This is a genomic window from Flagellimonas sp., from assembly GCF_965222555.1.
Taxonomy (GTDB): domain Bacteria; phylum Bacteroidota; class Bacteroidia; order Flavobacteriales; family Flavobacteriaceae; genus Flagellimonas.
Genome location: NZ_CBDCUG010000001.1, coordinates 288,358 through 335,000 on the forward strand (window position 1 = coordinate 288,358; position 46,643 = coordinate 335,000).

The window sequence follows — 46,643 nt, forward strand, 5'->3', positions numbered from 1 at the left end:
CTGGCCACCGCTACTGAGTCTTGTAAATTAATTGTAGCGGGCGCCTCCTCTTCCAATACTTTGGGCACTTCGGTTTCCTTTGCTTTTGCCTCAGCTTCAATTTTTGCCTGCTCAGCCTTTTGGGCCTCCAATTCTTCTGGTGTGGGCTGATTTTGGTAAAACATAAAAATGAGTATTCCAAAAATCAAAACAAATCCAATAATGGAATTGATATCCAGCTTCTTTTCTTCCATGAAAGTTATTTAGTGAAAATCTTTATCTGCCTTTTCAGGTGGCAAATATATGTCCAAAACCGCAGTTTATGCCAAACTGGCATTAGTTTGTTGCTGCTTTTGCGCTAAAACTGCCTTTACAAAACCTACAAACAACGGATGTGGACTGGCCACGGTACTTCTATATTCCGGATGATACTGCACCCCAACAAACCATGGGTGTGAAGGAATTTCGATTACCTCAACCAATCCTGTTTTAGGGTTTAAACCAGTTGCCAACAATCCGGCATCTTCCATTTGGGCCTTATAATTGTTATTGAATTCAAAACGATGTCTGTGGCGTTCCGAAATTTCCGTTTTCCCATACACTTCGTGTACCAAACTATTTTGGATAAGCTCACAGTCCCAGGCACCCAAACGCATGGTACCTCCCATATCAGTCACCAACTTCTGCTCTTCCATTAAGTTGATAACAGGGTGGGCTGTTTGTTCATCCATTTCTGTGCTATTAGCTCCGTTCAGGCCCAACACATTTCTGGCAAATTCTATTACCGCCATTTGCATACCCAAGCAAATTCCTAAAAAGGGAACATTGTTTTCGCGAGCGAAACGTACCGCCATTATCTTTCCTTCAATGCCACGTTCCCCAAAACCAGGAGCCACCAGAATCCCATCCAGTCCTTTTAAGTTTTCATCAATATTGTCTGCCGACAGATGTGCCGAATGAATGGATTTAACCTCAACCTTAACCTCGTTTGCAGCTCCTGCATGTATAAATGATTCCAAAATGGATTTATAGGAATCTTGAAGCTCAACATACTTTCCAATAAGTCCGATGGTTACGGTATGCTTAGGGTTCTTATGTTTTGCAAGAAATTGTTTCCAGAGGTCCAGATTGGGTTCAGTATCATTTGGTAGTGCTAGTTTTTCCAATGCCACCTTGTCAAGCCCTTCTTGCTGCATTAAAATGGGAACATCATAAATCGTAGATGCATCAATGGATTGTATAACCGCTTCTTGTTTTACATTACAAAAGAGTGCCAATTTTCTCTTTATATCATCAGATATCTCATGCTCTGTTCTACACACCAAGACATCTGCTTTTATTCCGCTTTCCATCAAGGTCTTTACAGAGTGTTGGGTAGGTTTGGTCTTCAACTCTCCAGCCGCGGACAAGAATGGAACCAAGGTCAAATGGACAACAATTCCATTGTTCTCTCCCAACTCCCAAAGTAACTGTCTTACCGCTTCTATATAAGGCAACGACTCAATATCCCCAACGGTTCCCCCAATTTCAGTGATTACAATATCATAATCACCGCTTTTTCCTAAAATCTGGATTCGCTCTTTTATCTCATTCGTAATATGAGGAACTACTTGGACGGTTTTCCCCAAAAACTCCCCTTTACGCTCTTTTTCAATAACACTTTGGTAGATTCTACCTGTGGTCACATTGTTGGCTTGTGAGGTCCTTACATTCAGAAATCGTTCATAGTGTCCCAAATCCAAATCGGTTTCCGCTCCATCATCGGTAACATAACATTCACCATGTTCATATGGATTAAGTGTACCTGGGTCTACATTGATGTAGGGATCTAGTTTTTGTATGGTAGTACGGTATCCTCTGGCTTGAAGCAACTTGGCCAAGGATGCGGCGATAATTCCCTTTCCTAAGGATGAAGTAACGCCCCCCGTAACGAAAATGTACTTGGTCTGTGACATATTTGGGATTTCTATTACGGGGTGTAAAGGTACAAATTGCCATCGGAATACCTTGTCATTCCTTCGGAAATTCTTTTTGGATTTGTTTGATCAGGGGTTCCAGACCATTTTCCTTGACATCGAGCATAGTGGTAAGATGCTCTCCTAATTTCCCCTTTGGAAACCCCTTCTGCCTGAACCACACCAAATAAGGCAATGGTAAATCAACCAAATACCAGTCTTTATATTTCCCAAAGGGCATTTTATAATGGGCTAACTCAAGGAGTTTTTGTTGGTCGGGTCTAACTTTCATTTGTAGGCCTAAAGTACTATCTTTCCACAACATAAATTCCCAATCATGAAAAGACGAAATTTTATTTCTACTTCAGCAGTTGGTGCTGCGGCAATGATGACCACAAATTCAATAGCACAATCAAAATATATGGACAAAGATTTTAAACTAAAGAACAATATCAATCACAGTGTTTGCCAATGGTGTTTTGGCCATATTCCTTTGGAAGAATTCTTGAAAACCTTAAACGGATTAGGAATTAAAGCCATTGATTTAATTGGCCCTAAAGATTGGCCATTGCTCAAAAAATATGACATCCATTGCTCTATGTGCAACGGAGCCGAAATAAGTTTGACCGAAGGATGGAACGATCCAAAAAATCATGAAGTCCTTATTAAAAATTATACGGAAATGATTCCCAAAGTAGCCGAAGCGGGGTATACCAATCTTATCTGCTTTAGCGGTAACCGAAATGGGATGAACGATTATGTAGGTCTGCAGAATTGTGTGGACGGTCTTTCCAAAATCATGCCCTTGGCCGAAGAACATGGGGTAATCATACAAATGGAGCTTTTTAATCAGACAAACCATCCAGATTATATGTGCGACAGTACGCTTTGGGGTGTAGAACTGTGCAAACATCTGGGCAGTGACAATTTTAAATTGCTTTATGACATTTACCACATGCAGGTTCAAGAAGGTGATATCATCAAAACCATTCAAACATATCATAAGTATCTTGGGCATTACCATACAGCTGGCGTGCCCGGGCGCAATGAAATTGATGAAAGCCAAGAACTTTACTATCCTGCTATCATGAAAGCGATTCAGGAAACAGGGTATACCGGATATGTAGCGCAAGAGTTCATTCCTACTTGGGAAGATAAGATAGGGGCATTAAAAGATGCTTTTGTACGCTGTGACATATAAGTCTTTTTTGATTCTATACCGGGGTTTTAAAAATTTAGAATGATAGGGATTAATCTGGACAGGGTTAAAATGATTGTCGTTAAAACTGCTGAAACGGGTGTAGTGAATAAAGAAACCATGTTTAGTTTTACCCAAAAAGACAATCTGATCCATGCCGAATATGCCGGAGGTCAAATAGCCAAAGGTTTTTTGGTTGGAAAATTGACGGACAACACTTTAAAGTTCAGTTATTGTCAATTACAAGTGGATGGAAGATTGGACAACGGTTCCTCAAAAGGGGAACTTTCCATCTCCAAAGAAGGAAAAATTAGATTGACAGAGTACTTTGAATGGGATTCAAGGCCAGGGCATTCCGGCACAAACATTTTTGAACAGATTTAATTTCCATCAACGCTTCAAACAACAAAAAGAAACACCATAACCAAAATAACAACCGTTCCAAAAACCATATTCATGTTTAAAAAACAATTCTTTGCATTTATTCTAATACTGTGCGCTACTATTTCATGCAAAAATGTCGATGCGGAAAAAGACAAAGAAGATGCTACAAACACCGGTAGACCCAATATCTTGTTCATTATGTCAGATGATCATGCGTATCAGGCGATTAGTGCTTATGACTCTACCTTAATTAGAACGCCAAACATTGATAGATTGGCCAAAGAAGGTATGCTGTTTACCAATGCCTCGGTCACCAACTCCATTTGTGCCCCATCCAGAGCCACCATTCTAACTGGAAAACACACACACATAAACGGGAAAATCGATAACCTGACTCCTTTTGACACTACTCAAGTTACCTTCCCACAATTGTTTCAAAAAGCGGGATACCAAACCGCAATGTTCGGGAAGCTTCATTTTGGGAATAGCCCAAAAGGTTTTGACGAGTTTAAAATAGTTCCAGGTCAAGGAAGTTATATCAACCCAGATTTTATAACCCCAAAGGGCGACACCATTCAAAAAACTGGGTATGCCACAGATATTATCACAGATTTTACGCTGGATTGGTTGGATACCAAAAGGAATCCTGAGAAACCATTTCTTATGCTCTATCTGCATAAAGCCCCTCATCGTGCTTGGTGGCCAAACGCGGAAAAGTTCAAAACGTTTTCAAAACGTAAATTCCCTGAACCTGAATCCCTATTTGATGATTACACAAACAGAGGGACTGCGGCTAAAACCGCTGAGATGAACATTTACAAGCATATGCTGCTCAGCTATGATTGTAAGGTACTTCCAGAGACCCTTTCTGAGATGGGAATTGCCACAGACCCAAGGAATGAAAGACTTTTTAACGGCGGGGATTTTTACCGTATGAATCCTGAGCAACTACAATTGTACAAGCCAGTTGTGGATTCCATTACAAATCACTTTAGGGAAAACTGGCCCAAAATGAACGAGCAGGAAAAGAGTAGATGGAAATACCAAAGGTATATCCAAGATTATTTGGCGTGCATCTCCTCTGTGGATGATAACGTAGGGCGGGTCTTGGATTACCTCGATGAAAATGATTTGGCCAAAAATACCATTGTGGTCTATACCTCAGACCAAGGTTTTTATCTAGGCGAGCATGGATGGTTCGATAAGCGTTTTATGTACAACGAATCTTTTAAAACTCCTTTGTTGATAAAATGGCCCAATGAGATAAAACCTGGTACCACCAGCGATGAAATGGTTCAAAACCTTGATTTTGCGCAAACCTTTTTGGAAGCGGCAGGAATAATGGCTCCCGAAGATATGCAAGGAGAAAGCCTAGTACCTTTGTTAAAGGGCAATACACAAGCATGGAATAGGGATGGTGTGTACTACCATTATTATGAATACCCGGCAGAACATGCTGTGAAAAGGCATTACGGAATTGCCACAAAAACCCACAAGCTCATCCATTTTTATCATGATGTGGATGAATGGGAGTTGTATGACCTTGAAAAAGATCCCAACGAAATGAACAATGTATATGCAGATCCAACATACAGTTCGGTGGTGGATCAGCTAAAGAAAGAGCTTGATGAGTTGCGAAAAAAATACAAGGACTCACCTGAACTGGACCAAAAGTTTATAGATTCCTACAATAAGAAGAAATCCTAAAGTATCATGAGAACAATACCCATACTCCTGACCCTTTCCCTGTTGATAGCCTCTTGTAATTCTAATACATCGAAAGAAAAGGTACTTCCAAAAATTGCAATAGCAGGAATCGCCATAGAATCAAGTACATTTTCACCTGCGGTCTCCCATGTGGAAGCATTTCATCCAGTAACCGGAGATGTGATTTTTGATTCCTATCCATTTTTCCATGCGGATTCCCTCAACAGAAAACGTGCCAATTGGATACCCACCTTAAGAGGAAGATCGTTACCTGGAGGTATTGTCACCAAAGAAGCTTATGAATCTATGGTAACTAAGACTTTGGAAATGCTCAAAGAAAATGCTCCCTATGACGGTTTGTTTTTTGATATCCACGGAGCAATGAGCGTTGTTGGCCTGGATGATCCTGAGGGTGATTTCATTAAAAGGATTAGAGAAGTAATCGGTACCGAAACCATTATTTCAACTTCCATGGATTTGCATGGGAATGTTTCACAACGTTTGGCAAAACACTCTGATTTAATTACTTGTTATCGCATGGCACCTCATGAGGATGCTTTGGAGTCCAAAAAAAGAGCTGTGGACAATCTTCTGGACAGAATTGAAAGCGGAAAGGGAAAACCAGAATACAAAGCCTGGGTACCAGTGCCCATATTGTTGCCCGGTGAAAAAACCAGCACTAGAATTGAGCCGGGAAAAAGTTTGTATGGCAAGGTAGCCCCGGCTGCCGCCCAAGAGGGAATTATTGATGCCGCTATTTGGATTGGTTACGCTTGGGCCGATGAGCCTAGAAACCATGCTGTGGTCATGGTCACAGGTGATGATAAGGAAAAAGTAAGCCAGACTGTGGAGCAACTGGCATCAAATTTTTGGGATGTACGCCATGAATTTGAATTTGTTGCCCCCACCGCAACACTAAAGGAAAGTTTGGACATGGCCATTTCAAGTGATAAACGCCCTTTTATCATTAGCGATATGGGAGACAACCCAACAGCAGGAGGAGCTGGGGATGTTACATGGACGTTACATAAAATTTTGGAAAGACCTGAATTTCAATCTGTGGATGGACCTTCGGTCATCTACGCATCCATTCCTGGGCCTGAATTTGTAAAAAAAGCCATTGAAATTGGGGTCGATGGAAAAATTGATGCCATGGCTGGAGCAGATATAGACGATAGGTATGCACCACCCGTACGCTTGGTCGGCACCATTACTGCCATTGAACATGGAGATAGACACGCGGAGACCGAAGTCGTGGTAAAAGTCGGAAGTGTTAATGTGATCGTGACCAAAAAACGGAAGCCTTACCACCGAGAAAACGATTTTACAAGACTTGGGTTAAATCCACGTGAGACAAGCATTGTAATCGTAAAAATTGGATATCTGGTTCCAGAGCTATACAACATGCGAGCAGATTGGATAATGGCATTGACCCCGGGAGGTGTAGATCAGGATTTAGAGCGTTTAGATTATAAAAGAATCAAAAGACCTATGTTTCCTTTGGATAAGGATATGGAACAACCTGATTTATCCGCTAGGTTGATACCTGCATCTCACGAATAGCGTTAGAACCATTACTATTCCATTTTTAATAGTGCAGGAACAATGAAATTGTTCATTATTTCGTCCGTATATTGATGGGCCTTTCTCTTTCCATAATTGGTTGTAGTAATCACAATTACGGCTTCTAATTCTGGAATGGCCAAAACTTTTTGCCCTCCATTCCCAGACATATAATAAGCTTTATATTTCTTATCCATACCAAAAGACTTTAACCATAATAGATACCCGTAATCAGTTCCCTCTCTAACATTTGCTTTGGGAGTAGTTGCTTTTTTGACCCATTTTTTTGAAAAAATTTGTTTACCGTTCCACTGCCCATCTTGAAGAAATACTTGAATCATTTTTAAAAAATCCCTACTTCTGTATTCACTTCCACCCGCAGTGTTTAAAACACCCGTGGGAGTATAGTGAAACTTGTAATCTTTAATTTCTAGAGGATTAAGGAAGTTTTGCCTGGCAAAAGTATCCAATGGCATCTTAACAGCGGCTTCTACAACCTCAGCCAATGCCGCTGTTCCAGCAGAACAGTAACTCATTGCTCTCCCATATGGTGAATCTTCCGGCTTAGGACTAAATGGATATGACCGAACAGGGAGATTAACAAAAAACTGAAGCCAATCTTCAATGATATACATGCGTTCTTCATGACCTCTTGAAAATATATTGTCATCATCGCATTCTAAAATGGAACTCATGGTCAACAAATCTTCAATACTGATTTCTTCTTTTCTCGAATCTTTGTTTTTTATAGGTTGTCTGGGGTTTAGGTATTTAAAAATCTTTTCATTTTCCGATATAATGAGACCTTTTTGAATGGCTATTCCAGTTAGAATTGTAGCCATTGTCTTGGTCACCGATCTGGCATTTCTAAGCGTAGTTTTATTTGTGCTGTTGTAGTATTTCTCAAAAAGAAGCTTTCCCTGTTTAGCAATCAGAACACTTGTGATTTTTTCGTAATCACCATCAGTTATTCTTTGGTCCATTTCGATAAGAAGTTTAACGTCCTTCCTATTTTTCTCTGAAAAGTCCAATTGTGCATTCAATAAAATTGGAAGCACCGAAAGCAATACAAGCAAAATAAATCTTTCCATTTCTAAGTTTTAAATGTTGAAGCAAAGAAAGCCAAGTAGTTCTTCTAAAAATAGAATGAAATTAACATGAGGTAGAATTACAAAAACTTTTGCCTGAAAGTTTTTGGCGTTTTATTAAAGTAGTACTTAAATGTGCGGGTAAAATGGCTATGATCTGAAAATCCACAATGATGCGCTATTTGCGTAAGTGTATAATCTTTATTAGCCAATAAAGGCAAGGATTTTTTAATCTTATGCAAGCGGATGAAATCACCCAGCGTCGTATTCAAATAATTAGGGATACTTCTGGACAAATGAACGGGATGTACTCCCAAAGTCTTGGAAAGGGAGGTCAAGGTCAAATCTTCCACATCATCGAAGATCAATTGCCTTAATTTTTCCATCCACAGGGGTTCGGTTTTTGGATACGCTAATTTTTCTCCCCAGACTTCGTCGCAAAGTTGCAACACCAGCAAATCCAAGGCCAGTGAGGAGTGTTGGTCATTACATTTGAACTCATAGTAAATCTTTGCCAAAACTTGGTGCAATCTGGGATCTTGCATGAGCTTGCTGCCTTCCCATAGATTTCTATCCAACTTCTTCTTTTGATACCAATTACGGTCCAGTTCAATATGAAAACCTCGAGCCGTTAGAGTTTCCTTAGTATTCATATGTGTTTCCTGCCAATTGTGAAACAAAAAACTCCCTGGCGGGCATAATGTAGTACCCTTGTCATTGATATCTTTTACATTCCCTTCTAACACATACATGAAGTATGGATTTTCATGATAGTGAACATCTGTGTTGGGCAAGTGATATCCATATTCAGAAAAAACAACTCCAAAGTTGTCCAATTCCGATTTACAGATACCATAATATGAACCTTTTTTAAGGATTTTCATACTAACAAAATAAAAAAGCAGTCTAATCTTTTCCTAATGCTTCAGCTATTTTCTTGTTCCACTCCAATTGCTTTTGTGCATTTCTGGAAAAGTTGGTCTCCCAATCGTATTGTTCTTGAAATTTTTGGAGTTCTTCCAAAATCTCTCGGTATATTTTACGGATTTCGGCTTTTACGTTATCCGAAAAAGAGGTACGTTCCAGTTTATCACGCATTTTTCGGGCAAACAACTCGGAAATATCAAAATGGAGCTGTTCATGACTTAGAATCAAATCGTCACAAACTTCGGGTTTGTACCAAGATTCATTGGGGTAAAAATAGGCGTTCACCTCAAAATCAAGTTCCACCTCATGGTGAATAAGATTGGCGGAGTATTTATAACTAATTCCACTTGCGGTAGTTGCAGCCGGAACGGAAGCTGGCGGTACTTTTCCTTTAAAATCAGACCAAGTGAGCCTTAAATCGGGATTCCATAAAACACCTTCTTCAATTTCTTGGGTAAAGCCAAAGAAACCAAAAAATAGAAAGCATCCTATGGTGATTATCTTACCCAATCAAACTCTATTACTTTTTCAATATCTGGATGTAGGCTATAATGAACTGGACAAGTGTTGGCAGTATTTTCCAATATCTTCCTATGCTTCTCAGAAATATTGGTAGGCAGTTCCATTTTCACTTCAATTTTGGAAATCCGCCTTGGATTGGCAGACATATGTTTGGTTACCTCAGCGGTAGACCCAGATAAGTCTATCTGTAAATCCCTCGCCTTAATTCCCATCATGGTAAGCATACAACTTGCCAAGCCCGTAGCAACTGTATCAGTTGGTGAAAAAGCCTCTCCTCTTCCGTTATTGTCTACAGGTGCATCGGTAATAAATTCATTGTTGGACCTTAGGTGCAGACAGGTAGTCCTAAGTTCTCCGGTATAGGTTACTTTAGAGGTCATCTAATTTTATTTCTTTTATTCTTAAACTATCGTACTCCATTAAATAACAGGCTTTATTGTAATAGCCAGATGTCCAATCATTAAAATAGTTAAAGCTGTTTCCGGTATATTCTGTTAGTCCAGTAATCTTGGAGGTTTCAAAAAGGTTGTTCTTATGGGCCAGTTTTAACAGGGCATCAAAGGTTACATCAAAACCACGCACGGCATAACGGTCTGGTTTTAACCCCTTATAACGTTTACTGTAAGCCCTTGTAAAAGCATCATTTGCCGCTTTCCTATAAAAAGAAGGATAAGTGAATCTTAGATTGGACAAATGAGAGCTAGATATCGCATCGTTTTCAAAAGCACCATTAAAATTGGTGGTGAACATTCTTACCGATACGTCCTCATTGATTGCAGAATTTAATATGGAACTAACACTGGAAACCATATTGGTTTGTGCTGTTTCTACAAAAACCCAATTTTCCTTTTCCTCGGACAGTTGAATTAAAAACTCATCCAAATGAAGGGATTTATTATCTATGATCTTTGCGATTTGCGCCGCTGGGAATTTGGTCAAAATAGAATCGTGTGCCGCTTGATGTGTCGAGTCGGCTATAATGACCACATTCTGATCTGTGTAAGTTTTCTCAAGGTAGGATAGCATCTTTTTTCTCAACACATCGTCCTTGGGCACAGAAAAGAAAACATTGCTGTGGCTCAACTTACTATCAGAAGCTATGGGTGCAATAACCGGTATGTTCTTGGAGGCTGCCTGTACCGCCACCTCATCCAAAGCATCTGGTAACAAAGGCCCTATAATGGCATTGACTCCAAAAAAGTTTTCTCTAAAGAAAATCTCTTTTACTTTATCTCTATTTCGCTCTGTATCAAATGCCTTCACATCGACGGAAACCCCCATTCTTTTAATGGAATCCAGAGCAACCAAGGCACCAGAATAGAATCCAACACTTAGATTAACATCCCTTCTGTTCTTAATTTGATTGATTGTTTTTTTCCTATCACCAAAATCAACACGATCTAACCTGAAGGGCAGCATGAATACCAGTTTAGGTCTATTTTGGGTATTGACACTATCAATAAGATTGATCTTATCTATGACCAGTGCATTTTTCACCTCCAATCCTTCCGCATTTTCCTTAGGAAGTTTCAAGACCATTCCAGCTTTAAGACCATTTTCAAGATCAGGGTTCAACTGAAACAACTCATCTCTTGTAATTTTTAGGTTTTGGGTAAGCCTGAAAATATTCTGCTTTGGTTTTACTTCATAAAAAATGAAATTCTCGGTGTTCACCTCTCCAGATGTATCCCTTTTCTTGGGCAGTCTAATCATCATTCCTTCCTTTAAACCACCAAGTTCCATGATTTCTGGATTCAGTTTAATAATAGAATCTGAAGGAATACCATATTCTTTCCCTAAACTGTACAAAGTTTGTTTGGGTGGCACCGTAAAAGATGTGAACAAATCAACCTGTTGATCCTTTAAACTATCTCCTTTGGGTCTGGGCAACTTCAATTCTTGACCCATGGCCAAATAATCTGAAGTTTTACTTAAATCGGGATTCAAGGCGATCAAACTGTCGACGGTAATCCCATATTTATGGGCAATACTCCATCTGGTTTCTTTAGGTAGAACCGTATACGTTTCAAAATCGAGTTCCCGCTCTTCCTCCTCCGTACGTTCAGGGAATTTAGGAATCTGTAATACCATACCCTTTTTTAATGGTTCCGAATACAGTTGCCTATTGTATCGCTTTAATTGTTCTTCGGTAATATCATATTTTTGGGTAAGACCAAAGAGGGTTTCCCTCCTTCTAACCCTATGTCGTGTAAATCCAAGAGGTTTTTCCTGTTCCTCTACCTTTTCTTCTTCTTTGGGTTCGTTTTGTTGCGTTATCACGGATCCGTCAAGAGGAATAATTAAAATGGTGTTCACCTTTACATCAGCTGCAGTCTTAATCTCCTTGTTGGATTGGATGATGGTATAGGGTGTAACCCTGTACTTTTGGGAAATACTTTGTAAAGTTTCTCCTTCTTTGACCACATGGGTAGTCTTATTTTGGGCAGAAACTTGAATTGAAGTCAACAAAAAGACAACAATACCCAGTCTTAAAATATATTTTTTCATTCCCATTCTATAGTTGCAGGTGGCTTAGAACTAATGTCATACACTACTCTATTAACGCCTTTGACCTTATTTATTATATCATTGGAGGTTTTTTGTAAAAATTCATAAGGTAAATTCACCCAATCTGCCGTCATTCCATCTGTACTTTCCACCGCCCGCAAAGCAACACATTTTTCATACGTACGTTCATCTCCCATAACCCCTACACTATTTACGGGCAAAAGCATGGCTCCGGCCTGCCAAACCTTATCATAAAGTCCCCATTTTTTCAATCCATCAATGAAAATGGCATCAACCTCCTGTAAAATAGACACCTTTTCCGCAGTAATGTCACCTAAAATACGAATTCCCAAACCTGGACCTGGAAATGGGTGTCTGCCCAATATAGCTGCATCCATATTTAGGTTTTTACCCACCCTGCGCACTTCATCTTTAAATAATAGATGTAACGGTTCCACTATCTTCAGTTTCATATAGTCCGGTAACCCTCCTACGTTATGATGACTTTTAATAACCGCCGATGGGCCTCCACTTGCCGATACTGACTCTATACGATCTGGATAGATAGTACCCTGTGCCAGCCATTTTGCGTTCTCGACCTTATGTGCCTCATCATCAAAAACCTCAATAAAGACCCTTCCAATGATCTTTCTTTTCCCTTCGGGGTCCGATTCTCCCTTCAAGGCATCCAAAAAACGTGCCGAAGCATCTACACCCTTCACGTTCAACCCCATATGTTTGTACTGATCTAATACACTTTCAAACTCATTTTTGCGCAACAATCCATTGTTCACAAAAATACAGTGTAGGTGTTTTCCAATGGCCTTGTGCAGTAACATGGCAGCCACACTGGAATCCACACCACCTGAAAGCCCTAAAATCACCTTTTCATCTCCTATCTTCTCCTTGAGCTCTGCAACGGTGGTTTCAATAAAGGCATCTGGCGTCCAATCCTGGTTTAATCCAGCAATTTTCACTAAAAAGTTCTCCAAAAGCTTTTTCCCATCTGTGGTATGGTATACTTCTGGATGAAACTGGATTCCATAGGTCTGTTCCCCTTCTATCCTAAAAGCCGCATTCTCAACATCATGGGTGCTCGCCAAATGAACAGCACCTTCTGGTAATTGCTTAATGGTATCACTATGGCTCATCCATACCTGACTACCTTCGTCCAATCCATCCAAAAAATCCTCTCCATCCTTAACATAAGAAAGGTTGGCGCGACCATATTCCCTAGTAGCGGAAGGGGCCACATTGCCTCCATGAAAATGGGAAAGGTATTGGGCACCGTAACAAATACCCAATAAAGGTTTTTTCCCTTTTATCTCTGATAAATCAGGATGCGGAGCATCCTCGCTTCTTACCGAGAACGGGGAGCCAGATAATATCACTGCATTATATGGTGATAAATCCTTTGGAGGGTTGTTATATGGTTTTATTTCTGAGTAAATATTGAGTTCCCTAACGCGTCTTGCGATCAACTGTGTGTACTGGGAACCAAAGTCTAGGATAAGTACGTTGTTCTGCATGGGCAAAAATAGCAATTTGCTGCTGTTGAAAAAGTATCTTTTCAGGTATATTTTCAGAACTTTTTTAAACGCTTATCAACACACATTAAGCATACTAATTATCAGGTTTTTGCCAAAAAATACGAATTGAATATAACGTTGTGTAGTTTTTTTCTTAACATTTTTCGTCATTTCTTTGCGTTCCTAAACACAAACCAAAGCATTGATCATGATCAAAGGATTTATCTTCGATTTAGACGGAGTCATTACAGATACAGCAGCATTACATTATGTTGCCTGGAAAAAACTGGCGGATGAAATGGGGTGGGCATTTGACCATGATGTCAATGATAAACTTAGGGGCATATCCCGTACCGATTCCATAAAAGTTATTTTGGATCACAATAGTACATCATTGGATGAGCACAAACTGGAGGAACTGGCCGCCAAGAAAAATGACATCTATGTAGCCAGTCTGGAGACCATGACTTCGGAGGATTATCTACCTGGTGCTAAAGAACTTTTGACCCATTTGAGAACCGAAGGTTTTGCAGTTGCCTTGGGAAGCGCCAGTAAAAATGCAGAAAAGGTCTTGAACCAGTTGAATGCAACTCCTTATTTTGATGTTATTGGTGATGGTCATAGTGTATCCAACAGCAAGCCAGCACCAGATATTTTCCTTTATGGAGCTGAAAAACTAAACCTTCAACCTGAAGAGTGTATCGTTTTTGAAGATGCCGAAAGTGGTATTGATGCTGCAAAAGCAGGTGGGTTTTACAGCGTAGGCATTGGCCCTAAAGATCGGGTGGGCCATGCGGACTTACGTTTTGACACGATGGGTGATGCTACCCTTTTTGAAGTAAAGGCTCATTTTAAGGAATTATTCAGCTAATTACCTCTTGCTCATGAAGTTGGAATAAATCCCTATTTTTAGGGTAAACCAACCTCCATGAAAATAATCAAATATTGCTGGTGTTTCTGCTTTTTGCTTTGGGCAACATGTGTGATAGCACAAAAATCCAAAAACATTGACAGCATCATAGAAGTTACCAAAACAATGCCCGATGACACTTTGAAAGTGGCTTATTATGGTATAATCTATGAGAATTTGATGTTCAAGGACCCAAAAAAATCATTTGAGTTCGCGAAGAAGGAATATGCGTTATCAAAAAAAATAGGGTATCAAACAGGGCTTGGTAGTAGTCAACTACATCTTGCTGATTCCTACAAAAATTCAGGGCAGATAGATTCGGCCAAATATTATTATGACCAATCATACCAGATTTTCAAGAAGCAAGACCATACACTCGGTTTATTGTTCATCAATCACTCCCAAGCGTCCTTTGAGCAAAGTCGCGGGAACTATGAAACTGCATTGGAGTATGCCAATAGGAATATTGAACTATATCGAAACAGGGATTCAATCAAAACAACCTACAATGCGGATTTCAATCTGATCGGAGCCGAATATGAATTGATTGGTAGCATCCATATTGAATTGGGCAACTATAATATCGCCCTCAAAGAGACCCATAAAGCCCTAAAGTTCTTTGAACAGATCAAAGACACGATCAGGGCAGGCGATGCACTTATGGCCTTGGGCAATATTGAAACCCTATTGGGCAATCATGAAAAAGCCACCCCCTACTACAAAAAATCCTACTCCATATACGACCATTTCAATGACCAACAATACAAAGCCTATTCGGGCAACAACATAGGTAGCAACTATATGACCTTAGGGCAATTCTCCAATGCCCAGAAGTATTTCAACGAAAGCTTGGAAATCGCTACAGAAATAGGGAACGAAGAGATAAAAGGAAATGCATTGATTGCTTTGGCAGGCGTATACAGAGAATCTGAGGACCTCAATAAAGCGAAAGATTTTGCAGAAAGTGCCTTGGAAATCCACTCAAAACTGGGATACAAAAAAAGTATTGCTGCTGATTTAATGGAGCTTGCCAAAATCGGTATAGCGAACAACAGCCTCGCGGAAGCACTGGACCATTTAGATCGGACGATACAAATCTCCTCCGAAATAGGTGCAAAAGATATCCTAAGTGAATCATTGCAATTAAGATACACGATTCATAAAAAGCAAAGGGATTTTACCTTGGCACTCTCGGATCACGAAATGTTCAAATCTGTGAACGATTCCATTTTTGATAAAACCAAATCCCAACAAATAGAAGAACTACGAACCATTTACGACACTGAAAAAAAAGAGCAACAAATCGCTCTTCAAGAGAAAGAGATTACTGTTTTGGAGCAAAAAGCGGAAATCAGCACCTTACAGAAAATACTTTTGGGCGGTCTATTGGTTGTATCCCTAATAGGATTTTACGGTATCCGGCAAAGGTTGAAGCGCAACAAGCTTGAAAAAGAAAAGGTGGATGCCGAATTGGCCTTTAAAAAGAAAGAATTGACTACTCATGCCCTTCATTTGGCCAAAAAGAATGAAGTATTGGAAGGGCTAAAACAGAAGGCTGAAGAGTTAAAAGCAAACGAAGAATCAAAAAAAGGCTATCAACAGCTTATCCGAACCATTAATTTTGATTTGCAGGATGACAACAACTGGGAAAACTTCTCACGTTATTTTGAAGAGGTACACAAAGATTTCAATAGCAACGTGAAAACAAAATATCCACAAGTCACTTCCAATGAGTTGCGTCTTTTGGCTCTATTAAAAATGAATCTTTCCTCAAAAGAGATTGCAAATATCCTCAATATATCCCCGGAAGGAATCAAAAAAGCCCGTTACAGACTTCGTAAAAAATTGGATATCACCACCGAAGATTCGTTACAGGACCTTGTGCTAAGCCTTTAAGCAAAGGCGCTCGAAGTACAGTCCACTCTTTGTCCCTATTTTATTTTTAGGGTGTCCACCTATTGTCCACCTTAGTTTTTTCATTGCTCAAAACCAGCGCTTTAGGTTTGCTGTGTCATTAAGTTGACAAACCAGTTTTGTGGTCTTGCTCGGTTAAGGGCTGCAGACCGTTTTCCGGGCAGGTCACACAAAATTGAAATCAAGTTTAACCCACAAAACAAAAGGTGATGAAAACAACAAAAAAGTCAATCGTAAAAATTTTGGTTCCCATATTGGTGCTTGCACTCATGGGGTGTAGCTCGGATTCAGATGAAATAGGAACCGATCCTGATCCAATCGCAAATCCCGACCCGGACCCTGGAACCGACCTGACCTTTGCCCAAGTGGTGGCCAAGGGAGGCGAGTTTGAAAGCTTTCCAGAAAGCAGGAGTACAACGGAAATCTCGGAGTCGGAACCCAAAAATGAAGATTATGTAACAAAAGACGAAGAAGGTGATGATATAGAGCAGCGATTTGTATGTGTTACCAAACGGGTAAGTGTTACCGATGGTAATGGAACATTTCCTTTGTTCAATACCGGTGCAGATGTAATTTATCCCGGTAGTCTGCTACAGGGAAAAACATTGAATAATGCCACTCCTTCCCCTATTGTGGTTGAAAGGGCCGGCGGAACGGTTTCCTATGACCTTAACAATGGAAACCTCCAATCCAGTTTTACAGTAGATCAAGTAGCTAAAAGTAGTATTCAAAATGCAATGAACAATATCATCGCCGGAGCCGGGGATGTGGTACCCGCCAATTTCACCCTGGATATTTTACAGATTGAATCTGAGAGTCAACTGGCCCTTGAAATGGGATTGGATGTGCAGACATTCACCACAAAGGTTTCGTCCGACTTATCATTCAGCACAGAAAAAACATTTAATCGCACCCTGGTTAAATTGACCCAGCGTTATTACACCATGAGCTTTGATCTACCCACAAGCCTTAATGCCATTTTCTCAGATAATGCCACCCCAGAACAGTTAGACACTTACATTCAGGAAGACAATCCCGCTACTTTTATCTCATCGGTAACCTATGGAAGAATATTCTATATGTTGGTAGAGTCCACTTCGAGCCGTCAAGAAATGGAGGCCAAATTAGATATTGCCTATGGCGCTTTCAGAAATAAGGTGGAAGGTGAATTGGGGGTTAGCGCCATGGAAGAGCTCAACGACCTTAAGATCAAAGTTGTTGCCTATGGCGGAGATGCCGCTGGCACCTTTGAACTGGCTGGTGAAACCAATATTTCCGATATCGCGAACAAATTGGCGGAGAGCACGGATATTAGGGCAGGCCTACCCTTGTCCTATGTAGTGCGAAGCGTTGAGCGACCGGACACGATTGTGGGCACTTCACTGGCAACAGAATATGATGTGGTCAACTGTGAGTTAAAGGGTGTATTGCCGCCAGGGGCTTACTCCGATTTCGTAGAACTTTTTGAAGATGGTATTGGAGCCATGGGACGCATAGGCAACAGCGATGTGGTCATCTTTAACAAAGCAGGTACACAATACGCTTGGTACAACGGAAATACGCCAGGCATCTTAGAGGATGGCGACAGAAAAATATTTGATATCACCGACGAAAATGGCCCCTTGGGCGGTCTAGAATTAGAAAATGTTGGGGCGATAGTAAAGTTTGCTGATAATCTTGCTGACCGACTCTACATTTTCAGTGGGGATGGATTTAGCCTGCAAATCTATATTTTGAACAATTATACTGAAACCAACCAATTACCTGAAAACCCAGTTGGAGCCGCCGGAAGTGTGCTTTTGGTAAATTCCATTTTTGGAGATAGTGGTAATTTCTTTCTAGGAAGTGAAGGCATTGGTGCCGCGGTGCAGGTTGGTGCCACTAAAATGGCCTTTTTTGGAACAAGTGGGGATAATTATCAGATATATGATTCCAGTGGTTCAGGGTCCTGGTCGGCATTAACCCCTTCAAATGAATGGTTTGGGGATTCAGAGAGTTTTAAAAATGGCCGTTTGTTTGATGAAGTCGGGGCGGCGACCGTATTCACAATAGGGGGAAGCAGTAGTCGATTTTTGTTTATAAATGAAACGGGCAATGAACTTAATGAATGGTTCTCCTCGGCCACTATTGGTCAGGATAGGTTTGAAGGGCCATGGATCATTGATTAAAGTCTATTTGAGTTAGTTAAAAACAAAAGCCCCGGGAACCACTCCGGGGCTTTTAATAAAATCAAAACCAACCTAAACATATGAGTTTACCTCATATTTTTTGAAAATTTTCATAGCAATTTTCTCTAATAGAACAACCAGATAACAAAATACCCTACCTGTTTTTTTATTTTTTTTGAAAAAAGTTACTGAAAGGGTATCTCAGAGGGTAAATCGACCTTAAAAAAATAGAGGTCATCATCATCTGGCCCATATCGAAGTAAGCTATCAATGGGGGTTGAAGGAATGTTATCTTTTTGGATGCTCACAATACCATATCCACTTCTAAAAGTTTTAGGGAGAGTGGCGGAGAAATCATCCAGAGTGAAAATTTCCTTGCTAGAATCAAGCAATCGTATTTGTCCACCATAAGTTACATTGGGTAACACCCATTTTTCCTTCGGAAAATCCTCGCTGAGCTTTTGATGCAATGCTGTATATTCAAACTGAATGTCGGATTTAATCTCCAAAAGTCTTTCAAATGGTGTTCTTAATACCTGAAAACTCAAAACGGAGATATAAACAATCGTTCCCCATTTTATATAGTTCTTTTTTACAGGACCCAGATACGCTATGAACAAGACCAAATAGGGCAATAAGAGTGGTAGCAACCACCGCCCATGTACATCTTGGGCATCCATCAACACAAAAAAGACCAGCAACACCCCAACCTGTGCAATTCCTAAATGAAACAACCATGTCAATTTCTGGTTATTTTGAGGGTTCTTTTTTCTAAAGAAAAACATTCCTATTGTCAATAGTAATATTGGCAGCATTCCTTCCAAAAGCGCCTTTCCCATTTTTAAAACAGGACCTATTACAAAAATCCCAGGGTCTGAATCACCAAACTTCATCCCCAAGCTTTTTTTTATTTCAAGCAAATACCCTTCGTGTAACAACCAATATAGATGCGGTGAAATAAGAGCCATAGCAACCATACATGACAGTACTATCTTTTTGTTCCATACAATGGTCTTTATGTTGGAATCGAAAAAAGAAACTATAAAAAGTGTAGCTGGGAAAAGCACATTGTTGTACTTGGCAAGCATCCCAATGCCCATTGCCAAACCCAATAGAAGATAGTTATAGGCAGATTTTTTTTGAACCAGCTTGGTCACAACCAAATACGTAGCAAGTATGGTCAAACTGGCCAAGAGTGTATGGGAAAGCCTCCTAAAGGCAAAATCGATGAACACAGGTATCAAAACTGAAGCTAACATTACCAGTTCCGCTTTCTTGGCTTCGCCAAATAGCTTTTTTCCAAGTTTGGTCAGCAACAATAAAATTGAAGCAAAAAGCACCCCTCTTAGAAATGAAAATGAGAACTTAGTGATCCCAAAACAGTAGTTGACCATTTTCTGAAGCCAGGTATACAATGGAGGTTGGTCATCATAGCCCCATCGCCACCATTGCGAATAGTAGGCTTGCTCTGCATCCTCCAACTCCAATGAATTTTTTAAATAACTGATGAGGATAATCGAAGAAAGGGAAAATAAAGCAAGAAACCAGGTCAGTCGACTTTTCACGATCAAACCTGCCATTATTCTATTTTCAATACAGAAAACCCTTTAGCCATTGGATTAAGGTGATTCATAAGAAATGGGACCAGCTCATCACCAAACTCTAGGTAGAGTTCTGAGAAGTTCAGCTGACGTTCTTGTAGGGATTGATTGGGAAAAAGTTCGTTCTGAAGGTCGGTCATGCGTATCACATGATCTTTCAGTTTCCGTTTTTGGGCCTGCAACAATCGCTTTTCCAATGTATCCAAGCCTTTTTTCTGTTTTATCTCTTGGGCCTTAACAGCCCCAACAAAGGTTTGATCTGTCTCTTCGGCCAGTTTGTACAAAGACTCAAACTGTTCCTCCAGATATTTTTTCTGTTTGGAAAAATCAATATCAATATTCGAAATCTCACGAATTTTCTTGTTGATAAAGCTGTTTTGCTTCAAAAACAAATCCGAAACCGTCAAATCCAGCTTTTCCACCTTTCTTGCTTGCTTTTCAGTAAGAACCAAGGCTGAATTACGAAGTAATAGCATGGGAAAAGGAATCTCCATTGCTTCAAAATATGATTTTAGTTCCAACCAATAGGCCAGCTCCCCTCCTCCTCCAATATAACAGAGATTGGGCAAAATCACCTCTTGGTACAGCGGTCTAGCAATAACATTGGGAGAAAATCGTTCCGGATGATTCTGGAGTTCTTCTTGCAATTGGCTTTTTGAAAATTGGATTTCCGTATTGTTAACCTCATAGCTTCCATCTTTCTCTACGATTCGTTCCCTGATTCCATCCATCAAATAGAAATAATTGATTTCCCTTGGGTTCACCTGAATTGTATAATCTGAAGAAACCTCTTTTAACGCTTCAATGGATTCGGAAACCTTCTGAAACGGGGTGTTTTCAAAAATATCTTTTTCAGCATAAGGCGCCATTAGTTTTTTTAACGTAATGTCATCACCATCAACAATTACCAGACCATGATCCCCGAAAAGTACATTGGTCAAAAAACGAGTGGCATCCGTTAGATTTGAGTGGTATATGTATGCTTTTTCGAAAAGCTCCTTCAATTGATTTGCATTGAAAGAATTACCCAATTCATGAGAAAGGGTATCAAAAATAGCCTCTAAACCATCTGTTCTCAATTTCCCAACTGCTCCCGAAGCTTCTCGGTTCCATTGTACCTTCTTTCCCTTAAAATTAAAGTAATTGATCTCATCAAAATCATGATCCTCAGTAGCCATCCAATATACTGGAACAAAATTATATTTTGGATAAGCTTCCTTTAATTGTTTGGTAAGGTTAATGGTGGATATAATCTTGTATAGAAAATACAATGGACCTGTAAACAGGTTCAACTGATGCCCGGTAACCACAGTAAATGTATTTTTCTTTCTTAATGAAGCTATATGGTCTGATGTAGCTTCCGAAACTTCAAAGTTTTCATACTGTGTTTTAAGCGCATCAACTAAAATTGGTCTCTGTGCTTCAGGAAAATTAGCTTCTTTTTCCGCAATTTGTGCCTTAAAATTCTTTATATCGGGAAAGTTGCCATAAAAAGGTTTCAGTTCCTTTTTCTGGTCTAGATAATCGCAAATAAGTTTAGAGAAATAACCCGTTTCTTTAAAAGGTATACAATCTACTTCCATTCAGTTGAAATATCGCGCTAAAGATAATCCTCTTCTTTTTTTCTTCTCCTAAAAATACGTTAATTGCTTATTGGTCTTGTCTGAAGTCAATGAAAAGAAGGTGGTTGTTCCTCAATTTATTGTTAGATTTGGAAGGACTAATTTCAACTAAATGACAAGATTTCTACTTTTATCGTTTTTCCTATTTTCCCTTGTTTCTTTCGCCCAGCTTAAATCTCCTTCAGAGTTTTTGGGGTATGAACTGGGCACCGAATTTACACGGCACCACGAAGTGGTGGATTATTACGAATATTTGGCCAAAGAGGCTCCGGACAGAGTCAAACTAACTACATATGGGCAAACCAATGAGCGTAGACCTTTGCTATTGGCTTACGTGTCCTCTTCCGAAAATATTTCCAATCTGGAAAACATTAGAACGGAGCACTTGAAAGATATTGAAGGTGCCGGAAATTCCACCAAAGCAATTGTTTGGTTGAGTTATAATGTACATGGCAATGAAAGTGTTAGTACAGAGGCTTCCATGCAGACCATTTATGATTTATTGACAACCAAAAGTTCCTATTTGGATGACGCGGTTGTTATTATGGACCCCTGCATCAACCCCGACGGACGTGATCGATATAGCAATTGGTACAATCAATATAAAAATACACCGCATCAGGTGGACCCAAACAGTAAGGAACACAACGAAGGTTGGTGGAACGGGCGAAGCAATCATTATATGTTCGATTTGAATAGAGATTGGGCGTGGCTAACGCAAGTTGAAAGTCAACAACGTATAAAAGTTTACAATAAGTGGTTGCCCCATGTGCATGTGGATTTTCATGAACAGGGAGTGGACAACCCCTATTATTTTGCCCCGGCGGCAGAGCCTTATCACGAAGTGATAACTGATTTTCAACGTGATTTTCAGGTAACCCTAGGTAAAAATCACGCCAAATACTTTGATGCCAATGGTTGGTTCTATTTCACCAAAGAGATTTTTGACCTGTTCTATCCCAGTTACGGAGATACCTATCCCACCTATAATGGAGCTATTGGTATGACCTATGAGCAGGGAGGCAGTGGCCGTGGTGGTCTAGGGGTCATTACAAAGATTGGTGATACTTTAACGTTAAAAGATAGGTTGTCCCATCATCATACCACGGGATTGTCCACAATAGAGGTAGCTTCCAAAAACGCGGACAAGTTGAATGCTGAGTTCAAAAAATTCTATAAAAACCGAAGTTTTAAGTATAAAAGCTATGTACTTAATGGTGATAAGGATAAAATCAATGCTTTAAGGAATTTGTTGACAAAACATGAAATCGAATGGGGTGTTCCCTCAAAAGGTACGGTGAAGGGTTTCAATTATACTACAGGAACCAATGGTACCATGACTACCTCGAACAATAGCTTGGTGGTGTCAGCAAACCAGCCCAAGGCAACTTTGGTCAAAGTTTTATTTGAACCCAAAGCCAAATTGAGCGATTCATTGACATACGATATCACAGCCTGGTCCTTGCCCTATGCCTATGGCCTTAATGCAATTGCATCAAATTCGTTGATTGTCGATTCTGGGCAAGGTCTTTCAACCCCTACAAGTTCAAGCGGTGATGTAAACCCAAATAGTTATGCCTACATAGCGGATTGGGACAGTATGGAAGATGCTCGCTTTCTTGCGGAACTTTTAAAGAAGGGCATTAGGGTTCGTAAAGCAGACCATCCTTTTTCCATAGAAGGAAAATCATTTAAAAGAGGTAGTTTAATTATCACTAAGGCAGACAACCAGAACAAAGCAGATTTTATTGATGTGCTGAAGGGTGTTTCCGATAAATTCAAGAAAGAGATTACAAGTTCAAAAACAGGTTTTGTGGACTCTGGTAAGGATTTTGGCTCTGCCTATGTTCAGATGATTGAAAAACCCAAAATTGCTGTTTTATCGGGTAAACCGACTTCTACCTTACGCTTTGGTGAAATTTGGCACTTTTTTGAACAACAATTACACTACCCGATTACTGTTTTGGATAGTGATTATATCAACCAGGTCGACCTTAAAGATTACCATATTTTGGTGCTACCAAGTGGGAACTACGGAACTTTTTTCAATGAAAAGGAATTGAAAAAATTGCAAGATTGGGTAAAAAATGGAGGTAAGATTATTGCTATGGGTGGAGCAATAAATGCTATAGACGGTGAAAAAGGTTTTGGCATCAAAAAGAAAGAAGCTAAAAAAGATTCTACCGAACATAAACCCAAACCTCACAAGAATGTGCAAAGGGAAAATATTAAAAATGCCATAACAGGCGCCATTTTTAAAACCAAGGTGGATAATACCCATCCTTTGGCCTATGGGTATGGAACAGATTACTTTACCCTTAAATTGGGGAATGCAAGCTATGATTACCTAAAAAATGGAAACGCCGTATACCTAGAAACCAATACCTCTCCCGTTTCCGGTTTTGCTGGTAGCGAAGCTCAGAAAAAAATAGGTGAATCCTTAATTTTTGGCTCCGAACAGTATGGACAAGGGCAAGTTGTTTATATGGTGGATAATCCTTTGTTCAGAGGTTTTTGGGAAAATGGAAAGCTGTTTTTTGCCAATGCCCTTTTTATGGTAGATTAAGGTTTTATTGTTTTTAACGACTTTATCTTGAACGATCGACCTAAACATGGAGCTTTTCCATTAATTTTTAGTGCTCCATAACAACAGTTGATAGATTCCATATATCATTAAAAATCACTAATTTAGAGGTAATCGTTTTTTAATCAAAAAATGCAGTTGTTATGAATCAGATAGGCCTAGAAATTCGGAAAAAGACCCTCTCAATAGTATCCACCATATTATATGTTCTGGTGCTAGGAATCACACAAACATTTGCTTTCCAACAGCAGCAAACCGAAAATTATACCCAATATAAAGGAGAGGTGGTTGATGCTTCATCGAAAAAGCCTCTTGTATTTGCCACTTTATCCTTAGAAGGCAGTAATATTAGTACCATTACAAACACTGAAGGGAAGTTCCTCCTAAAAATTCCACAGGGCACCACTGATGGAACTGTCCTGGTTTCTTTTTTAGGTTATAAAAGCAAGAGCATAAAACTTTCTGAACTAAATCCCAACAAGAACAAAATTTCCTTGCTTGTATCGGTTACCGAGCTTTCAGAGGTGAACATCAATGCTCCAAAAGATGCAGCGGCATTGGTCAGGGAAACATTGGCAAAAAAAGGAGATAATTATTTTGATGACCCAACTTTAATGACCGCATTTTATAGAGAGACCATAAAAAAAAGAAGAAAGAATGTGTCCTTATCAGAGGCAGTGGTAAACATTTATAAGTCCCCATACAGCTCTCTTAGAAAAGATGCCGTAGAGCTCTACAAAGCTAGAAAGAGTACAGATTACAGTAAATTGGACACCGTTGCCCTAAAGCTACAGGGCGGTCCTTTCAATGCTTTGTATGTGGACATTGTAAAATATCCTGAATACATATTTGCTGACGGCTCCATTACAGATTATAAGTTCAGGTTTAGTAGATCCACCAGAATCAATGACAGATTGATTTATGTTATCAAGTTTGACCAGTATGAATCTATTAAAGCACCATTGTACAAAGGTGAACTGTTTATTGATGTTGAAAACAAAACATTGACCAGTGCCATATATACGCTCAATATTACAGATAAAGTAGCCGCTTCCAAACTCTTTGTCCGCAGAAAACCCGCTAAGGTTGATGTGTGGCCAACTGAAGTTGCCTATCGTGTTGATTATAGGGAAAAAGGCGGAAAGTGGTATTATGGCTATAGCAATGTGCTTTTGAAATTTAAGGTGGATTGGGAGGATAAACTGTTCAATTCTGTGTATAGTATGACAGCGGAAATGGCAGTCACTGATTGGGAAAAGAACATTACGGGACAGTTGCCCAAAAACCGTGAACGTCTTAAAAAATCCATTATTTTAAGTGATGAAGCAGTAGGCTTTTCAGACCCTGATTTTTGGGGCGAATACAATATCATTGAACCCGAAAAATCAATAGAGTCCGCTATCAAGAAAATACAACGTCAGTTGCGCAGAGCTAAAAAAAATAATGGCTCGGCAGCTCCATAATAAAAAGTAATCATGCTGTATTAAAAAAGCCCCTTAATGGGGCTTTCTTTATTTATCAAACTCTAGAATTGTTTTCCTGATTATGGAAACACAGTCCAGCAATTGCTCTCTGTTCATGACCAGTGGCGGCGCAAACCGGATAATATTTCCATGGGTAGGTTTAGCCAAAAGTCCATTCTCTTTCAGTGCCATGCAAATTTCCCATGCAGTGGAACTATCCTCGGAGTCATTGATCACAATGGCATTTAAGAGGCCTTTCCCCCTTACCAAACGCACCAAATTGCTCTCTTTGATGAGCTTTTCCATTTCTTCTCGAAAAAGTTCCCCCAATTCGGAAGCATTTTGAGCCAATTGTTCTTCTTCAACAACATCCAAGGCTGCCATGGCCACAGCACAGGCCAAAGGATTTCCTCCAAAGGTAGAGCCATGGTTACCAGGCCTTATGACTTCCATAACCTCATCATTGGCCAAAACAGCGGATACAGGCAACACTCCTCCAGAAATAGCTTTGCCCAAAATCAACACATCTGGTTTTATGCCAACATGGTCAATGGCCAAAAGTTTACCTGTTCTTGCAATTCCTGTCTGTACCTCATCCGCCATGAATAACACATTCTTGGATTTACACAGATCATAAGCCTCTTTGATGTAATTGTCAGCAGGCACATAAACTCCAGCCTCCCCCTGTATGGGCTCAACCAGAAATGCAGCTACATTTTCATCTTTCAGTGCTTCCTGAAGAGCGTTGATATCGTTGTAGCGTATTGAAATCATTCCCGGTGTGAATGGTCCAAAGTTTTCCGTGGCAATAGGGTCATTGGATGCTGAAATAATTGAAATGGTGCGTCCATGGAAATTGTTTTGGCAAACAATTATTTTAGCTTGATTTGCGGGTACTCCCTTTTTCTCATAAGCCCATTTTCTTGCCAATTTCAGTGCGGTTTCAACAGCTTCCGCACCCGTGTTCATGGGTAACAATTTGTCAAAACCAAAATATTTGGTGGCAAATTCTTCATACTTACCCAACATATCATTGTAAAATGCTCGTGATGTAAGTGTAAGCTTTTCAGCTTGGTCCTTAAGTGCGGAAATAATCTTTGGGTGACAATGCCCTTGGTTTACCGCTGAGTAAGCTGACAAAAAATCATAATATTTCTTGCCTTCAACATCCCATACGTACACACCTTCTCCTCTACTAAGGACAACTGGCAGTGGGTGATAGTTTTGGGCGCCATACTTGTTTTCTAAATCAATCGCTTGCTGCGACGTTAAATGCTCTAAAACAGCCATTTTAGTTATAGTTAAATTAAAAAAACAACTATTCCTACAATACCTTTATTCTTTCGAAGTCTCGAAAAAGCAGCGTGGGAGAGAAATCATCCCTGAAGAGCGGCTAAATTATTAAATATTTGGCAATTATTCTCAATTTAGGGGTTCAGTCACCCATTTTTATGGGCCAGCGCAGAAATCTGCAACTCCAATCTTTTAAGCTCACGGAGGACATCATTTTTGTCCATCTGCATCCAAATATAGACTTTGAGCATACTCATCATAAGCATACATGTAAAAATGCCCATACCCCATTTGATTAGATCATTGGTAGCTTCAGTGTCCAAAAATTGGATGATACAATAAATCAGCAGTCCAAAAAATATCAAAACCATGATGTTCATTATAATGGCCAGCCACGCCATTTTGCCTCTAAAAATTCCTCCAAATTTTTCCAAAACATTTTGTTCACCAAGTTCATCATAAAATTTAGCTTCTTCTTGGCTGAGCGCTTCCTTGATCAGTTCATCTATTTTTTCAATGTCTTTTTTCATTAATATTGATTTTTAAAATTGTTTTTAATTTTTCCCGTGCATGAAACAAACGTGATTTTGTAGTTCCCACAGATATTCCAAGGAAATTGCCAATTTCCTTCATCGAATATTCCTCAACATAAAACAGCTTCAACACCATTTGCTGATTTTCAGGCAGTTCTTTAATGGCCAATAACAGTTTTTGGACATCTGATCCTCTGTTATCCTCAACATCATCAACTTTGGTTTCCTCGTAATAGTTCTCGGCCCTTTTTCTATTTCGCTTAACATTGTTTAGATAGTCCAACGATTTTCTTGTCACAATTTTGGTCGCCCAACTTCCAAAACTATTCGGATCTTTAAGTGTGTGCAGCTTATTGATGATGGTCTTCCAAGAATCTTGGACAATATCCTTTGAAGCCTCAATATCCATGGTATACCTATATGAATGTTTACACAATCGTAGATGATGTCGTTTTACCAAAAGTGGAAAGGAATTCTTATTTCCCGTTTGATATTCCAAAACCACCAGACCATCAAAAGCTTTTTCGGTTGTTTTCATACGAATTTCTACTTAAAGGACGGCGATTAATCAAAAAGGTTCAAAAAAATGTGGATTTTATATTTTCATTATACAAGTTAGTTGTTCTGTATAAAAACCTATGCTTACTTTTGCGCCATGCGCAGAAAAAACAAGCGAAGAACGTTTGAACATGTCGAAGTAATTGACGCCGGAGCCAAAGGAAAATCGGTTGGGAAAGCTCCAGACGGTAGGGTAATATTCCTTTCTAATGCCGTACCTGGCGATGTGGTGGATGTGATGACCACAAAAAAGAGAAAGGCTTATTTTGAGGGTATTGCAACAAAATTCCATACGCTTTCAGACAAAAGAGCCACTCCTGAATGTGAACATTTTGGGGTGTGCGGTGGATGCAAATGGCAACATATGGCCTATGAGCACCAACTCTATTTTAAACAAAGGGAAGTGGAGAACAATTTGAAACGAATTGGGGATATTGAGCTACCCAAAACAACTCCGATTCTTGGTTCCAAAAAGCAGTATTTCTATAGAAATAAAATGGAGTTTTCCTTTTCCAGTAGTAGATGGCTGACCCAAGAAGAAATAGATTCCGAAGTTCCCATTGAAGATAGAAATGCCCTGGGGTTTCATATTCCAGGAATGTGGGACAAAATTTTAGATGTTAAGAAATGTCATCTTCAAGCTGATCCGTCAAATGCAATTCGATTGGAAATACGCAATTTTGCCATAAATCAAGGACTCTCTTTCTTCAACCCAAGAAAACAGGAAGGACTGTTGCGTACCATGATGTTACGGACGGCATCGACTGGAGAAATTATGTTGTTGATTCAGTTCTATGATGATAATACAGAGCAACGGGAAGTACTATTGAGTCATATCAAGATAAAATTCCCAGAAATAACATCGCTGCTCTACGTGGTTAACCAAAAGCAAAACGACACTATCTATGATCAACAGGTGGTTTGTTTTTCTGGCAGGGACCATATTTTTGAGGAAATGGAAGGGTTACGGTTCAAAATAAATGCCAAGTCGTTCTACCAAACCAATTCGGAGCAAGCTTATGAACTATACAAAATAACTCGGGACTTTGCCGGCTTGACCGGTACCGAACTGGTCTATGATCTATATACTGGAACAGGTACCATTGCACAATTTGTTTCTAAAAACGCCAAAAAAGTGGTAGGAGTGGAATCCGTACCCGAAGCCATTGAAGATGCCAAGGCCAATGCGCTCAGCAATGACATAACCAACGTTGACTTTTATGTTGGGGATATGAAAAATGTGTTCAATTACGAATTTATTGAACAACACGGACACCCAGATATAGTGATTACCGACCCGCCTCGTGACGGAATGCATAAACTGGTTGTGGAACAACTTCTACTGGCAGCGCCAAAAAAGATTGTCTATGTAAGCTGTAACAGCGCAACCCAAGCAAGGGATTTGGCTCTTTTAGATGAAAAATACATAGTAACCAAAGTGCAGCCTGTAGATATGTTCCCCCAGACCCATCACGTTGAAAATGTTGTACTTTTGGAGAAACGGGTATAATTTTTGATGAAATCTGTTTTTAAATTTAGCATGAAAAAAATACTCCCCATCTTACTGATAGCTTTTTTATTTGTCCATATGGCTTCCTGTGAAAAAGATGATATTTGTGTGGAAGGCGATACCCCCCTATTGGTCATTGGCTTTTTTGATATAGACGATACCACCCAATCCAAAGATGTACCCGATTTAAGGATAAAGGAAGTTATCTTGAACACTAATATCAATACCATTGCCGATCGCACCAGCAGTTTGGATTCCATAGGTATTCCGTTACGCATGGATGCCACCAGTACACAATTTGAATTCATTACCAACTCTGCCGATGATGATGATACAGGAGAGGAAACTGGCAATATAGATGTCCTTACTGTTTCATATAACGTAACCGAGGCCTTTGTTTCTAGAGCATGTGGTTTTGTGGCCAATTATGAAAGTTTAAACGTTACTCTCCCAGACAACACAGAGAATTGGATTAAGGATATCAGTGTTGTTCAACAAAAAATAGAAAACTCCAACAATATTCATGTCAAGATATTTCATTAGTCTCTTTTGCATAGCAACTTCCTTTTGGGGAATATGTCAGGATAAACCTATTGATCTACAGCCCAAGGACACCGTGGAGTACAAACAGGAATACGGTTTGCGTGTTGGGGCGGATATCAGTCGTTTGATTTTATCATTTGCTGATGAGGACTATACCGGTTTGGAGTTGGTTGGGGATTACCGGTTGACGCGGAAGCTATATTTAGCAGCCGAGCTGGGGAACGAGAAAAAAACACAAACCGAAGGTTTAGGGAGCACGCTATTGTACAATTATACCACATCTGGAAGTTATCTTAAGTTAGGGGTCGAAATCAATTCTTATGAAAATTGGTTTGGAATGAGCAACTCCATTACGATTGGAGGGCGCTACGCTGCAGCTAGTTTTAGCCATACCCTGAACAACTACAATATTTTTGACAGTAACAGATTCTTTAACCCCGATGGCTTTTTAGAAGGTGCACAGAATGGCGAGGAATTTAATAGCCTGAATGCCTCTTGGCTCGAATTTGTTGCAGGAATTAAAGTTGAGCTGTTTGCCAATATTTATGTGGGTATGAGTGCTCGTCTTGGTTTTTTGGTGACCAATAAGGAAGAAGAGCGCTTCCCCAATCTTTGGATTCCTGGGTTTAATAAGGTAACAGATGGAAGCAACTTTGGTGTGAGCTACAATTACTCCATCTCCTACTTGATTCCATTCTACAAAAAATCCAACAAGAAAAAGGAAGAAACTCCTGAAACTGAGCAGAATTAGATTGTTGTTTTTAAAAACCTTTTTTATTCAACAAGAATATGAAAACTAAAAATACGTTGATCAACTATGTTGAGTTTAAGGCGGTTGACCTTGAAAAAACAAGGAAATTCTTCAACCACTGTTTTGGTTGGACATTCACCGACTATGGTCCTACCTATACCGCATTTGCGGAAAGTGGTCTTGAAGGTGGATTTGAAAAGAGCGATGAAAGTATTGTAAACGGAGCTTTAGTTGTGTTGTACCATGAAGATCTTCCGCTTATAAAAGCTAAAATTGTTGAAGCTGGAGGAAAAGTGGTAAAGGATATCTTTTCCTTTCCCGGTGGTCGTAGGTTCCATTTTGCAGATCCATCAGGAAATGAACTAGCGGTTTGGTCCGATAAATAAAAATGGTTTTACAATTATTACTTCTTTATGATTATAAGAATCTTTACAGCAACAGTACCATCAGAACTTCATTTGGAGTTTGAAGCTAAATTCAAAGAAATTTCAGTTCCGCTGGTTAAAAATCAATCAGGTTTATTAGGATTGGAAATTGCCAAACCCACCCAGTGGAACCCAAATTCGTATGTCATGATATCAAAATGGGCCGCAGAAAATGATTTAGTACGTTTTGCCGGAGAAAACTGGAACGAAGCTCATATTCCTTCGGGAATGGAAAAGTACATTGAAGAATGCTCCGTTAATCATTACTTAGACATTCCTATTTAAAAAAGGATAAAACAAACCAGCAATAAACCTCAATCATTCTGGGAATCCGTTTTGTATTTTCCCTTTTTGCTCCCCGAGTACATTTCGTATTTTACCAGTCTAGACTCTAACTTTCCATTATAGGTTTTTATCTTTCTTGAAGGTCTAAGGCCAACATATTTCAATGCTTCTAGGTTAGAAGTGATCAACCATGCATCGGTGTCTGGATAACGTTGTTTTAAGGTATCTCCCATTTTCCCATAAAAATCGGCTATATCTATTTGAAGACGCTCTCCATATGGTGGATTGAATACCATATGTAATTTTGAATCCACCGGTTTTTCTGTTCTGAAAAAATCCTTTCGTTCAATAGTGATATATTCAGAAAGATTGGCATTATCCACATTTTCCTGAGCTTTTCTCACTGCCGACGGAGCCTTGTCATATCCAATAATTTTGTGATGGAACTCCCGAGTTTTATTTAGGCTGGCATCTACAATTTTTTGGTGTAATTCCGCATTATAATCTTTCCAGTTCATAAAAGCATAGCTTTCCCGATTGATATTTGCGGGAATGTTGCAGGCTATCATTCCCGCTTCAATCAAAAAAGTACCACTACCGCACATGGGATCCAAAAAATCCAGTTGTCCATCCCAGCCACTTGAAAGAAGCAGACCGGCCGCAAGTACTTCATTAATTGGCGCAATGTTCGTTGAGATACGGTATCCCCTTTGGTGCAACGAACTACCCGAACTATCCAGGGATACCGTGCATGAATTTTTATATAAATGAATATTGATGCGCACATCCGGATTCTGGGTATTTACACTGGGACGCTGGCGTTCTACCGCCCTAAACTTATCCACAAGAGCATCCTTCACCTTTTGCGAAACAAACATTGAGTTATTGAATACTTCTGAACTCATGGTTGTATCGATAGCAAAGGTTTTACCATGATCAAAATATTCGGGCCAATTTATTCTATATGCATTTTGATAAAGCTGTTTCTCATTAAAAACCTTAAAGGATGCCATAGGCTTAAAGATTTTTAATGCGGTGCGTAGGCACAGATTGGCCTTGTACATAAACCCTGTATCTCCTTCAAAGGTAACATTGCGCACGCCCTCCTTTACATGGCCAGCTCCGAGATTTCTAAGTTCTTTGGCCAAAATGGGCTCAAAACCATAAAAGGTCTTTGCCAGCATTTTAAAGTTTTCCATAATTCATCATTGATGTCTGCAAAGTACGGGACAACATCTTAATTTGATACAACTTTTAAGAAGAATATGTTTTCTTACCTTCCATTTATGGATGAGATTAATTCCACTTTTATCTTCCATAAAATACATATTGAGCAAAAGCTTCCTTTTCCTACAAAAAAGAAGATTTATATCAACAAATGATTAAATAATTATTAAAAATGTAATTTTACCTACCTTGGAGGTGATGAGCCACCTATCAAATTTATGGGTAATGATATCAACATAGAAAAGTCAACACTCTTCCAACTTATAAAGCAGGGAGATAAGGAAGCCTATAGACTTCTTTATGATTTGTATTACCCAAAACTACTTCAAATAGCCAAGGGTTACATCACTAAAAATGAAGATGCCGAAGAATTGGTACAGGATGTATTTCTCAAACTTTGGAAAAAAAGATATACCATCAATATCAGTTCCAATATGGATGGTTATCTCTATAGTATGATGCGCAATGCTTGTTTAGATTTTTTGAGATCTAAGAAAAATACATTGAATATTGGTGATAACATGGCCCAGTTAGAAGCTGCACTAAATTTGAAAGCATTGTCAAACGATACTGCATCTGCCCTATTGGTAAAAGAACTGGAACAACAAATTATGAAAGCCATTGAGCTCCTTCCAGATAAATGTAAAGCTGTGTTCTTGAAGAGCAAGATTGAGGGACTGAAAAACAAAGAAATCTCAGAAGAATTACAAATTTCAAATAAAACGGTAGAAGGCCATATCACCAAGGCAATCAAACACTTACAATTACATCTAAAAGAATTTTTATACTTTTTTCAATTTATTCTCCTTTTCATGCAAGGGTAGCCCATTGGTTTTTACGTCTATTTAAATAGACAATTCATCAAACTTGGGCATGAGCAAAGAAACTATCGAAGAACTTTTAGGGGAAGATATCGACCCCAAGAAAAAAAAACAGCTAGTAAATTGGCTCTTTAAGCATCCAGAGCACCTAGAAACCTACGCACTGCTAAAAGCTAAGAAAGTTGCAAAATCTGTCGAAACCAATACCATTGGAAAAAAAGAACTTGATGAGGGGTACAACAAAATTCTTAGACGGATTAGGCGCAGGGCCATCCTCAAAAGGTCTGGAATTGCTGCTTCGATAGTAATGCTAATGGCACTTTCCGCCAATCTTTACTTTGGAAATCAAACGTTTTTCCCAAAAACATCCGATTTGGTTCAGGTAACTACAACCATTGGTGAAAAGAAAAATATTATACTACCAGATGGCACACAGGTAACTTTAAATGCCAACAGTCAATTAGAGTATCCTGAAGCTTTTAATGACAGTCTTAGGGAGATTAGCTTAAACGGTGAAGCTTATTTTAAGGTAGTCAGGAACGAACATAAACCTCTTTTGGTCAATACCAACAGTCCCATTAAAATTCGAGTACTGGGTACAGTTTTCAATGTAAAATCATATCCCGAGGAAAAGCATGTAAAAACAACTTTGGTATCTGGAAAGGTAGAGGTCATCAAACAAGATAAGAGTAATGATGCCATTATATTAACCCCATCACAGCAAGCTGTGTACCACAAGGATAACAGGAAAATCAATATTGAGACCGTTAAATCTGAAGATGTGATTTCATGGAAGCATGACAAGTTGATTTTTGATGAAACCCCACTCTCTGAGGTAATTCTGGATTTAGAGCGGAAATTTGAAGTCAAGTTCAAAGTGGACTCAGCAGAGTTGTTGAATTATAAATTTACCGGAACCTTTAATACAATTGCCCTGGAAGATGTCTTGAGATTGTTGAGTATATCTTCTCCAATTGAATATACATTATTAGACAATACAATAATATTAACTCAAAAAAGAACAGAATGAAATAAAAAAAAGGGAGTGTTCGCACCACTCCCCTTTAATTCAACTATTTAGCAAATTCCATTGTAAATAATTAAAACCAATCAAAATTATGAAAAAAAAACAACCCAATGTTTTTTCATTAGAAATTCCTATTGCAAGGATTATGAAAATCTACCTCATTTTGGTCTGCTGCACATTGGCCAAATTATTCGCCTCAAATGCAAACGCGCAGACGATTACACTAGCAAGAGAAAATGTAAAAATTAAAAAGATATTGAATGAGATAGAGAAGAGTAGCAATTACAACTTCTTTTACAACACTAATTTTGTTGATGTCAGTAGAAAAACTTCATTGAATATAAAAAATGCCTTGATCAATGAAGCATTGAGCATGTTGTTCGGCAATACTACGATTGATTACAGTATTATTAAAAATCAAATAGTATTGTACCCTAAGAACAACCCTCAAATAAAGAAAGAAATAGAAGCCCTTTTTAGGGACAGCGAGGTAAGAAATGGTGAACAAAACCAATTGAGTACCATGCTATCCAGTACCATTATTAAAGCAGCACAAAGCCAAGTAAATGGTACGGTTACCGATTCTGACGGAAATCCGCTACCTGGCGTAAGTATCCTAATTAAAGGAGCTACGGTAGGAACAACCACTGATTTTGATGGAAACTATAATATCAATGTTCCTTCGGAAACTACTGTTTTGAGATTTTCTTACATAGGTTTTGTCCCCCAGGAAATAACTGTGGGAAATCAGACAAGAATTGATGTTGTCATGAAGGAAAATGCTTCGGAACTGGATGAAGTAGTGGTAGTTGGTTACGGTACACAGAAAAAAACAAATGTTACAAGTGCTGTTGTTTCAGTGGATAGCGAAGAACTTAACCAAAGTTCAGTTGCCAACATCAGCAATGCTTTGGTAGGTAGATTACCTGGACTTATCGCTACGCAGAGAAGTGGACAACCAGGTTCAAACGGATCAAACCTTTTGATTCGTGGTAGGAGTACATTGGGTAATTCATCTCCTTTAGTAATTGTTGATGGTGTACAGCGTAACTTTTCACAATTGGATCCAAACACTATAGAAACCGTAACTATCTTAAAAGATGCCTCAGCGGCAGCCGTTTATGGAGTTAGAGGGGCCAATGGTGTTATTTTAATAACCACCAAACGAGGTAAAACAGGAAAGCCTACCATTACATACACCTCTGAGATTACCACATCCAGACCTACTCAGCTTCCAAAATATTTGGGAAGCTATGACTATGCGGTTTTGTTCAATGAAGCCAAAAGAAATGAAGGCAAAGCGGAATTATATACAGCCGAAGACCTTGAAAAATACAGAACAGGATCTGACCCAATAACCCACCCTAATACAGATTGGTACGCAGAGGGTCTAAAGTCATCCGCATTGCAACAGCAGCATAATGTTACAATTTCAGGTGGGTCGGAAAGAGTTAAGTACTTTGTGTCAGGAGGTTTTTTATCCGAAGGGGGATTGATGCCCAATATAAATTATGACCGTTACAACATAAGAGCCAACATGGATTTTCAGATAACTGATGCCCTCAAAGTTTCTTTGGACATGGGTGGACGTCAGGAAGAAAGACTTTCACCAACATCAAGTGTTGGGACATTCTTTAGTGGACTCTCAAGATTGGCGCCAAATACAATAGCATACTACCCTAATGGACTTCCTGGAACAGGAGCATTTGGGAGCAATCCTATTGAACAAGCAAGAGAAGGTGGAGTTAGGCAGTCCACCAGTATTGTTTTGTTGGGGAATTTAGGATTTGAATACAAGATTCCATTCGTGGATGGACTTACCTTAAAAGGATATACGGCAATTGACCGTATTTACAATACCACCAAAACACTTGAAAAACAATTCACCGTTTATGATTTTGATTCAAGCACGGGAGACTACAATCCTGCGTCCCGTGGCCAATCAAGTATTAGTGAATCCTATTTCCAGAGTGCACCGGATAGTGGTTCAGGAGTTCCTGACCCAATCATAACCTATAATGCCACATTAAACTACGATAAAACTTTTGGCATACATCAAGTAACTGGCTTGTTAGGAGCTGAAAAAGCCATAAATAGACGCAGATGGTTTGGTGCTAGACGTTTAAACCTCACTTCGGATGCGCTTCCCCAATTGGATTTAGCAGATTCTGGATCCGCACAGAATAACGGTAATGCTAGAAGTAATGCACGCTTAGGATACTTGGCAAGGTTCACTTATGCCTTTGATTCCAAATACCTATTGGAAGGTAGTTTTAGATATGATGCTTCGGAAAACTTTGCTCCTGATAAAAGATGGGGGTTCTTTCCATCATTCTCTGCTGGTTGGAGAATATCTCAAGAAAAGTTCATGGAAAAAGTCAACTTCATAAATGAATTGAAGCTTAGGGCTTCTTGGGGACAATTGGGTAACGACCGTATTGCTCAGTTCCAGTATTTGGATGCATTTGATTTTTCTGGAGCATATATTCTTGGAGGTAATCCTGTACAGACCATTAGACCTGGTGTAATTCCTAATCGCGATGTCACCTGGGAAACAGCTACCATAAAGAACATTGGTTTCAACTTGGAAGTGTTTGAAAGCAAGTTAGCGGTCGAGTTTGATTATTTCAGCAAAACGACGGAGGACATATTGACTCCCCCAACCAGAATAGTGCCTGGTTTTGTTGGAGCTTCTTTACCCAATGAAAATTTAGGAATTGTAGATAACAAAGGATTTGAAATCGCAATTGACTATAAAAATACCATAGGTGACGATTTCTTCTACTGGGTAAAAGCAAATTACACAGATGCACAGAACAAGCGCGTTGAAATTGGTGAACCTGAAGATGTTGCGGACAACCTACGTGTTACAGGAACCCAAATAGGCACTCGATTTGGTTTGATTGCAGATGGTCTTTTTCAATCCCAAGCAGAAATTGATGCACATGCTGATCAATCTGGATTTGGAGCATTGGCCCCTGGAGATATTAGATATAAAGATGTTAATGAGGATGGCGTTATCAATAACGATGACCGTGCAAATATTGGCGTTGTTAGCGACCCCAATGCTATTTTTGGATTCTCTTTTGGTGCTAGCTATAAAGGATTTGATATGAGTGCGCAATTCCAAGGCGCCCATGACTTTAACGTATACCTATCTGAAGAAGCTGCATTCCCATTCTTTAATGGAGGAAAAGTTTTGGAACAGCACTTGGACCGATGGACTCCAGATAATCCAAATGCAAGATTCCCAAGGACGCTTACAGAAGACACCAACAATAGAGTTGTTTCATCCTTTTGGGTACAAAATGCCAATTACTTAAGATTAAAAAATGTTGAGATAGGTTACAACTTTCCCAGCGATTTGATATCGACACTCAAATTAGATCAATTAAGGTTGTATGTATCGGGGTTAAACCTATATACATGGACAGACATTGTAAACTTTGATCCTGAAGCACCCAGCGGAAGAGGAGCTTTTTATCCGCAGACCAAATCGTACACTTTAGGTTTGAGCGTAAGTTTCTAATTGTTGAACAAAAAAATAAGAAAAATGAAAAACATAAATAAACTATTATATATAATAGCCCTGATTTCCTTTGTAGGTTGTCAAGATGATTTTTTGGACCTAACTCCTCAAGACAAGCTGAATTCTGAAGCGGTTTGGAATGACGCAAAACTTGTTGAACTGGTTATCAATGAAATGTATCAATCCCTACCCGACGGTTTCAATAGAGGGTGGTACATGTTGGGTGCGGCCACGGATGATGCCGAAAATAGCTACGGATGGCCAAGTGGTCAGGCATTTAACCGTGGTGATTATGGACCTAGCAACTATCCCATGGGTGGCACTTGGTTTGGAAATTATGCTATGATCAGACAGGCCAACCTGTTTTTGGCCAATGTAACGGAATCATCGGAAATAGATGTTGATATACGTAATAGAATGACCGGTGAGGTACATTTTTTGCGTGGGTTCTATTATTTTGATTTAATGAGGCATTACGGAGGTGTTCCCCTTTTGGAGGAAGCAATCTCATTAGAAGATGATTTTAATATTCCAAGAAGTTCCGAAGAAGAGATAATTGCTTTTATTGTAAAAGAATTGGATGCTGCATCAAGCCTGTTACCAGAAAGTTACGATGGTAGTTTATTGGGCAAAGCTACCAGAGGTGCCGCATTGGCACTTAAAGGAAGAACACTGTTATATGCTGAAAAATGGACAGAATCCGCATCAGCCAGCAAGCAGGTAATAGATTCTGGAACATATACGCTTTTCTCAGATTATCACAGTCTTTTCCATGCAGCAAATGATAATAATGAAGAAGTAATTTTTGACAAGCAATTTCAAGATCCAGACATTGGTCACTATGCCCATTTATTCAACCATCCAATTTCATTGCCCAATGGAGGATGGGGAGGAACATCTCCAACCCAAGAGTTAGTGGATGCATATGAGATGACAGATGGTATGTCCATTGAAGATTCACCCCTTTACGATTCCAATGATCCATATACAGATAGGGATCCTCGCTTTTATGCTTCCATATTTTACGATGGTTCCCCTTGGCGAGGTGAACCCATTGAAACTAGATTGGGTGGATTAAGTGGAATAGAGAAGAACGGTGATGCCACAAAAACGGGGTACTATATGAAAAAGTTCCTTGATGAATCTTTTGAAAATTATGGATGGGGACAACAAGAAGGAAGTAACAACTGGATTCATATACGTTATGCGGAGGTACTGTTGAACTATGCTGAGGCCCAAAATGAAGCTGTAGGACCAGATGCAAGTGTGTATAGTGCCATAAATGAAGTAAGGGCCAGACCAGGTGTCAATATGCCCCCATTACCCGCTGGGTTATCCAAAGAACAAATGCGGGACAGAATAAGAAATGAACGCAGGATCGAATTGGTATTTGAAGAACATAGGTTTTTTGATGTCCGTAGATGGGGTATTGGCGAAGATGTCTTTAACAAACCCATTCATGGTATCCGGATTGGCCCCAACGGTGAGCTGACGGGTGCAGATGACCAAGGAAAACCTTATGGCATTTTTGAAGTAGAGAACAGGGTATTTGCGCCAAAAAACAACCTGGCTCCCATACCGCAAAGTGAGATTGATAAACTCCCGGATGTATTGACACAAAATCCAGGGTATTAAAAAAAGCAGAGTTAGAGTTAGTTATTTTAGTTTTTGAAAAGCCCATTTGATAAAATAAATGGGCTTTTTCTAACTTAATCAGTAAGTATTATATGGAACCTATTTCAATCAAAATCACAAATTATTAATAAATTTTAGTATAATCCATTAGCGTTTTTTTCCAAACCAACACCTAGAAAATATAATCCCATGTCAAAAAAAATAACGGTACTCTTTATTTGTGCGGTATCAATGATATTGTTCAACTGTAAAAAATCGATAGAGGCAAAAAGTGAGAAAAACATTGCTGATATGCCGTTGTTTGAAACCGTTCCTTCCTCAGTTTCCAAAATAACTTTTAAGAACGACTTAAAGGAAACAGAATTTATGAATGGGATTTTTTACGAATACTTCTATAATGGAAGTGGCGTGGCCGTTGGTGATTTTAACAATGATGGATGGGAAGATATCTATTTTGTTTCTACCCTGGGAAATAATAGACTCTATCTCAATGAACAGAACATGACCTTTAGGGACGTGACCAATAGCTCTGGTGCAGATAGCGGAAAAGGGTTTGACTCTGGGGTAACAGTAGTGGACATCAACCAAGATGGGCTTTTGGATATTTATGTATGCCGCACAGGCAGGTTTAAAGAAGAGGCTCCACGTAAAAATGCCTTGATGGTTAATATGGGAATCAAAAATGGAGTTCCAGTATTTAAGGAAATGGCTGCTTCCTATGGTCTTGATGATCCCTCCTTTTCTACTCAAGCAGGTTTTTTTGACTATGATAGGGATGGAGATTTGGATATGTTCCTTATCAATCATGGTATTGACACCTACCCAGAAAGTAAAATTGAAGTATTTGCAAATTCGTCATCCAAGTATAGAGGCGAAAGACTTTTCCGAAACGATAATGGAAAGTTTAAAGACGTAACCAAAGAATCCAATATTATCAACAATATGTTAGGTTATGGACTTGGAATTGCCTTCGGTGATTTAAACAATGACGAGTGGCCGGATGTATATGTCAGTAATGATTTCTCTGGACAAGATCATATGTACATCAATCAAAAAGATGGAACGTTTCAAGAAATTGCCAAAAAAAGCACAGGACACATATCAAACTTCTCTATGGGAAATGATATAGCGGATTACAACAACGATGGATTGTTGGATATAATTACGGTTGATATGATGGCCGAGGACAATTTTGGAATAAAAACCAGTATGAGCGGTATGAATCCTGCGAGGTTCTATCACCATGTGGAAGCGGGATTGCACCACCAGTATATGTACAACACCTTACAGTTGAACAACGGCGTTGATCCCAAGGACAATCTTCCTAAATTTTCTGAAGTGGCCCAAATAAGTGGAATTGCAAGTACAGATTGGAGTTGGTCGCCTCTTTTTGTAGATATGGACAATGATGGCTATAAGGATTTGTTCATTTCAAACGGAATAAAGCGCGATTTTAGAAACAACGATTTCAACATTTACCGAAAAAAGAGAGAAGAGGCATTAAAATCAGGGGACAAAGGTGTACGGAGCAATTTTGTTGCCGATTTGTTGGGAAAAATGCCTCAACGGAAAAAGACCAATTACTTTTATCTCAATAATGGGGACCTAACATTCAAGAAGCTTGAAGTACAACAACCGGCTACAAGCTCTAATGGTGCCGCATATGCTGATTTTGATAATGATGGAGATATTGATTTTGTGGTCAATAATGCAGATGATATTGCCTATATCTATAAGAACAATGCTACCCAATTAAATCAAAATAATTATCTAAAACTTAAAATAATTGGCTCACCTAAAAACAAAAATGGAATTGGAGCTAGAATTAAGTTGTCTTACAATGATAATTTGCAAATACAGGAAAATTATATTTCAAGAGGGTTTCAATCCGCTATTTCGTCAGTAATGCATTTTGGATTGGAAAAGATTGACATAATTGACAAGGTTGAAATAATCTGGAATGATGGTAAAATGCAAACTTTGGAAAAAGTGAAAGCTAATCAGTTGCTTACCATTGATTATAAAAATGCCAAACAAAAAGAAGATGTAAACAGCAACGAAACAAGAAAACAATATTTGTTTACTGATATCTCAGACGATATACTTCTCAAGGTTAAGCATGAAGAGAATCCCTTTAATGATTTTCAAAGAGAGGAACTCCTTCCCCATAGGATGTCAACTCTCGGTCCAGCCTTAGCCGTGGCTGATATCAATGGTGACGATTTGGATGACTTTTTTCTCGGGGGTGCTATTGGGCAGTCTGGAAAAATATACCTTCAACAGCCAAATGGAAGTTTTATGGTTAGTTCTTCACCTGTTTTTCATAAAGATAAAGGCTATGAAGATATGTCAGCCATTTTCAACGATTTTGACGGCGACGGTGATGTGGATTTGTATGTCGCAAGTGGAGGAAATGAATATGATTCTGGGTCTATGTACTTGCAGGATAGGCTTTATTTGAACGATGGTGAGGGTAGCTTCATAAAAGCATCCAACGCATTGCCCCAATTAAGGTCAAGTGCATCTTGTGTCATAAGTGGTGACTATGACAATGACGGAGACCTTGATCTCTTTATTGGAGGTAGGCAAAAACCAGGGAAATATCCACACCCAGGAGATAGTTATATCCTAAGAAATGAAAGCTCAAACGGCATCCCTAAATTCCGCGATGTAACTGATGATTTGAACATTGAACTCAAAAATATTGGAATGGTAACCGATGCAGCTTGGGTTGATATAAATAAAGATGATAATATAGACCTAATTGTTGTAGGCGAATGGATGTCCCCGACACTTTATTTAAACAACGGAAAAACCTTTGATAAACAATCGGATTTTTCCAATGAAACAGGTTGGTGGAATACAATAACAACTGCAGATATTGATCAGGACAATGATATGGATTTTGTACTGGGCAATTTGGGGTTAAACTACAAGTACAAGGCAAGCATGCAAGAACCATTTGAAATTTACGCAAATGATTTTGATAACAACAACACGCTGGATATCGTATTGGGGTATTACAACAGTGGGGAGCTTTTTCCCCTTAGAGGAAGAGAATGTAGCTCTAATCAAATTCCTTCTATAAAAAAGAAATTCCAGACCTATAACGAGTTTGGTTCAGCAACACTGATTGATGTATATGGTGAGAATGCTTTAAAAAATGCATTACATTACGAAGCCTCCAACTTTGCATCTTCAATAGTTAAAAACAACTTGGATAATGGTTTTGAAATTACACCATTGGATAACTATTTACAGCTTTCTTCCATTAACGATATAGCAATAGATGATTTTGATAATGACGGAATATTTGATATGGTTGTAGTAGGAAATCTATACGGTTCAGAAATTGAAACTCCTCGAAACGATGCTAGCTATGGCATGTTTCTTAAAGGAAAAACCAACGGAGGCTATACTGCCATACTGCCCTATGAAAGTGGTCTTTTTGTGGGTGGAGATTCTAAGGTAGTTGAAGTGTTGAGAACCAATTCCGGTAAAGCTTTATTAATAGGAAAAAATGATGGTTATCTACAATTGGTAAAAATAAACGAGCCGTAAATACTCCATTTAGGAAATTAATAATCGGTCAATTCGGGAATCTTAGATTCAAACCTTCCCCATGGGATAATTGTTTTATTTTTGTCGTCAATCTTTTGGATTTCCATTTTTAATGACCTTCATAATTCTTGTTTTAGCAGTTTGGGCCAGTTTTGCCTTTGTTTGGATCACAAAACCCAAGAACAAAAAAAACATAAAACTTTTGCTGGCCTTCAGTGGCGCATTTTTGTTGGCCCTTACCTTTTTTGAGCTGCTACCAGAAGTATATGAGCATCAAGAGCCAAAAACCATTGCCATTTTTATCCTAGCGGGAATTTTACTTCAGATTTTTTTGGAGTTCTTTTCTAAAGGAGCAGAACATGGACATGTACATTTAGATTTGGAAAAAACTAAGTTTCCAGTACTACTATTTATAAGCTTATCGTTACATGCCTTGATAGAAGGAGTGCCTATGCAAGATGGTAATTCCATTTTATACGGGATTTTAATCCATAAAATACCCGTAGCAGTCATACTGAGTATCTTTTTAATCAATTCAAAATTGAAAAAAAGTTCGGTTGTTCTATTTATTGCGGCTTTTTCGTTGATGACTCCCATAGGAGGATATTTGGCGCAATCCGCTTGGATGGCAGATTACACATCAATCTTACAGCCCTGGCGATTGGTGTATTTTTACATGTTTCAACCATCATCCTTTTTGAAAGTTCTCAAGGGCATTCTTTCAATTTGAGAAAGTTATTGGTCATTGTTCTGGGTATTGGAATTGCTTATTTCATATAGTCAATCAGGTAGTTCAATTTAGGATTTCCAAAAGAATCAATACCCAATGACTAATTGCCCCACCCAGCACAAAAAAATGCCAAATCAAATGATTATACGGGATTTTCTTAAGAGCATAAAATAGTATACCGAACGTATAAAAAGCTCCGCCCAGAGCAAGATAAAATAGTCCATTTGAAGATAGGTTTTCAGAAAGAAACGGATAATCAATGACGACCAACCATCCCATTACACCATAAAGCACTAACGAAAAGACTTCGAACTTTCCAGTAAAAAAAAGCTTTAAAATTGTTCCGAAAATTGCTATTCCCCAAACCGAATAGAACAACAGCCATCCTTTCGAATTCAATAAAATTATCAAGCAAACTGGTGTGTAAGTACCAGCAATTAGATAATATATACTTATATGATCTAAAATTCGAAGTTTCTTTTTGAGCTTAGGATTTTCAACAGCATGATACAAAGTTGAAGCTGAAAATAACAAAATCAATGATACACTATAGATAATAATACTGCCATATAAATAGGGTACGCTTGTTAAATCGTTCTGAAGGAATAGAACAAAACCGATAATTGAAAGTACAATTCCAAAAGCGTGGGAATAGGCATTCCATTTTTCTTCTATTAAAACCGATTTGGGATTAGAGGTCAAGAAAAGTTGTTTTATTTATAGCGTTTACCATGTTTGATGACCATATCCACATCTTGCAACAAACTGATATAGCGTAAAACATCGCCATCCACTGCTATGATATCAGCATATTTCCCGGGAGTGATAGTTCCCACATCATCTGCAACACCCATCCATAGTGCTGGCCAGTACGTAGCAGCACGAATCGCATACATGGGGTCTATGCCAAATTCATTTACCCATACATCAAGTTCATTCCATGTGGATTGACTATGGAATTTCATGGGGATACCGCTATCGGTACCAACCAACAAAACAACTCCAGCATCCAAAAGTTGGTGAATTTTGGTCTTTAATGTGGGTTTTCTTGAAGGTGTCAATTGAAAATAAGGTAAACGATCTGGATGTCTGAAACTATTTCTGATATCAGCAATGATACTATCTGGTAATCCCAGATGCCAAGAATTGTTATCCAATTTTTCAGGATTGTCCCTGGTATATTCATAATTATAAAGCCCTTCAACGGTTGGGCACCAAAATAAAGGTCCTTTGTTCATTTGGGCCGTTCGTTCCTTGATCATCTCCATAACATCATCAGGATACTGTGGTGCAGAAGACAATCCAGTATGCTCAAAACAATCTACTCCCACTTTTAAACCCCTTCTAATTTCTTCAGGTCGATGCCCATGTGCTACAACCTTTAGATTATATTTATGCGCTTCGTCCACCACGGCTTTAAGCTCTTCCATGCTCATTTGGTCTTGATCTATCAATTTTATGACATCAACACCAGCATCTGCCAATTTCTTGATTTTTCGCTTTCCATCCTCAGGACTGTTTACGCCCCATCGAAAGTCTTCCGTACCCGGATAAGGTTTATGTTGAATAAAGGGCCCTGAAACATATAAAGTTGCTCCGGGTATTTCGCCGTTGTTGATTCTATCCCGAACTGAAATGCTTTCCTTTAAAGGTGCTCCCAAATCTCGTGCACTGGTAACTCCGGCCATTAAAAGTTGATGGGCGGAAGATGGCATTATTACATCTTCAAATAAGGGCGGGTAGGTTTTGTCCCAATACGTATAATCGGCATGACCATTGATCATGGTATGCACATGCATGTCCCAAAGACCTGGAAGGACACTCATTCCTTCTGTTGATATAATTTCGGTATTATCAGGAATGGGAAGCGTTTCTACGGTTCCAATAGCTTTAATACGCTCTCCCTCAATCAATATTACACTGTTCTTTATAGGGTCTGAGCCAAATCCATCTATCAAGGTTCCTCCAACCAAAGCTTTAAGTTGGTTTTCTTGGGAAAACATAAAAATGGTGATAAAGAAGACACAGAAAGTTGATTGAAGTTTGAGCATGGCTTTGTTTTTTCTAAAGATAGTATAAAACAAAAAAAGGCCCTTTACGTATTGTAAAGGGCCTTCAAGGAAGGCGGCGACCTACTCTCCCACTTGGTATAGCAGTACCATCGGCGCAAACGGGCTTAACTTCCCTGTTCGGAATGGAAAGGGGTGGGCCCCGTCGCCATGGCCACCTAGATTTTATCCTGAACTTGTTTCAGGACCTCCCACATAAGGAGGAATGTTTTTAATATGACATATGTTGGGACGGTGCTCTGCACCGGTCAAATAAGAAGCAAGAAGTGTTTTGGTATATAAAGAACTGCCGAGGGGCAGTGCGCAAGCATACGGGCAATTAGTACCACTCGGCTGCGTACATCGCTGCACTTCCACCTATGGCCTATCAACGTGGTCATCTCCCACGGCCCTTTAAAGAAATCCCATCTTGTGGCGGGTTTCGCGCTTATATGCTTTCAGCGCTTATCCCATCCCGACTTAGCTACCCAGCGATGCCCCTGGCGGGACAACTGGTGCACCAGCGGTCGGTCCAGTTCGGTCCT

At 39.2% G+C, this 46,643-nt stretch carries 37 protein-coding genes and 2 rRNA genes (2 of these 39 only partly in view); 20 read left to right on the forward strand and 19 right to left on the reverse strand.

Features of this window, described 5'->3' with window-relative positions; genetic code table 11:
* The 3 genes from yidC to ACOQO1_RS01250 all read right to left on the reverse strand — a co-directional run.
* Positions 1–233 carry the start of a membrane protein insertase YidC gene (yidC, locus tag ACOQO1_RS01240; RefSeq protein WP_420601048.1) on the reverse strand. It extends 1,651 nt beyond the left edge of the window, so only the first 233 of its 1,884 coding nucleotides appear in the window; the start codon lies at positions 231–233; the stop codon falls past the left edge of the window.
* A 66-nt stretch (positions 234–299) separates the two neighbouring features.
* The gene (locus ACOQO1_RS01245) at positions 300–1,934 is read right to left on the reverse strand and encodes a CTP synthase (RefSeq protein ID WP_420601049.1); all 1,635 of its coding nucleotides are present in this window, start codon (positions 1,932–1,934) and stop codon (positions 300–302) included.
* Between the two features lie 55 nt (positions 1,935–1,989).
* Complete coding sequence (locus tag ACOQO1_RS01250) at positions 1,990–2,226, reverse strand: DUF3820 family protein (protein WP_420601050.1); 237 nt, start codon at positions 2,224–2,226, stop codon at positions 1,990–1,992.
* Positions 2,227–2,271: 45 nt separating this feature from the next.
* On the opposite strand from ACOQO1_RS01250, the gene ACOQO1_RS01255 reads away from it, so the two are divergent.
* The 4 genes from ACOQO1_RS01255 to ACOQO1_RS01270 all read left to right on the forward strand — a co-directional run bounded on the left by ACOQO1_RS01255 (position 2,272) and on the right by ACOQO1_RS01270 (position 6,786).
* Positions 2,272–3,135, forward strand: coding sequence for a hydroxypyruvate isomerase family protein (locus tag ACOQO1_RS01255; protein WP_420601051.1), 864 nt, complete (start codon positions 2,272–2,274; stop codon positions 3,133–3,135).
* Positions 3,136–3,174: 39 nt separating this feature from the next.
* Positions 3,175–3,516 (forward strand): hypothetical protein, encoded by a 342-nt coding sequence (locus tag ACOQO1_RS01260; RefSeq protein WP_420601052.1) that lies wholly within the window; start codon positions 3,175–3,177, stop codon positions 3,514–3,516.
* A gap of 72 nt (positions 3,517–3,588) precedes the next feature.
* Entirely contained in the window at positions 3,589–5,223 is a 1,635-nt protein-coding gene (locus tag ACOQO1_RS01265) for a sulfatase (RefSeq protein ID WP_420601053.1), read from the forward strand.
* A gap of 6 nt (positions 5,224–5,229) precedes the next feature.
* Entirely contained in the window at positions 5,230–6,786 is a 1,557-nt protein-coding gene (locus ACOQO1_RS01270; RefSeq protein ID WP_420601054.1) for a M81 family metallopeptidase, read from the forward strand.
* Between the two features lie 14 nt (positions 6,787–6,800).
* Here the strand turns inward: ACOQO1_RS01270 and ACOQO1_RS01275 are convergent, their stop codons facing one another.
* The 6 genes from ACOQO1_RS01275 to guaA form a co-directional block, all read right to left on the reverse strand.
* Positions 6,801–7,877, reverse strand: coding sequence for a serine hydrolase domain-containing protein (locus tag ACOQO1_RS01275; RefSeq protein WP_420601055.1), 1,077 nt, complete (start codon positions 7,875–7,877; stop codon positions 6,801–6,803).
* A gap of 77 nt (positions 7,878–7,954) precedes the next feature.
* On the reverse strand, positions 7,955–8,758 hold the full coding sequence (locus tag ACOQO1_RS01280) for a helix-turn-helix transcriptional regulator (RefSeq protein ID WP_420601056.1): 804 nt from the start codon (positions 8,756–8,758) through the stop codon (positions 7,955–7,957).
* 22 nt (positions 8,759–8,780) lie between these two features.
* Positions 8,781–9,311, reverse strand: coding sequence for a DUF922 domain-containing protein (locus ACOQO1_RS01285; RefSeq protein ID WP_420601057.1), 531 nt, complete (start codon positions 9,309–9,311; stop codon positions 8,781–8,783).
* Positions 9,299–9,703: an OsmC family protein gene (locus tag ACOQO1_RS01290; protein ID WP_420601058.1), complete on the reverse strand. Its 405-nt coding sequence runs from the start codon at positions 9,701–9,703 to the stop codon at positions 9,299–9,301. The genes ACOQO1_RS01285 and ACOQO1_RS01290 overlap by 13 nt, the downstream gene beginning before the upstream one ends.
* A complete protein-coding gene (locus ACOQO1_RS01295; protein WP_420601059.1) occupies positions 9,693–11,831 on the reverse strand; it encodes a PBP1 and LysM peptidoglycan-binding domain-containing protein in 2,139 nt (712 codons plus the stop codon). The genes ACOQO1_RS01290 and ACOQO1_RS01295 overlap by 11 nt, the downstream gene beginning before the upstream one ends.
* Positions 11,828–13,360 carry a glutamine-hydrolyzing GMP synthase gene (gene guaA / locus ACOQO1_RS01300; protein ID WP_420601060.1) on the reverse strand — a complete coding sequence of 511 codons (1,533 nt, stop codon included), beginning with the start codon at positions 13,358–13,360 and terminating at the stop codon, positions 11,828–11,830. Before guaA ends, ACOQO1_RS01295 begins: the two co-directional genes overlap by 4 nt.
* 208 nt (positions 13,361–13,568) lie before the next feature.
* On the opposite strand from guaA, the gene pgmB reads away from it, so the two are divergent.
* The 3 genes from pgmB to ACOQO1_RS01315 all read left to right on the forward strand — a co-directional run bounded on the left by pgmB (position 13,569) and on the right by ACOQO1_RS01315 (position 18,352).
* The gene (pgmB, locus tag ACOQO1_RS01305) at positions 13,569–14,231 is read left to right on the forward strand and encodes a beta-phosphoglucomutase (protein ID WP_420601061.1); all 663 of its coding nucleotides are present in this window, start codon (positions 13,569–13,571) and stop codon (positions 14,229–14,231) included.
* 57 nt (positions 14,232–14,288) lie between these two features.
* Positions 14,289–16,166 carry a tetratricopeptide repeat protein gene (locus tag ACOQO1_RS01310; protein WP_420601062.1) on the forward strand — a complete coding sequence of 626 codons (1,878 nt, stop codon included), beginning with the start codon at positions 14,289–14,291 and terminating at the stop codon, positions 16,164–16,166.
* Positions 16,167–16,393: 227 nt separating this feature from the next.
* Entirely contained in the window at positions 16,394–18,352 is a 1,959-nt protein-coding gene (locus ACOQO1_RS01315) for a thiol-activated cytolysin family protein (RefSeq protein WP_420601063.1), read from the forward strand.
* 185 nt (positions 18,353–18,537) lie between these two features.
* Here ACOQO1_RS01315 and ACOQO1_RS01320 read toward each other — a convergent pair whose 3' ends face one another.
* Positions 18,538–19,932, reverse strand: a complete 1,395-nt coding sequence (locus tag ACOQO1_RS01320) for an ArnT family glycosyltransferase (protein WP_420601064.1) — start codon at positions 19,930–19,932, stop codon at positions 18,538–18,540.
* Positions 19,932–21,536 (reverse strand): bacillithiol biosynthesis cysteine-adding enzyme BshC, encoded by a 1,605-nt coding sequence (bshC, locus tag ACOQO1_RS01325; protein WP_420601065.1) that lies wholly within the window; start codon positions 21,534–21,536, stop codon positions 19,932–19,934. The genes ACOQO1_RS01320 and bshC overlap by 1 nt, the downstream gene beginning before the upstream one ends.
* A 151-nt stretch (positions 21,537–21,687) precedes the next feature.
* Between bshC and ACOQO1_RS01330 the strand changes: the two genes are divergently transcribed.
* Positions 21,688–24,141, forward strand: a complete 2,454-nt coding sequence (locus ACOQO1_RS01330; RefSeq protein WP_420601066.1) for a M14 family metallopeptidase — start codon at positions 21,688–21,690, stop codon at positions 24,139–24,141.
* A gap of 161 nt (positions 24,142–24,302) precedes the next feature.
* Positions 24,303–25,622, forward strand: coding sequence for a carboxypeptidase-like regulatory domain-containing protein (locus ACOQO1_RS01335; RefSeq protein WP_420601067.1), 1,320 nt, complete (start codon positions 24,303–24,305; stop codon positions 25,620–25,622).
* A 48-nt stretch (positions 25,623–25,670) separates the two neighbouring features.
* Here ACOQO1_RS01335 and rocD read toward each other — a convergent pair whose 3' ends face one another.
* The 3 genes from rocD to ACOQO1_RS01350 form a co-directional block, all read right to left on the reverse strand.
* Complete coding sequence (rocD, locus tag ACOQO1_RS01340) at positions 25,671–26,912, reverse strand: ornithine--oxo-acid transaminase (RefSeq protein WP_420601068.1); 1,242 nt, start codon at positions 26,910–26,912, stop codon at positions 25,671–25,673.
* Between the two features lie 149 nt (positions 26,913–27,061).
* Positions 27,062–27,445 carry a DUF6768 family protein gene (locus ACOQO1_RS01345; protein ID WP_420601069.1) on the reverse strand — a complete coding sequence of 128 codons (384 nt, stop codon included), beginning with the start codon at positions 27,443–27,445 and terminating at the stop codon, positions 27,062–27,064.
* Positions 27,429–27,986, reverse strand: a complete 558-nt coding sequence (locus ACOQO1_RS01350; RefSeq protein ID WP_420601070.1) for an RNA polymerase sigma factor — start codon at positions 27,984–27,986, stop codon at positions 27,429–27,431. The genes ACOQO1_RS01345 and ACOQO1_RS01350 overlap by 17 nt, the downstream gene beginning before the upstream one ends.
* 117 nt (positions 27,987–28,103) lie before the next feature.
* On the opposite strand from ACOQO1_RS01350, the gene rlmD reads away from it, so the two are divergent.
* From rlmD to ACOQO1_RS01375, 5 genes are read left to right on the forward strand one after another with little or no spacing between them, the layout of a single operon-like run.
* The gene (gene rlmD, locus ACOQO1_RS01355) at positions 28,104–29,516 is read left to right on the forward strand and encodes a 23S rRNA (uracil(1939)-C(5))-methyltransferase RlmD (RefSeq protein WP_420601071.1); all 1,413 of its coding nucleotides are present in this window, start codon (positions 28,104–28,106) and stop codon (positions 29,514–29,516) included.
* A 30-nt stretch (positions 29,517–29,546) separates the two neighbouring features.
* Positions 29,547–30,059 carry a DUF6452 family protein gene (locus tag ACOQO1_RS01360; RefSeq protein ID WP_420601072.1) on the forward strand — a complete coding sequence of 171 codons (513 nt, stop codon included), beginning with the start codon at positions 29,547–29,549 and terminating at the stop codon, positions 30,057–30,059.
* On the forward strand, positions 30,040–30,810 hold the full coding sequence (locus tag ACOQO1_RS01365) for a DUF6048 family protein (RefSeq protein WP_420601073.1): 771 nt from the start codon (positions 30,040–30,042) through the stop codon (positions 30,808–30,810). Before ACOQO1_RS01360 ends, ACOQO1_RS01365 begins: the two co-directional genes overlap by 20 nt.
* 38 nt (positions 30,811–30,848) lie before the next feature.
* Entirely contained in the window at positions 30,849–31,196 is a 348-nt protein-coding gene (locus ACOQO1_RS01370; RefSeq protein ID WP_420601074.1) for a VOC family protein, read from the forward strand.
* Between the two features lie 27 nt (positions 31,197–31,223).
* Positions 31,224–31,520 (forward strand): antibiotic biosynthesis monooxygenase family protein, encoded by a 297-nt coding sequence (locus ACOQO1_RS01375; RefSeq protein WP_420601075.1) that lies wholly within the window; start codon positions 31,224–31,226, stop codon positions 31,518–31,520.
* Between the two features lie 29 nt (positions 31,521–31,549).
* Here the strand turns inward: ACOQO1_RS01375 and ACOQO1_RS01380 are convergent, their stop codons facing one another.
* Entirely contained in the window at positions 31,550–32,722 is a 1,173-nt protein-coding gene (locus ACOQO1_RS01380; protein WP_420601276.1) for a THUMP domain-containing class I SAM-dependent RNA methyltransferase, read from the reverse strand.
* Between the two features lie 243 nt (positions 32,723–32,965).
* Between ACOQO1_RS01380 and ACOQO1_RS01385 the strand changes: the two genes are divergently transcribed.
* The 6 genes from ACOQO1_RS01385 (at position 32,966) to ACOQO1_RS01410 (ending at position 44,050) form a co-directional block, all read left to right on the forward strand.
* The gene (locus tag ACOQO1_RS01385; RefSeq protein WP_420601076.1) at positions 32,966–33,571 is read left to right on the forward strand and encodes an RNA polymerase sigma-70 factor; all 606 of its coding nucleotides are present in this window, start codon (positions 32,966–32,968) and stop codon (positions 33,569–33,571) included.
* A gap of 49 nt (positions 33,572–33,620) precedes the next feature.
* Positions 33,621–34,598, forward strand: coding sequence for a FecR family protein (locus tag ACOQO1_RS01390; RefSeq protein ID WP_420601077.1), 978 nt, complete (start codon positions 33,621–33,623; stop codon positions 34,596–34,598).
* Between the two features lie 88 nt (positions 34,599–34,686).
* Positions 34,687–38,124, forward strand: coding sequence for a TonB-dependent receptor (locus ACOQO1_RS01395; protein ID WP_420601078.1), 3,438 nt, complete (start codon positions 34,687–34,689; stop codon positions 38,122–38,124).
* Positions 38,125–38,148: 24 nt separating this feature from the next.
* Complete coding sequence (locus tag ACOQO1_RS01400) at positions 38,149–39,759, forward strand: RagB/SusD family nutrient uptake outer membrane protein (RefSeq protein ID WP_420601079.1); 1,611 nt, start codon at positions 38,149–38,151, stop codon at positions 39,757–39,759.
* A gap of 189 nt (positions 39,760–39,948) precedes the next feature.
* Entirely contained in the window at positions 39,949–43,320 is a 3,372-nt protein-coding gene (locus tag ACOQO1_RS01405) for a VCBS repeat-containing protein (protein ID WP_420601080.1), read from the forward strand.
* A gap of 112 nt (positions 43,321–43,432) precedes the next feature.
* The gene (locus ACOQO1_RS01410; protein ID WP_420601081.1) at positions 43,433–44,050 is read left to right on the forward strand and encodes a ZIP family metal transporter; all 618 of its coding nucleotides are present in this window, start codon (positions 43,433–43,435) and stop codon (positions 44,048–44,050) included.
* A gap of 63 nt (positions 44,051–44,113) precedes the next feature.
* Here ACOQO1_RS01410 and trhA read toward each other — a convergent pair whose 3' ends face one another.
* The 4 genes from trhA to ACOQO1_RS01430 form a co-directional block, all read right to left on the reverse strand.
* Entirely contained in the window at positions 44,114–44,752 is a 639-nt protein-coding gene (gene trhA, locus ACOQO1_RS01415; RefSeq protein WP_420601082.1) for a PAQR family membrane homeostasis protein TrhA, read from the reverse strand.
* 11 nt (positions 44,753–44,763) lie between these two features.
* Complete coding sequence (locus ACOQO1_RS01420) at positions 44,764–46,101, reverse strand: amidohydrolase family protein (protein WP_420601083.1); 1,338 nt, start codon at positions 46,099–46,101, stop codon at positions 44,764–44,766.
* A gap of 68 nt (positions 46,102–46,169) precedes the next feature.
* Positions 46,170–46,281 (reverse strand): 5S ribosomal RNA (gene rrf, locus ACOQO1_RS01425).
* A gap of 137 nt (positions 46,282–46,418) precedes the next feature.
* A 23S ribosomal RNA gene (locus ACOQO1_RS01430) occupies positions 46,419–46,643 on the reverse strand (it continues 2,601 nt past the right edge of the window).

Excerpts from the sequence above, each read along its gene's own strand:
- ACOQO1_RS01260 (WP_420601052.1), top strand. The coding sequence starts at position 3,175 with ATGATAGGGATTAATCTGGACAGGGTTAAAATGATTGTCGTTAAAACT.
- ACOQO1_RS01405 (WP_420601080.1), top strand. The coding sequence starts at position 39,949 with ATGTCAAAAAAAATAACGGTACTCTTTATTTGTGCGGTATCAATGATA.
- ACOQO1_RS01350 (WP_420601070.1), bottom strand. The coding sequence starts at position 27,986 with ATGAAAACAACCGAAAAAGCTTTTGATGGTCTGGTGGTTTTGGAATAT.
- pgmB (WP_420601061.1), top strand. The coding sequence starts at position 13,569 with ATGATCAAAGGATTTATCTTCGATTTAGACGGAGTCATTACAGATACA.
- ACOQO1_RS01280 (WP_420601056.1), bottom strand. The coding sequence starts at position 8,758 with ATGAAAATCCTTAAAAAAGGTTCATATTATGGTATCTGTAAATCGGAA.
- ACOQO1_RS01400 (WP_420601079.1), top strand. The coding sequence starts at position 38,149 with ATGAAAAACATAAATAAACTATTATATATAATAGCCCTGATTTCCTTT.
- ACOQO1_RS01255 (WP_420601051.1), top strand. The coding sequence starts at position 2,272 with ATGAAAAGACGAAATTTTATTTCTACTTCAGCAGTTGGTGCTGCGGCA.
- ACOQO1_RS01315 (WP_420601063.1), top strand. The coding sequence starts at position 16,394 with ATGAAAACAACAAAAAAGTCAATCGTAAAAATTTTGGTTCCCATATTG.
- ACOQO1_RS01275 (WP_420601055.1), bottom strand. The coding sequence starts at position 7,877 with ATGGAAAGATTTATTTTGCTTGTATTGCTTTCGGTGCTTCCAATTTTA.
- ACOQO1_RS01370 (WP_420601074.1), top strand. The coding sequence starts at position 30,849 with ATGAAAACTAAAAATACGTTGATCAACTATGTTGAGTTTAAGGCGGTT.
- ACOQO1_RS01390 (WP_420601077.1), top strand. The coding sequence starts at position 33,621 with ATGAGCAAAGAAACTATCGAAGAACTTTTAGGGGAAGATATCGACCCC.
- ACOQO1_RS01290 (WP_420601058.1), bottom strand. The coding sequence starts at position 9,703 with ATGACCTCTAAAGTAACCTATACCGGAGAACTTAGGACTACCTGTCTG.
- ACOQO1_RS01245 (WP_420601049.1), bottom strand. The coding sequence starts at position 1,934 with ATGTCACAGACCAAGTACATTTTCGTTACGGGGGGCGTTACTTCATCC.
- ACOQO1_RS01250 (WP_420601050.1), bottom strand. The coding sequence starts at position 2,226 with ATGAAAGTTAGACCCGACCAACAAAAACTCCTTGAGTTAGCCCATTAT.
- ACOQO1_RS01410 (WP_420601081.1), top strand. The coding sequence starts at position 43,433 with ATGACCTTCATAATTCTTGTTTTAGCAGTTTGGGCCAGTTTTGCCTTT.
- ACOQO1_RS01365 (WP_420601073.1), top strand. The coding sequence starts at position 30,040 with ATGTCAAGATATTTCATTAGTCTCTTTTGCATAGCAACTTCCTTTTGG.
- rlmD (WP_420601071.1), top strand. The coding sequence starts at position 28,104 with ATGCGCAGAAAAAACAAGCGAAGAACGTTTGAACATGTCGAAGTAATT.
- ACOQO1_RS01385 (WP_420601076.1), top strand. The coding sequence starts at position 32,966 with ATGGGTAATGATATCAACATAGAAAAGTCAACACTCTTCCAACTTATA.
- ACOQO1_RS01395 (WP_420601078.1), top strand. The coding sequence starts at position 34,687 with ATGAAAAAAAAACAACCCAATGTTTTTTCATTAGAAATTCCTATTGCA.
- ACOQO1_RS01265 (WP_420601053.1), top strand. The coding sequence starts at position 3,589 with ATGTTTAAAAAACAATTCTTTGCATTTATTCTAATACTGTGCGCTACT.
- ACOQO1_RS01360 (WP_420601072.1), top strand. The coding sequence starts at position 29,547 with ATGAAAAAAATACTCCCCATCTTACTGATAGCTTTTTTATTTGTCCAT.
- ACOQO1_RS01295 (WP_420601059.1), bottom strand. The coding sequence starts at position 11,831 with ATGAAAAAATATATTTTAAGACTGGGTATTGTTGTCTTTTTGTTGACT.
- guaA (WP_420601060.1), bottom strand. The coding sequence starts at position 13,360 with ATGCAGAACAACGTACTTATCCTAGACTTTGGTTCCCAGTACACACAG.
- ACOQO1_RS01270 (WP_420601054.1), top strand. The coding sequence starts at position 5,230 with ATGAGAACAATACCCATACTCCTGACCCTTTCCCTGTTGATAGCCTCT.
- ACOQO1_RS01345 (WP_420601069.1), bottom strand. The coding sequence starts at position 27,445 with ATGAAAAAAGACATTGAAAAAATAGATGAACTGATCAAGGAAGCGCTC.
- ACOQO1_RS01330 (WP_420601066.1), top strand. The coding sequence starts at position 21,688 with ATGACAAGATTTCTACTTTTATCGTTTTTCCTATTTTCCCTTGTTTCT.
- bshC (WP_420601065.1), bottom strand. The coding sequence starts at position 21,536 with ATGGAAGTAGATTGTATACCTTTTAAAGAAACGGGTTATTTCTCTAAA.
- ACOQO1_RS01310 (WP_420601062.1), top strand. The coding sequence starts at position 14,289 with ATGAAAATAATCAAATATTGCTGGTGTTTCTGCTTTTTGCTTTGGGCA.
- ACOQO1_RS01420 (WP_420601083.1), bottom strand. The coding sequence starts at position 46,101 with ATGCTCAAACTTCAATCAACTTTCTGTGTCTTCTTTATCACCATTTTT.
- ACOQO1_RS01320 (WP_420601064.1), bottom strand. The coding sequence starts at position 19,932 with ATGGCAGGTTTGATCGTGAAAAGTCGACTGACCTGGTTTCTTGCTTTA.
- ACOQO1_RS01335 (WP_420601067.1), top strand. The coding sequence starts at position 24,303 with ATGAATCAGATAGGCCTAGAAATTCGGAAAAAGACCCTCTCAATAGTA.
- ACOQO1_RS01375 (WP_420601075.1), top strand. The coding sequence starts at position 31,224 with ATGATTATAAGAATCTTTACAGCAACAGTACCATCAGAACTTCATTTG.
- rocD (WP_420601068.1), bottom strand. The coding sequence starts at position 26,912 with ATGGCTGTTTTAGAGCATTTAACGTCGCAGCAAGCGATTGATTTAGAA.